This window comes from Variovorax sp. Soil_C_26, from assembly GCF_057657075.1.
The window spans coordinates 1-57,671 of the sequence record NZ_JBDGJC010000008.1 but is presented as its reverse complement, the minus strand read 5'-3'; the positions used below and the strand labels follow the sequence as shown (position 1 = coordinate 57,671).

46 protein-coding genes (1 of these 46 running past the window's edge) are annotated in these 57,671 nt (G+C 66.8%); 13 read left to right on the top strand and 33 right to left on the bottom strand.

Annotated elements, in window-relative coordinates:
* Nucleotides 1-983: the 5' portion of an aromatic ring-hydroxylating oxygenase subunit alpha gene (locus AC3A6G_RS21420; RefSeq protein WP_487862067.1), read on the bottom strand. It extends 427 nt beyond the left edge of the window; the window shows 983 of its 1,410 coding nt (coding positions 1-983); it begins with the start codon at nucleotides 981-983; its stop codon lies beyond the left edge, outside the window.
* Between the two features lie 23 nt (nucleotides 984-1,006).
* On the bottom strand, nucleotides 1,007-2,017 hold the full coding sequence (locus tag AC3A6G_RS21415) for a 2Fe-2S iron-sulfur cluster-binding protein (protein ID WP_487865054.1): 1,011 nt from the start codon (nucleotides 2,015-2,017) through the stop codon (nucleotides 1,007-1,009).
* Nucleotides 2,018-2,130: 113 nt separating this feature from the next.
* Between AC3A6G_RS21415 and AC3A6G_RS21410 the strand changes: the two genes are divergently transcribed.
* Complete coding sequence (locus AC3A6G_RS21410) at nucleotides 2,131-2,904, top strand: IclR family transcriptional regulator (RefSeq protein ID WP_487862069.1); 774 nt, start codon at nucleotides 2,131-2,133, stop codon at nucleotides 2,902-2,904.
* Nucleotides 2,905-3,290: 386 nt separating this feature from the next.
* The gene (locus AC3A6G_RS21405; RefSeq protein ID WP_487862070.1) at nucleotides 3,291-4,559 is read left to right on the top strand and encodes a Rieske 2Fe-2S domain-containing protein; all 1,269 of its coding nucleotides are present in this window, start codon (nucleotides 3,291-3,293) and stop codon (nucleotides 4,557-4,559) included.
* Here AC3A6G_RS21405 and AC3A6G_RS21400 read toward each other — a convergent pair.
* From AC3A6G_RS21400 to AC3A6G_RS21355, 10 genes are all read right to left on the bottom strand, one after another.
* Nucleotides 4,549-6,216, bottom strand: a complete 1,668-nt coding sequence (locus AC3A6G_RS21400) for a thiamine pyrophosphate-binding protein (protein WP_487862071.1) — start codon at nucleotides 6,214-6,216, stop codon at nucleotides 4,549-4,551. The genes AC3A6G_RS21405 and AC3A6G_RS21400 overlap by 11 nt on opposite strands.
* 15 nt (nucleotides 6,217-6,231) lie before the next feature.
* A complete protein-coding gene (locus AC3A6G_RS21395) occupies nucleotides 6,232-7,200 on the bottom strand; it encodes a Bug family tripartite tricarboxylate transporter substrate binding protein (protein ID WP_487874491.1) in 969 nt (322 codons plus the stop codon).
* A gap of 80 nt (nucleotides 7,201-7,280) precedes the next feature.
* A complete protein-coding gene (locus AC3A6G_RS21390; protein WP_487862073.1) occupies nucleotides 7,281-8,690 on the bottom strand; it encodes an aldehyde dehydrogenase family protein in 1,410 nt (469 codons plus the stop codon).
* A gap of 35 nt (nucleotides 8,691-8,725) precedes the next feature.
* Complete coding sequence (locus AC3A6G_RS21385) at nucleotides 8,726-9,712, bottom strand: Bug family tripartite tricarboxylate transporter substrate binding protein (protein WP_487862074.1); 987 nt, start codon at nucleotides 9,710-9,712, stop codon at nucleotides 8,726-8,728.
* A gap of 102 nt (nucleotides 9,713-9,814) precedes the next feature.
* Nucleotides 9,815-10,633 (bottom strand): alpha/beta hydrolase, encoded by an 819-nt coding sequence (locus tag AC3A6G_RS21380; RefSeq protein WP_487862075.1) that lies wholly within the window; start codon nucleotides 10,631-10,633, stop codon nucleotides 9,815-9,817.
* Complete coding sequence (locus AC3A6G_RS21375; protein ID WP_487862076.1) at nucleotides 10,630-11,148, bottom strand: cupin domain-containing protein; 519 nt, start codon at nucleotides 11,146-11,148, stop codon at nucleotides 10,630-10,632. The genes AC3A6G_RS21380 and AC3A6G_RS21375 overlap by 4 nt, the downstream gene beginning before the upstream one ends.
* A gap of 27 nt (nucleotides 11,149-11,175) precedes the next feature.
* Nucleotides 11,176-12,150, bottom strand: a complete 975-nt coding sequence (locus AC3A6G_RS21370) for a Bug family tripartite tricarboxylate transporter substrate binding protein (RefSeq protein WP_487862077.1) — start codon at nucleotides 12,148-12,150, stop codon at nucleotides 11,176-11,178.
* 74 nt (nucleotides 12,151-12,224) lie between these two features.
* A complete protein-coding gene (locus AC3A6G_RS21365) occupies nucleotides 12,225-13,418 on the bottom strand; it encodes an FAD-dependent monooxygenase (protein WP_487862078.1) in 1,194 nt (397 codons plus the stop codon).
* Nucleotides 13,419-13,622: 204 nt separating this feature from the next.
* Nucleotides 13,623-14,426, bottom strand: a complete 804-nt coding sequence (locus tag AC3A6G_RS21360; RefSeq protein ID WP_487862079.1) for an IclR family transcriptional regulator — start codon at nucleotides 14,424-14,426, stop codon at nucleotides 13,623-13,625.
* A gap of 172 nt (nucleotides 14,427-14,598) precedes the next feature.
* Entirely contained in the window at nucleotides 14,599-15,501 is a 903-nt protein-coding gene (locus tag AC3A6G_RS21355) for a LysR substrate-binding domain-containing protein (RefSeq protein ID WP_487862080.1), read from the bottom strand.
* Between the two features lie 164 nt (nucleotides 15,502-15,665).
* On the opposite strand from AC3A6G_RS21355, the gene AC3A6G_RS21350 reads away from it, so the two are divergent.
* The 4 genes from AC3A6G_RS21350 (at nucleotide 15,666) to AC3A6G_RS21335 (ending at nucleotide 19,551) form a co-directional block, all read left to right on the top strand.
* Complete coding sequence (locus AC3A6G_RS21350) at nucleotides 15,666-16,391, top strand: DUF1028 domain-containing protein (RefSeq protein ID WP_487865060.1); 726 nt, start codon at nucleotides 15,666-15,668, stop codon at nucleotides 16,389-16,391.
* A gap of 19 nt (nucleotides 16,392-16,410) precedes the next feature.
* A complete protein-coding gene (locus AC3A6G_RS21345) occupies nucleotides 16,411-17,379 on the top strand; it encodes a Bug family tripartite tricarboxylate transporter substrate binding protein (protein ID WP_487862082.1) in 969 nt (322 codons plus the stop codon).
* A 151-nt stretch (nucleotides 17,380-17,530) separates the two neighbouring features.
* Complete coding sequence (locus AC3A6G_RS21340; protein WP_487862083.1) at nucleotides 17,531-18,196, top strand: response regulator transcription factor; 666 nt, start codon at nucleotides 17,531-17,533, stop codon at nucleotides 18,194-18,196.
* 17 nt (nucleotides 18,197-18,213) lie between these two features.
* Nucleotides 18,214-19,551 carry an ATP-binding protein gene (locus tag AC3A6G_RS21335; RefSeq protein WP_487862084.1) on the top strand — a complete coding sequence of 446 codons (1,338 nt, stop codon included), beginning with the start codon at nucleotides 18,214-18,216 and terminating at the stop codon, nucleotides 19,549-19,551.
* Nucleotides 19,552-19,575: 24 nt separating this feature from the next.
* Here AC3A6G_RS21335 and AC3A6G_RS21330 read toward each other — a convergent pair whose 3' ends face one another.
* The 16 genes from AC3A6G_RS21330 to AC3A6G_RS21255 form a co-directional block, all read right to left on the bottom strand.
* Nucleotides 19,576-20,370, bottom strand: coding sequence for a MipA/OmpV family protein (locus AC3A6G_RS21330; RefSeq protein ID WP_487862085.1), 795 nt, complete (start codon nucleotides 20,368-20,370; stop codon nucleotides 19,576-19,578).
* Complete coding sequence (locus AC3A6G_RS21325) at nucleotides 20,363-21,091, bottom strand: MlaA family lipoprotein (RefSeq protein WP_487874490.1); 729 nt, start codon at nucleotides 21,089-21,091, stop codon at nucleotides 20,363-20,365. Before AC3A6G_RS21325 ends, AC3A6G_RS21330 begins: the two co-directional genes overlap by 8 nt.
* Nucleotides 21,088-24,177, bottom strand: a complete 3,090-nt coding sequence (locus AC3A6G_RS21320) for an efflux RND transporter permease subunit (protein WP_487874489.1) — start codon at nucleotides 24,175-24,177, stop codon at nucleotides 21,088-21,090. Before AC3A6G_RS21320 ends, AC3A6G_RS21325 begins: the two co-directional genes overlap by 4 nt.
* Nucleotides 24,178-24,179: 2 nt before the next feature.
* Complete coding sequence (locus tag AC3A6G_RS21315) at nucleotides 24,180-25,346, bottom strand: efflux RND transporter periplasmic adaptor subunit (protein ID WP_487874488.1); 1,167 nt, start codon at nucleotides 25,344-25,346, stop codon at nucleotides 24,180-24,182.
* Between the two features lie 13 nt (nucleotides 25,347-25,359).
* On the bottom strand, nucleotides 25,360-26,799 hold the full coding sequence (locus AC3A6G_RS21310) for an efflux transporter outer membrane subunit (RefSeq protein ID WP_487862089.1): 1,440 nt from the start codon (nucleotides 26,797-26,799) through the stop codon (nucleotides 25,360-25,362).
* 303 nt (nucleotides 26,800-27,102) lie between these two features.
* Nucleotides 27,103-28,668: an acyl CoA:acetate/3-ketoacid CoA transferase gene (locus AC3A6G_RS21305; protein WP_487862090.1), complete on the bottom strand. Its 1,566-nt coding sequence runs from the start codon at nucleotides 28,666-28,668 to the stop codon at nucleotides 27,103-27,105.
* Nucleotides 28,665-29,420: an enoyl-CoA hydratase/isomerase family protein gene (locus AC3A6G_RS21300; protein WP_487862091.1), complete on the bottom strand. Its 756-nt coding sequence runs from the start codon at nucleotides 29,418-29,420 to the stop codon at nucleotides 28,665-28,667. Before AC3A6G_RS21300 ends, AC3A6G_RS21305 begins: the two co-directional genes overlap by 4 nt.
* The gene (locus AC3A6G_RS21295; protein ID WP_487862092.1) at nucleotides 29,413-30,765 is read right to left on the bottom strand and encodes an FAD-dependent oxidoreductase; all 1,353 of its coding nucleotides are present in this window, start codon (nucleotides 30,763-30,765) and stop codon (nucleotides 29,413-29,415) included. Before AC3A6G_RS21295 ends, AC3A6G_RS21300 begins: the two co-directional genes overlap by 8 nt.
* 11 nt (nucleotides 30,766-30,776) lie before the next feature.
* Nucleotides 30,777-32,096, bottom strand: coding sequence for a TRAP transporter large permease (locus tag AC3A6G_RS21290; RefSeq protein WP_487862093.1), 1,320 nt, complete (start codon nucleotides 32,094-32,096; stop codon nucleotides 30,777-30,779).
* Nucleotides 32,086-32,610: a TRAP transporter small permease subunit gene (locus tag AC3A6G_RS21285; protein ID WP_487862094.1), complete on the bottom strand. Its 525-nt coding sequence runs from the start codon at nucleotides 32,608-32,610 to the stop codon at nucleotides 32,086-32,088. The genes AC3A6G_RS21290 and AC3A6G_RS21285 overlap by 11 nt, the downstream gene beginning before the upstream one ends.
* 5 nt (nucleotides 32,611-32,615) lie before the next feature.
* Complete coding sequence (locus AC3A6G_RS21280; protein WP_487862095.1) at nucleotides 32,616-33,656, bottom strand: TRAP transporter substrate-binding protein; 1,041 nt, start codon at nucleotides 33,654-33,656, stop codon at nucleotides 32,616-32,618.
* 102 nt (nucleotides 33,657-33,758) lie between these two features.
* Nucleotides 33,759-34,439: a GntR family transcriptional regulator gene (locus AC3A6G_RS21275; RefSeq protein ID WP_487862096.1), complete on the bottom strand. Its 681-nt coding sequence runs from the start codon at nucleotides 34,437-34,439 to the stop codon at nucleotides 33,759-33,761.
* Between the two features lie 200 nt (nucleotides 34,440-34,639).
* Nucleotides 34,640-37,762: an error-prone DNA polymerase gene (locus AC3A6G_RS21270; protein ID WP_487862097.1), complete on the bottom strand. Its 3,123-nt coding sequence runs from the start codon at nucleotides 37,760-37,762 to the stop codon at nucleotides 34,640-34,642.
* Nucleotides 37,763-37,772: 10 nt separating this feature from the next.
* A complete protein-coding gene (locus tag AC3A6G_RS21265) occupies nucleotides 37,773-39,125 on the bottom strand; it encodes a Y-family DNA polymerase (RefSeq protein ID WP_487862098.1) in 1,353 nt (450 codons plus the stop codon).
* Nucleotides 39,067-39,840 (bottom strand): translesion DNA synthesis-associated protein ImuA, encoded by a 774-nt coding sequence (gene imuA / locus AC3A6G_RS21260; RefSeq protein ID WP_487862099.1) that lies wholly within the window; start codon nucleotides 39,838-39,840, stop codon nucleotides 39,067-39,069. Before imuA ends, AC3A6G_RS21265 begins: the two co-directional genes overlap by 59 nt.
* Before the next feature lie 501 nt (nucleotides 39,841-40,341).
* A complete protein-coding gene (locus AC3A6G_RS21255) occupies nucleotides 40,342-41,130 on the bottom strand; it encodes an SDR family NAD(P)-dependent oxidoreductase (protein WP_487862100.1) in 789 nt (262 codons plus the stop codon).
* A gap of 141 nt (nucleotides 41,131-41,271) precedes the next feature.
* On the opposite strand from AC3A6G_RS21255, the gene AC3A6G_RS21250 reads away from it, so the two are divergent.
* A complete protein-coding gene (locus tag AC3A6G_RS21250) occupies nucleotides 41,272-41,880 on the top strand; it encodes a TetR/AcrR family transcriptional regulator (RefSeq protein WP_487862101.1) in 609 nt (202 codons plus the stop codon).
* Nucleotides 41,881-42,010: 130 nt separating this feature from the next.
* Here the strand turns inward: AC3A6G_RS21250 and AC3A6G_RS21245 are convergent, their stop codons facing one another.
* Genes AC3A6G_RS21245 through AC3A6G_RS21230 form a run of 4 tightly spaced genes read right to left on the bottom strand, consistent with a single transcriptional unit; the run spans nucleotide 42,011 to nucleotide 45,461 of the window.
* On the bottom strand, nucleotides 42,011-42,451 hold the full coding sequence (locus tag AC3A6G_RS21245) for a PaaI family thioesterase (RefSeq protein ID WP_487862102.1): 441 nt from the start codon (nucleotides 42,449-42,451) through the stop codon (nucleotides 42,011-42,013).
* A 2-nt stretch (nucleotides 42,452-42,453) separates the two neighbouring features.
* Nucleotides 42,454-43,242: an enoyl-CoA hydratase gene (locus tag AC3A6G_RS21240; RefSeq protein ID WP_487862103.1), complete on the bottom strand. Its 789-nt coding sequence runs from the start codon at nucleotides 43,240-43,242 to the stop codon at nucleotides 42,454-42,456.
* The gene (locus AC3A6G_RS21235) at nucleotides 43,242-44,438 is read right to left on the bottom strand and encodes a CaiB/BaiF CoA transferase family protein (protein WP_487862104.1); all 1,197 of its coding nucleotides are present in this window, start codon (nucleotides 44,436-44,438) and stop codon (nucleotides 43,242-43,244) included. The genes AC3A6G_RS21240 and AC3A6G_RS21235 overlap by 1 nt, the downstream gene beginning before the upstream one ends.
* Before the next feature lie 30 nt (nucleotides 44,439-44,468).
* Nucleotides 44,469-45,461: a zinc-binding dehydrogenase gene (locus tag AC3A6G_RS21230; RefSeq protein WP_487862105.1), complete on the bottom strand. Its 993-nt coding sequence runs from the start codon at nucleotides 45,459-45,461 to the stop codon at nucleotides 44,469-44,471.
* A 67-nt stretch (nucleotides 45,462-45,528) separates the two neighbouring features.
* Here AC3A6G_RS21230 and AC3A6G_RS21225 point away from each other — a divergent pair, with 67 nt between their 5' ends.
* The 6 genes from AC3A6G_RS21225 to AC3A6G_RS21200 all read left to right on the top strand — a co-directional run bounded on the left by AC3A6G_RS21225 (nucleotide 45,529) and on the right by AC3A6G_RS21200 (nucleotide 51,350).
* Nucleotides 45,529-46,335, top strand: coding sequence for an IclR family transcriptional regulator (locus AC3A6G_RS21225; RefSeq protein ID WP_487862106.1), 807 nt, complete (start codon nucleotides 45,529-45,531; stop codon nucleotides 46,333-46,335).
* A gap of 104 nt (nucleotides 46,336-46,439) precedes the next feature.
* Nucleotides 46,440-47,282: an alpha/beta fold hydrolase gene (locus AC3A6G_RS21220; RefSeq protein WP_487862107.1), complete on the top strand. Its 843-nt coding sequence runs from the start codon at nucleotides 46,440-46,442 to the stop codon at nucleotides 47,280-47,282.
* A 4-nt stretch (nucleotides 47,283-47,286) separates the two neighbouring features.
* Complete coding sequence (locus AC3A6G_RS21215) at nucleotides 47,287-48,645, top strand: metal-dependent hydrolase family protein (RefSeq protein WP_487862108.1); 1,359 nt, start codon at nucleotides 47,287-47,289, stop codon at nucleotides 48,643-48,645.
* A 39-nt stretch (nucleotides 48,646-48,684) separates the two neighbouring features.
* Complete coding sequence (locus tag AC3A6G_RS21210; RefSeq protein ID WP_487862109.1) at nucleotides 48,685-49,650, top strand: Bug family tripartite tricarboxylate transporter substrate binding protein; 966 nt, start codon at nucleotides 48,685-48,687, stop codon at nucleotides 49,648-49,650.
* Nucleotides 49,651-49,654: 4 nt separating this feature from the next.
* Nucleotides 49,655-50,362, top strand: coding sequence for a fumarylacetoacetate hydrolase family protein (locus tag AC3A6G_RS21205; RefSeq protein WP_487862110.1), 708 nt, complete (start codon nucleotides 49,655-49,657; stop codon nucleotides 50,360-50,362).
* Between the two features lie 19 nt (nucleotides 50,363-50,381).
* Entirely contained in the window at nucleotides 50,382-51,350 is a 969-nt protein-coding gene (locus AC3A6G_RS21200; RefSeq protein WP_487862111.1) for a tripartite tricarboxylate transporter substrate-binding protein, read from the top strand.
* Nucleotides 51,351-51,380: 30 nt separating this feature from the next.
* Here AC3A6G_RS21200 and AC3A6G_RS21195 read toward each other — a convergent pair whose 3' ends face one another.
* A complete protein-coding gene (locus AC3A6G_RS21195) occupies nucleotides 51,381-57,665 on the bottom strand; it encodes an autotransporter-associated beta strand repeat-containing protein (RefSeq protein WP_487874487.1) in 6,285 nt (2,094 codons plus the stop codon).
* Between the last annotated feature and the right edge of the window lie 6 nt (nucleotides 57,666-57,671).

Sequence of the window (57,671 nt, the reverse complement as noted above, 5' to 3'; positions counted from 1 at the left end):
TTGAAGCTGGTGTTGGGAAAAATCGTGCAGACGAAGGGCAACAGCCGGGACTTCTCGCCCTGGCGCTCCTGCCGCTGCTCATAGCAGCGGCGGAAGTACTGCTCGACCTGCGGATTGTCTTGATAGGCTTCGGCGTACGGCAGCATCTTCGGCTGGATCGCGCTGTGCGCGCCATGGCCTGCCGGGAAGTTGACCCAGACGTGCTGCGCGCCAGAGAGCTCGTCGTCACGGCGACCCTTGCGGCCGGCCTGCGCGCTGGGGCCAATACCGATGTCGTCGACCGAGCGATGGCTCGGGTTGTGGTACGTGTCGCCCAGAAAGTTCTCCGCGCCCACCTTCCAGTTCGCCGGGATGATCCACTTCTGGACGCCGACGAACACTTCGGTTTCGCCAGGCGCTCCATCCAAGCCGTCGAGGGCCAGGTCCAGGTGCTCTTTCGCATCGCCGATGTACTCGAGGAACGGAGGCGCGTCCTTGTCCCAGGTGGCCCAGATGGTGCCCTTGTAGTTGTGGAGTTGCGCCACCTCGATCAAGGACCATTGGTCCTTGTCCAGATGCTCTTCATACAACGTGCCGTACATCGGCACGCCATGGAGCTTGCCTTCGGTCGTGTAGCTCCAGGCATGGTATGGGCAGGTGAACTGGCGCGTGTTGCCTTCATCGTATTGGCACACCTTCATGCCGCGGTGGCGGCAAGTGTTCAGGAAAACGTGAATCCCTTCTTTTTGGTCGCGGCACAGGATGACCGATTCATTGCCCATGCGCGACGTGAAGAAATCGCCAGGATTCTTGATTTGGCTCTCATGGCCAACGAAGAGCCAGGCCCGGGTGTAGATCCGCTCCAGTTCGGCCTGGAAGATCGAGGTATCCGAGAAGATTTCCCGGCTGATGACGCCGGCATCGCGGTCCACACAGTTGCGGTATCGGCCCGGCTCTGCCGGGGCCGCCTCAACGCGATGGATTTTTACGCTTTCGCATTTCATGTTCGTCTTCCTTCTGGATCTGGTCAGCCGGTGAACTTCTCGGCCAGGAACTGCTTCAAGGGGAACTGGCGGCTCTTCAAGGCCTGCCGCGCGGCCTCCACCATGGGCGGCGGCCCGCAGACATAGACAGTTGCAGCGCGATCGAGCTCGATCTCGCCCAGCATGTCGGTCACGCGCCCTTGGCGTGTGGGCGACCCTTCGTCGACCTCATCGCACGCGTACCGAACGTCGAGACCAGGAAGCTCCAAGCGCAGCGCGTCCAGGGCCGCCTTCTCGAAGAGGTGCCGCTCGCTGCGAGCCCCGACCAGCAGGGTGACCGGGGCGCTTCGCTGCAGCTCGCTGCCAGCAGCGAGCCTGCGGAGCATGGCCAGGAACGGCGCCAGCCCCGTACCTCCGGCAACCATCACCTTGGGCCGCAAGTCGTCGCGCAGGAAGAAGGTCCCGCGCGCGGGGCTGAGCTGGACGGTCGCGCCGGGCGGCGCAGCACGCAGCCAGTTGCAGAACTTTCCATCGGACCTGAGCGCAATGTGGAAGATGAGCGTCGTGGCATCCGGCGCATTCGCCATGGAGAACGATCGCTCGAGGCCTGGCTGCGGGGAGATGTTGACGTACTGTCCCGGCAGGAACGCAAACGGCCTCTCTGTTTCCAGAATGAGGGTCATCGTCTCCCGGGACGCTTCCTGCACATTCACCACGGTCGCGGCCGTGGGCGCTTCATCCCCTTCGACCTGCGCATCGCGGCTCGAGTACGGCAGTTCGATCACCACCGGGCCAGTAGCCCTGGTCCGGCACACGAGAACGAATCCGTCGTTGATCTCGGAGGCGGAGAGCAGCCCCTCGGTGAAGGGCTCCATGTCCAGCGAACCACAGGACGCACGGGCCTGGCACGTACCGCAGACCCCCTCTTCGCAATCCACCAGCAGCGAGATCCCCGCCTCCTTGCACGCCGCGAGGACGCTCGCGCCACGCTCGACCTGGATCGAACTGCTTCTTCCGTCGGAGAAAACGAACTGGACCGGGACCTTCTCGCTCATCGAAGTTGCTCCATGTCCATTGTATGGACTGTAATCTCAAGTTTAGAGCAGATGCCAGGCGGGTGTCAAATCGTCTACGTTAGACTTCCGAACTTCATGCAGAGAGGCTTTTCATGACCGAGGCCGAGAAGGGCAGCGAAGGCGTCAGGGCGGTTGGGCGAGCCCTGGAGATCCTTTCTTCGTTCACGCCAGCTGATTTCGAGCTTTCCCCGGCGGAACTGCTCAAGCGCGTGGATCTGAGTCGCCCGACGATGTACCGCCTGCTTCACACCCTGGAGGTCAACGGCTTCCTGGTGTCCTCAGGTGATCCTCAGAAGTTCCGGCTCGGTCCGGAAGTGGCGCGGCTGGCCCATGTCTGGGTGGCGAGCAACGACCCCGCCGCAGCCGCTGGTCCGCTGATGCGCAGGATCTGGGAGGTGAGCAGCGAGACTGTCGGCCTCTTCGTCCGAGAGGGCGACAACCGGATGTGCGTCGCGGAGATCCCCAGTCCCCACCCCTTGAGCTTTCGACGCGGCATTGGCTTTCAGGAGCGACTGGCGCTGGGAGCCAGTGGCAAGGTCATATTGGCCAACTCCTCCCTTGATGTCCGCCAACTGCGTCAATTGCTGCAAGGCTTGAAGATTGACGCGGGCGAGTACATGAAGGAATTGGAACGCGTCCGTCTCGCTGGCTATGCCGTCAGCCAGGATGAGCAGATTCATGGCGCGACGAGTGTCAGCGCTCCATTCTTCGATGCGAGCGGCGGAGTGGCGGGATCGCTGGCGGTCTACGGTCCAAGCGTTCGGCTGGACACCAAGAAGGTCAAGGCCACTGCGAGCTTGCTGCTCAATGAGGCGTCACATCTGTCGCGTGCCTTGGGTTTTCGCGGGCCGTCGGCGAACAGCTAGCTCAAAGGCACCGGCGCAGTGCCTGCGTAGGCGCGACTCCGCGAACGCGACCAGCGGTTCCGCCCGGTCTAGCGCAACGACTCACCGGGTCGGCGGTCCTGCTGCACCCGGCGAGCGAGCACCGCGTCAGCCATGGTGGCGCCATCGCGCCGTCGCTCTCCGGATGATGATTGGTGTGCCTGCGCACGCTCTCAAAGGCCGTGCGCCCTCATCGCCTTTTGCAATCATCTCGTCTGCATGCATACATTTATTGTCGAGGACGACGACAATCTTGTCGGCTCAATCAGACTTGATGCCGCAGAGATTCAAAGGTATATTGTATGCAGACATACATTCTATCGATTCAGCCTTCTTGCTGGACGCAACCACTTACTCAAGAGGACCTCATGGACAGAGTCACTGCGGAACTGCTGGTGCGCACCGGCCCGGACACGCCGATGGGCCAGCTCATGCGCCGCTACTGGGTCCCCGTGATGCTTGCTTCGGAGATTGGAGAGCCGGATTGCGCGCCGGTGAGAGTCAAGATCCTCGGCGAGAAGCTGCTGGCATTTCGCGATACCGATGGCAGGGCGGGACTGGTCGACGAGTTCTGCCCTCACCGGGGCGTCTCCCTCTTCCTGGGCCGCAATGAAGAAGGAGGCATCCGCTGCTCCTATCACGGCTGGAAGTTCGATGTGACTGGCAAGTGCATGGAATTGCCGTCCGTGCCGCAGCTCGCCGACAGGATGAAGATCAAGTCGTACCCGGTCGTCGAGCGCGGCGACATTCTCTGGGCGTACATGGGTCCGAAAGAGAACATGCCGCAGCTGCCCGAACTCGAGTGGTGCATGCTGCCTGCCAGCCACCGTTTCGTCAGCAAACGGTACCAGGCCAGCGGTTGGCTCCAGGCGATGGAAGGCGGCATCGACACGACCCATGCGTCGTGGGTTCACCGGTTCGAACTCGAACAGGACCCGATGCATATGCATGCGGAGGCCAACAAGTACATCAAGGCCGACAGGAATGCAGTCTTCGACATCGAGGAAGCGGCGCACGGCCTGACGATCTTCGGCCGCCGCAACGGAGAAGAGGACTCCCATTACTGGCGCATCACGCAGTGGATCTTCCCGTGGTTCACGCTGATCCCGCCGTTCGGCCCGCACGCGCTGGGTGCCCACATGTGGATCCCGATCGATGACGAGAGTTGCTGGGCGTGGAGCATCAATTTCCTGCCCGACCGCCCGCTGCCCGCCGAAGAGTTGCAAGCCATGCGCGAGGGAAAAGGCATTCACGTGAAGTACATCCCCGGCAGCTTCGTCCCGTTGGCCAACCCCGGCAACGATTGGCTCGTCGACAGGCAGGCGCAGAAGGACAAGCAGAGCTTCAGCGGGGTGGAAGGCTTCTCGATCCAGGACGCCTCCCTTCAGGAGAGCATGGGACCGATCCAGGACTACGCGAAGGAACACCTGGTCGCCACCGATCGGCCCATCGTGATGGCAAGGAGGATGCTCGCGCGTTCGGCGCGCGAGCTCGAACAAGGGACTGCACCGCCGGCGACCGATGCCGCTTCCCAGCGCGTGCGGGCCGCGTCGGTCCTGCTGGACCGCGGCGTGAAAGCGGAAGACTGGGCCAAGGAAGCCTTGACGTCCCTCGACCAGCCGGTCTTCAGTGTCTGAAATCGGGAGCGAGGACGGAACGCTTGCCTACCCACCACGCACGCATGCCCACCACCTTCGCATCCACGACGAGCGGTCCACGAAGGCCGCTCTTCAATCTGCCGGCCACTTCGGCGACATCGGCCTCGCAGCGGACAGTGACCCCATCCGCGCCGAAACCCCGCGCAACGGCAGCGATATCGGTGTCCGGGAATTCGACGATCTCGGTCGAATGGCCTTGAGGCTTGAACTGATAGATCTCCGCACCGTAGCCCTGGTCGTTGTAGACCACGATCAGCATCCCGAGCTTCAATCGAACGGCCGTCTCGAGCTCGGCGATGCCCATAAGGAATCCGCCATCGCCACACGCCACGACGGGAAACCGGTCCGGGCGCGCAAGCGCTGCGCCGATCCCCGTCGCGAGGCCGAGGCCGATCGACTGGAAGGCCTGCGTGAAGCAGAAGCCGTTCTCGTCCGGAACCTTCAAGTACATGCTTGGATAGCCCATGAAGTTCCCTGAATCGACACTGAGGATCCGGTTCTCGGGGAGAAGGTCGTCCAGGGCGATTGTCAGGGTGCGCGGGTCGATGGCCTCCGCGGTGCTGGCATTGGCGAACGGAACGTCTCGCCACTGCAGTTCCGACTGCAGGCGCCGTGCGAGCTGCGGCGAGCGATAGCCTGGACGCTCGGCCCGCGTTGCTGCGAGCAGTTCGGCAACCATCCGGGCGGTCGCAGCGACATCGCCCAGCACGCCAAGGTCGATGGGCTGGTTCTTTCCAAGAGCCTCCTGCGCCAGGTCGACTTGCACCAGCTTCACGTTCTTTCCGAGCAGATGGCCATGGGCGGTAGTCCACATGTTCAGCGTGGTTCCCCAGCCGACGATCAGGTCCGCATCGGCGATCAGCCGCGCCGTCAAGGGCGAGGAGAACCCGCCCGAGACACCGATCGCCCAAGGGTGCCCCGCGAAGAGCCCTTTGGCGACTGCGCCTTCCGCCAGGAGCGCTCCGGCGGCATCGGCCAGCGCCGCCACGGCCTCTCGCGCACGAAGACCGCGTGCGCCGCGCCCGGCGATGAACACCGGTCGCCTCGCGGACAGCAGCATGTCCGCCAGCGTCCTGGCGTCGGACGAGGCCGGCAAGGAAATCGGAGGCGCTTCGATCGGGGCCATCGTGTCAAGCCAGGACCCATCCATGCTCTCGAGCTGCATGTCCACGGGCAGATTCAGCAGGACGGTGCGGCGCTCTCGCAGCGCGAGCGAATAGGCGGCATGCGTGTCCGTCATAGCGCTCGCCGCCGACCGCAGCCGGAGCGAGGAGGCACCGACGGACCGGGCCAACGCATCCTGGTCGATGTGGAAGTTCGATGCCGGGTCGGTTGCTTCGCCCGAGACCACCAGCAGCGGCGTGCGGCTCTTGGCAGCCTCCCCGATACCCGTGATCGCATTGGTGAGGCCGCAACCCTGGTGCAGGGAGACGACTGCGACTTCGCCGCTCATCCGGGCGTAGGCGTCGGCCATGGTGGCGGCACCGCCTTCGTGGCGCGCCGCTGTGAACTTCACACCATGCGCCACCAGCGCGTTCGTGAAGTGGAAATTCCCGCTTCCGACGACGCCGAACGCGTGGCGCACGCCCAGCTTCGTGAGCGCCGCTGCAACACCGTCATGCACGCTTTCAATCATGTTCCGTTGTCTCCGCTAGTCCGCCTTGATACCTGCGGCCCTTGCTATTTCCCTCCACTGCGCACGTTCGGTGGCCACCCGACGTGCGAACGCGGCACCCGCCGGCGCGCCACGCTCCATGCCCATCCGCTGGAGCTGTGTCAGGGTGCCCGGGTGCCCGGCCGAAGTGTCGATGGCAGCACGCAGCTGCGTCGAGACGGCTGCGGGCAGCCCCGAGGGCGCGACGATGCTCGTCCAACCCATCATCTCGAACTTGGGCAAGCCCATCTCAGCGATCGTCGGCGTATCGGGAAGCGATGCACTCCTTCTGCGTGATGTCACACCCAGTGCGCGGAGCTTCCCGCCTTTGAGCAGCGGGAGTGAAGAAGCCAGGTCGACGATCGCGTAGTCGACCTCGCCCGCCGCCACCGCAGTGACCGTGGGCGCATTGCCCTTGTAGTTGACGTGAACAGTCCGCAGCCCCGCTTGCCGAGCGAAGTACTCGCCGGCGAGATGAAACAACGAGGAGCCCACCCCGTGATTGAGTTCTCGCTGCACCGACAGAGCCCGCATCGAAGCCAGGCTGGTCAGGCCCGACGACTCGCCGACGATCAGCACGCTGGGATAGAACGCCAGCACCCCGAGTATTTCAAAGTCGGTGGCGGGCTCGTAGCCGAGCTTGGAGTAGATGGCCGGGTTGACAGCCAAGGCACCGTTGGACGCGACCAGCAACGTGTAGCCATCTGCCGGCGCCTTCGCCACCAGCTCCGCGGCGATGATCGAATTGGCGCCCGGACGGTTCTCCACGACCACTGGCTGGCCGAGCACGCCCTGCACCCTTGCCGCGTACACGCGCGCCAGCAGGTCGTTCGCCCCGCCGGGCGCGAATCCCACGACCAGCCGCAGCGGCCGCGCGGGAAAGGCTTGGGCCCGCAGCGTACGGGCAGCGGCACCCGCGACGCCCGCGGCCGCAGCGCCCTTCAGCAGCAATCGACGTCCGATCAAGATTTGCTCCTCCGGCAGCGGGTCGAGCCATCCGCAAAACGGAAAGCCGCTCCAGAAAGTATCGGCATGCGCGCCATGGCCTAGCAGTAGATCGCCTGCATTTCGGTGTAGTGCCGCAGGCCGAAGATCGAGTTCTCGCGGCCGATGCCGGACATCTTCATTCCGCCGAAGGGCACATGCGCGTCGTAGTCCACGTGCTTGTTGACCCAGGCCGAGCCGACCTCCAGCTGCGCCACGACCTGCTTGCCGCGGGACCAATCGCTGGTCCAGACCGAGCCGCTCAGGCCAAACGAGGTGCCGTTCGCAGCTGCCACGGCCTCTTCGACGGTCTTGTAGGAGATCACGGGCAGCACGGGCCCGAAGGTCTCTTCCTGGACAACCCGCATACCGGCAGGTGGGTTGATGGCGATGTGCGGCGCGAGGAAGTAGCCGCGGCCGGGAACGGGCCGCTTCCCGGCGTAGAACTCGACCGGGCCGCCCTCGGCCTCCTGCAGCACCGACTGCACGCTTTCATACTGCCGCCTGTTCTGTATCGGCCCCATCTGCACGCCCTCGTCCAATCCGTTGCCGACCACCAACTGGTCGCAGCTCGACCGCAGGCTTCGGACGAAGCTGTCGAACCGGGATTCGTGCACGTACAGGCGCTTGATCGCCATGCAGGCCTGGCCGGCGTTGGTGAAGGCGGCGGCGAACACAGCGGGCGCGACGGTATCGACATCGGCGTCGTCGAGAACGATCGCCGCGTCGTTGCCGCCGAGTTCGAGCGTGACGCGCTTCAGCGCCGAAGCGGCGGCCGCGCCGATCTTCCTGCCCACGGCGACCGATCCGGTGAACGATATCTTCGCCACGTCCGGATGGGTGACCATGGCCTCGCCGACCTCGTTGCCGCCGGCCACGACATTGAGCACGCCTGGGGGCAGGGTTTCGCGCCCGATCTCGCCCAAGCACAGGGACGTCAGCGGTGTCGTCGGGGCGGGCTTGAGCACCATCGTGTTGCCAGTCACCAAGGCATGCCCGATCTTCCAGATGGCGAGCAGGACCGGCACATTCCACGGCGTGATCGCAGCGATCACGCCCAGGGATCGGTGGTGGATCTCGACCTGCCTGCCGTCGGATGCCGTGAGCCTGTCGGGTCCCATCGGCAGTTGCACGAGTTTGCGCAGGTACTTCGTCGCGTTGCCGATCTCGTCCTCGGCGCGCGCGAGCGGCTTGCCCTGCTCCATGGTGAGCAGGCGCGCCAGCATGTCCTTCTCGGCATCGATCCTGTCGGCGAACGCGAGGAGCTTGTGGACACGCAGGTCGTGCGGTGTCGATGTCCAGGCCGGAAACGCCGCCAGCGCCGCCCGGACGGCGGCATCCACCTCCAGGGCGCCGCCGGCCGGCGCAATCGCGAATGCTTCCGCATGCGCCGGATTGACGACCTCGAAGACATTCCTGCTCGTGACCGGCGCGCCGCCGATCGTATGGCTGTAGCTGTGACCTTGGTTCAAGGCATCTCCTTCGAACTCTGCAAGTGCGCCGCGGCCTACCGCTGGACGATGTTGGCGGTCGAGAGAACCCGCTTCCACTTCTGCCGCTCGGCGACGACGAATTCTCGAAATTCGGCGGGCGACTTCGACCTCTGGGGAACGCACCCCAGAGCGGCGCACCGCGCGGCGAACGACGGTGAATCCACCAGCGCGAGCACCGCATCGCTGATGCGCGCCACGATCGCCGGTGGCAGGTTCGGCGGCCCCACGATCGCCTGCCACGCTGTCAGGCTCACATCGGGCAGGCCCGCTTCCGCGAAGGTCGGCACATCGGGCAGGAAGCTGCTGCGCGTGGGATCCGCCACGGCGAGGGCCGTCAACCTGCCCGACTGGAGGAAGCCTCGTGCCGGAGCGAGGTCCGTGACCATGATGTTGAAACTGCCGTCGAACAGGCCATTGATGGCCGTCCCGCTGCCGGAATACGGCACGTGCACCAGATCGATCCGGGCTTCCTCCCGGAACATCTCCATGATGAGGTGATGCGGCGTGCCTGGACCGGCCGACCCATAGGAAAGCCCTTTGCCGCCCTGCTTCTTCGCGTCCTGAACCACGTCTTGCACCGACTTGTAGCCGCTGGTCCCACTGGAGACAAGGAAGAACGGGTTCGTCGCAACGAGCGTGATCGGCGTGAGTCCGGTGAGCGGATCGATGTGATCCTTGTACATGGCCGGCGCCGCCGCCAGCGTCGTGCTGGTCGCCATCAACAAGGTGTATCCATCGGGTACAGCCAAAGAAGCAGCTCGGGCTCCGACCAGCGTGCCAGCGCCGGGCCGGTTCTCCACGACGACGGTCTGCTTGAGCGCCTGCGTCATGTGCTCGGCAATCGCCCGCCCAAGGGAGTCGGTCAGTCCGCCGGGCGCATACGGAATCAGCAGGCGAATGGGCTTGCTGGGATAGTTCCCACCGCCCCCCTGCGCCACCGCTGACAGCGGCAGCACCAGACTGACCACGCAGGCCATTGTTTGAATCAGATTTCGAAGCATTGCACCCTTAAGAAAAGGAAGGGTTGAGTGGAATGAGCCGGCAGACTCTAGATCAATCAACGCTCAAAGTAAAACTAGAGTCCGCCTGATGGACAGACCAGCTCAAGCGAACTCCTGAAGCAAGCTGCATAGCGTGCCGTCCTCGTTGGCCAGTTCGTCGAGGATCGAAAAATGATCGTGAGGCTCGAGCGGCAGGTAGTTCATTCCACTGGCGTCGGCGAATTCACGGGATTGCCGAATCAGCTCAGGAAGCTCCCTGGCACCCACCGTGATGGTGAGCGGCGTCGAAGCGGCCGGAAGATGCTTCATCGGGCTGAGCCGCTCCACATCATCGTCCGTGAGTCCAAGCTTGGCGTTCAAGTAGCTCAGCCGGATGGGCTCGAGGTCGTAGAGCCCGCTGATCGCGATGCCTCCGACGATTCCTTCGGTGCCGAGAGCCCCGACACACATCAAATGGGCTCCTGCCGAGTGACCTGCCAAGACAATGCGGTTGGCATCGAATTCCAACTCCCCTGCTCTTCCACGAATGCAGGCCAGCGCACGGCGTACGCCATCGACCATTTGCGCCAGCGTTGCTTCCGGCGCGACCGTGTACTCCAGGTTGGCCACAGCAAAACCGCGTGCGACCGGCCCCTCTGCGAGGAAGCCGACGGAGCGCTTCTCTCCCCCTTGCCAATACCCACCATGTATGAAAAGCAACAGCGGCGCGGCCGATCGCTTCGCAGGATAGTAGTCAAAACACTCCCGCAGCTGGGCGCCGTACACGAGGTCCAGCTTGGCCCCCAACGCCCGTGCCGTGACCGCTGACCGTTCACGCCATCCGGCCACCGTCCCAGGGAAATCGGCAACCGCTGCGATGTTGTTGTAGGCCGCGTCCAATTCGTTCTGGGTGAACCCCCGATGCAGCTTCGCGTCGGTCATGCGCGGCTCGCGGCGGCGATCTGTTCCGGCGTCGCCCACCCTGCCGACTGCAGGATCTCGGAAATGTTCGCTGGACGCTGGAAGGTCGTCGGCGGCTCATCCCCCAGCTTGCGCGGCGCCCCCATGGCCCGCACCACCTCGTCCAGGCCAGGGGGCGTGAAGAACCAGGCGAACTTCATGTCGCAGTCGCCTTCGTTGACGATCGAGTGGCCGCAGTACTTGCCAAGCAAGATCGTGGTCCCCGGACCGATCTGGCTGCGTACACCGTCGATCTCCGCGTAGCCCGTGCCTTCGTAGACAAACAGGACCTCGGTGTTTCGGGCGTGCCCGTGCTCTCGGACGTGGCATCCAGGCGGCATCACCTGGATGCCGAAAGCGAACCCTGGATCCGGATCGCCTTCGACACCGGGTCCGACCTTCACAGTCATGTAGCCCCGATGCGGAACCGGCTGCCAGTACGAATCGCCTTGATCCGTACCAATCACGCGCGACGGACCCTTTGTGTATTGAGACATTTCCTGAGCTCCTTCTTGAAGGCGAGATCAATCCTGCGGTGGAAGCCTGGCCTCACGGACGACCGTGTTGAACTTCGACACGTCGCCGAGGAACTTGGCCTGGAATGCCTCGGGAGTGCTCGCGACAACCTCGTTGCCGGCATCTTCGACGGTCTTGCGAACCGAAGGATCCTTGCTGATCTCCGATATCTCGCGCTGGATCCGGTCGATGACCTCGCGAGGCGCGGTCGACGGCGCGAACACGCCGTGCCAGCTCGTCAATTCATAGCCGGGCACCGTCTCCCCCACCGTCGGAACTTCAGGAAGTGCCGCAGAGCGCTTCGGACCAGTGACAGCCAAGGCCTTCAGCTTTCGACTTCGGATTGCAGGCAGTGCAAGCTGAATCGAGAGAAGGCCGACAGTCACCTCGCCACCCAGCATGGCGGCATACATCGGCCCCTGGCCTTTGTAGGGAACTGCAACCAGGTCCGTGCCTGTCTCCACCTTGAACATCTCCATGCCCAGTTGAAGGGTGTCGGCGACGCCGGCCGAGCCAAAGAACAGCTTCCCAGGCTTGGCCTTGGCCAGAGCGATCAATTCCTGGACTGACTGAACCTCCATCTGCGGGTGAGCGGCGATCAACATCGAGCTTGCGATGAACTGGGTGACTGGGCGCAGGTCCTTGACTGGATCGAAACGAAGCTTCTGGAACAAGGCCGGAAAGATCGCGATCGTGCTTGGTGCGTAAAGCAACGTGTAGCCGTCTCCAGCCGATCTCGCGACCTCGCCGATTCCGATCGTTCCACTCGCACCGGGTACGTTCTTGACGATCACCGGAACCTGCATCCGGTCGGACAGCTTCGTCGCCAGAAGCCGCCCCATGACATCGACGGCTCCGCCGGGCGCATAGGGGACGATGATCGTGACGGTGCGCGCGGGGTACGACTGCGCGGATGCTTGGTGGATGCCGAGCCAGGGCATGAGCATTGCAAGGCAGACCAGATGGCGGCGATGGATCGACATGGCGAAGGCCTCCTGAACGTGTGAGTCCTAGTGAGCTCACTTGGAGCAGAACATGTCGGTGTCGCCCGAAGGCATCACACCGGCACCTGAGCGGCGTCGTAGCCGTAGATCCAGTCGGCACGGCGAATGGCTCCCCCGGGGCGGAGCCATTGGTCCAGCTTGTATCCCACGTCGCGGCGAATCTGAGACCAAGCCGACTGCGTCTGGCACACATCCGCCCGATCTCTGGAGCTGAGTTGGACGCGCGACGTTCTGCCCTTGCGGACGGACTCGTACACACGAAGCGCTTCGATGGGATCCGAATGCGCAGCCAGTACACGCGCAAGCACCAGTCCGTCCTCCATCGCGATGGCCCCCCCTTGCGCGAAGAAAGGCAGCATCGGATGAGCGCTGTCACCCAGCAAGCTGACCCGGCCCTCCGACCACTTCGGCAGAGGATCCCTATCGAACAGCCCCCACTTGAAGCATTTGTCGGTCGCGCCGAGAAGCGTGAGCAGCGATGGATGCCAGCCCTTGAAAGCGTCCATCAGTTCCTGCTTGTCACCAGGCACCGACCAGGACTCCTCTGCCCACACATCCACCTTGCGATGCGCGATCCAGTTGACGAGGCGATCCGGGCGCACGTAGTAATGAACGATGCATCCTTTCGGCCCCATCCAGTTCAGGGAGTCCGGCGGAATGAGCCCTGCGGGCAGCCTCGAAGCATCCACCTGGCCGCGCCAGCAGATCACCCCCGTGAACCGGGGCGCATCCTCGCCAAGCAATTCCGCGCGGACGCTCGAATGGATGCCATCGGCACCGATCAGTACATCGCTCTCCTCTTCGGTGTTGTCCGCGAAGCGCGCGATCACCGAATGCTCGTTCTGCTGGAGTCCAACCAGACGCTTGTTCAGCTGGAACGTGTCCTCAGCCAGCACGGTTCGCAGATGCTCGTGAAGATCCGAGCGCTGGACCTGGAAGAAGGGGGAGCCGAACTGCTCGATGCAAGCTTCGCGCGTGGGAGACCTGAACAGCTCACGGCCGGTGCGCCAGTTTCGGGCCACGTGGTTCCTGGGTTGCGCACCGAAACGCGCCAGCCCCTCACCGAGGCCGAGGGCCGTCAAAACGTTGACGGCATTGGGGCCCAGCTGGATTCCGGCGCCGACCTCACCGAAGGCGCGAGCCTGCTCGAACCCGCGCACCTCGAAGCCGGCGCGCTGCGCTGCGATGGCGGCGACCAATCCCCCGAGTCCTGCGCCGATGATGGAAATACGAGGTTTGCGATTCACAGTGGTTGCGTCGAGTTGTGAGTTTCAGAGAAGAAGCGTCGAGCTATTTTGTATTTGTACATACATTAATGAAGCCGGCACTCAGCGTCAAGTAACTATTTTCCCTAAGGACATGTAGTTTTTTTCAATTCATTTGGAACGTATACATACAAACTTGCAGCGGCAGTCAGTCGCGAAGAAGCGCTTTCGTCGGCACTTGAAAGCTCACGATCGCTTGCGCCTGGCGGGCGAAGGTTTCGCTCGCTCAACGGGTGCGGGATCCGCTGCTGCAGCTTTCGTTGGACGGCTGATGCACTCCGTCAGGGCCGCAGCGGCCTCTATGACGCGCGAGGCCAGGAATTCCTCGTTGAACATCTCGAACTGCCGGACATCGCCAACGACGCTGATGCTGCCGAGCACCCTCTGGTTCTCGTCGAAGATGGGCGCGGAGAGACCCACGCGGCCGACTTCCATCTCTCCACGGGTGACGCAGTAGCCCTTCTTGCGCAACGCGAGCATCTCCTTGGACAGCTGGCGCCACTCCGGCAGCGCGCTGTCCGCCGCCTGGAGTCGATCGAAGACCCGTCGCATTGACCTGGGCTGCAGATGGGCGAGGATGATTCGCCCTGTTGCCCCCCGGTGCAGCGGCATCGCACGGCCGCGTCCGAACTGGAGTGCCGCCATGCCGCTGCCGCCCTCCTCGTGCAGCGTGATCACCGTGTCGTCATAGAGCTCGCTGAGCAGCGCGCTCAGGCCGGTCTCTGCCGCGAGCGCCTCCAGCAGTTCACGGCCGTGGTGAAGCAACGGATCGGTCTGCCTCATCTGGAGATCGAGCTGGATGATCCTCGCGCCGAGAGCGTAGCCGCCGGGCAACCTGACGAGCAAACCTGCCTCGGTGAGTTCGCGGATGTACCGGTAGGCGGTCGACGGACCACAGTCCAGCACCGCGCAAACCCGCGCCGCGTCGACGGTGGGTCTCGACGGCGTGATCAGCCGCAGCACTTCCAGCATCTTGCTCAGGCTGGACATGGATTGCCACTTTCTCTCATATCAGGAATTTCGGTCGGACCTCAGGAGTAGTCGCTGGTATTTAGAACGGATTTACGAATATACGGGAATTTCGCTTTTTTCTCCATCGACAGCAACCCTCCCCTGCCGCATCGCAAGACGCGGCAGCCTGCTTCGCGTGCCGAGCAGAGATCTAGGCGCTTTCCTGTTCGTTCCAGTCCCGCAGGAACCGGATCAGGGCGCGTGCATGCACGGACAAGTCGGCGTCGGGCGGCTTGCAGATCACCATGTCCAGTTGCGCCCATTCGTCGCGCAACCGGACGACGTTGAAGTCGGCAATCCCCCGCATCGACCGTGCCGTCGTTTCCGGGATCAGTGCGATGCCGGCGCCCTGCGCTGCGAGATGGCATGCCATGTCAAAGCCGCGCAGCTGCGCACGGTGCCTGAACTTCCTGCCCTGTCGATGCGCCACGTCTTCGAGCATGACCTGGATCGCCGTTCCGCGACCCAGCCCGACAAAATCAAATTCAAGCAGGTCGACGAAGTCCACCTCCGCTCCATCCGCAAGCGCTCCCTGCACCGGCCCAACGACCACGTAGCGGTCGCTGCGGTAGGGAACGGACTCCAGCGACTTCATGTCGACGGACTGCGCCACGATGCCGAAGTCGGCCTTGCCTTCCCGCACCGCGTCCGGGATCAGGTGATTGGCGACTTCCTCGATGTTCACGTCCACAGCCGGGTTCTGCACCAGGAACCGAGCGAGCGGCCGGCCCAGGAATTCCAGCAGCGACGCGGAGTTGGAATAGACCTTGACGTAGCCACTGGTGCGCTCCGCGTACGCGGCCATCTCGTCCTTGAGCTGCTGCATGCCATCGAGCAGGCGGTAGCTGTGCTGCAGCAGTGCACGCCCTGCGTCGGTGGGCGTGACCCCGAGGCGGTCACGCACCAGCAGCGGCGAACCGATGACGCGCTCCATCTCCTTGATCTGCACGCTGGCCGCGGCCAGCGACCGATGCGCTCTTGCAGCGCCATGGGTGATGCTGCCGGCTTCCACGACGCGCACGAACAAGAGGAGATCCGAGAAATCAAACTGCATGGCGGGTCAATCCAGGGTGATGACCGACGCAATATACGCACCGTTCAGGAGCCTTGTTCGGCAGCGAAGGCAGCCACCCAAACTTGCAAATTGTGTCGCTGTGCCCGTCGCAGGAGACTTGCCGCTCCAACCGGGCCCAGCCCCCAACCAAGGACTCCGACCTCATGACCTACACCATTGCCGCCAGATGCCCGACCAGCGGGAAGCTGGGCATGGCCATCGCCACTTACTCGCTCGTCGCGGGGCAGCTTTGCCGCGGCATGCAGGCCAACGTCGGCATCGCCATCACACAGGCGTTCCCGCGCCAGGCCAATCAGTCCACCGCATTGCGCCTGCTCGGTGCGGGGTTCTCGGCGGCCCATGTGCTGCAGATCCTGCAGGCCGACGATCCGCACGCCGAATACCGCCAGACATGCGTGATGGGCCGCAGCGGTCGCCCGGCCGTGTTCACGGGCACACAGGCCCGCGGCTGGGCCGGCCACTTCATCGGCGAGGACTTCGCGGCCTTCGGCAACGTGCTGGCCGACCAGCGCGTGCTGGACGCCATGTGCGAAGCATTCACCCGGCGAACGGACGATGCCCTCGAGGACCGTCTGCTCGCAGCGATCGAGGCCGCACGGGATGCCGGAGGTCAGGCCGGCCGGAGCGGACGTCTGCCGGAACGATCGGCTGCCATCGTCGTGGTCGACCGGGAGGACTATCCCGAGCTCGACCTCCGGGTGGATTTCCACCCGGCGGCGGTGGACGAACTGCGGCGCCTCCATGATGCCTACCGTCCGTACCACGACTACTACCGCCTGCGCGCGACGGCGCCCGGGACCGGCCTTCCGCAAGAAGAATTTCAAGCCAATCTCGACCGCCAGCACGTCCTCGCACGCGGCACGGCCTGACCCAACCCGGAGTTTCCGAATGCCCCACTCTTTCAGCCGGCGTACCGCCCTCCAGTGGATGGCCTCGACCGCGTTTGGCGCTGCCTTCGCGTCGGCCGCAGCCGACGCCTATCCCAGCCAGCCCGTCAAGATCGTCATGCCGTTCGGCCCGGGAGGCGCGGACGCGCTCTACCGCATCGTGGCGGAGCGGCTCCAGGACCTCTGGAGCCAGCCTGTGCTCATCGACTACAAACCCGGTGCCGCCACGGTGGTCGGTACCGACTTCGTGACCAAGTCCAAGCCCGACGGCTACACGCTCGGCATGGCCGGTGCGAACCTGGCCGTCAACCCGATCTTCTACAAGACGCCGTACAAGCGCGAGGACTGGCGCGGCGTCGCCAATCTGGTGGAAGTGCAGATGGCATTGGTCGCGCGCCCCGATGCCCCGTTCAACAACGTCAAGGAACTGGTCGCCTACGCCAAGGCCAATCCGAACACGGTGAACTACGGCATCGCCGGTCTCGGCGCGACCTATATGGGCATGGAGATCCTGATGCGCCGCGGCGGTTTCTCCATGCTCAAGGTGGGCTTCAACAGCAACGGGACAGCCCAGTCCGAGCTGCTCGGTGGACGCCTGGATGTGCTGGTCGACCCGCTGGTCGGCCTGGCGCAGCACATCAACGCCGGCAAGATGAAGGTGCTGGCCATGCTCGGCGAGAACCGGTTCGAAGGATGGGAACAGCATCCGACGCTGAACGAATCGCTGCCTGGCCTGGCGGTCAGCCCCTACTACGGCGTGATCGTTCCGCGCGCAACGCCGGAACATGTGGTCGCGAAGCTCCAGGCGGATCTGGCGAAGGTCATCGGCGACAAGGGCACGCAAAAGCGCATCGCTGCACTGGGATTGGTGCCGCACTTCCAGACCGCGAAGGAATTCGAGCAACGCTCGGATGCCGATGTGCGCGCCTTCAATGACATGGCAAGGAAGATGAACATCGTCCTGCAGTGATGCGGCTGGCAAGGCGCAACCGCGCACCGCTTGTGATGTCGCCAAGGCATGGACCCGAAATTCTGGCTTCTGCCCTGCTTTTCCGCTTAACGAGAATTTAATCGGGTGGTGTCATGATCCGTTTCGGCGCGATCCACCGAATGTCACCACCATGCACCTCCTTCTCGTCGAAGACGACCGAATGCTCGCAGAGGCGGTATGCGAAGGCGCGAGCCAGATCGCTTGGAGCATCGATCACGTCGGAGATGCCTCGGGTGCGCGCCTGGCTCTCGTGGACCACAACTACTCGGCCATCCTGCTCGACATCGGCCTGCCGGGTGACTCCGGACTGACGGTGTTGCGCGCGCTTCGAAGCCGCTACGACCCGACACCGGTGCTCATGCTGACCGCCCGGGGCCAGCTCAGTGAGCGCATCCAGGGGCTGGATGCAGGGGCCGACGACTATCTGGTCAAGCCGTTCCAGTTCGATGAGCTCTGGGCGCGGGTGAGAGCCGTCATCCGCCGCAGCGAGGGCCGGGTGGTCCCGGTGGTCACGCATGGGGACGTGACGATCGACCGCAGCAAGCGCGTGGTGACACGCGGCGGCACCGAGGTACCGCTGAGCGCGCATGAATACCGCACCCTTCTGGCCCTGCTTGCGCGCCCGGGCCACGTGGTCACGCGCAACCAGTTGCAGGATGTGGTCTACGGGACAAGCAGCACCATCGAGAGCAACACCATCGCCGTCTTCATCCACCAGCTGCGCAGGAAGCTCGGGGACGATGTCATCCGCACGGTGCATGGCCACGGGTACGTGATCGGACAGCCACAAGCATGAGATCGCTGCGGTCCCGGATGCTGACCGTCCTGGCGACGGTGGTGCTCTGCTGGACGATCGCGCTCGCGGCGCTGGTGCTGTATTTCACGCACAGCCAGAACAGCGTCTGGGACGACAAGTTGGAGTCCATCGCCACGCGCTTCCTGCTGTCGCTTCCCGCGGGCAAGGAGCTGCAGGCAAGCGGCGAGAGCCTGAAGCTTCGCCACGCTGCCTCGCCCGACAGCGCACAACTGGTGTTCCAGGTCTGGTTGGACCGCAGCCGCATGGTGGCAAGCACGCCCGGCTCGCCGGCCACGGCGCTGCGGCCGGACTTCGCCGAAGGGCCTGCGACCAGCGTGATCGATGGTGTGCACTGGCGCGTGTATTCCGTCTCCGACAGCACCGGACGCGTCTACGTCCAGGTGGGCAACGTGCACAGCCTGGTCGCCGGCGAGATGCAGAAAAGGGCACTCGTCGCGCTGGCACTCAACACGCTCCTGCTGATGCTGGTCGGCGGGCTGATGTGGTTCGCGGTGCACCGCTCCCTCAGGCCGGTGGAGGCCGTGGGGGCAGCGCTGCGCGGCCGGCGAAGCTTCGATCTCACGCCGCTGTCGGGACAGGCGCTGCCGTCCGAACTCCAGCCTCTGGTCGCGTCGTTCAACCATGTGCTCGCGCAACTGAGCGGGGCGGTGGAAGGCGAGCGCCGTTTCATCGCCGACGCGGCGCACGAACTGCGCACACCGCTTTCCGCGCTCCAGGCCCAGGCGCAGGTCGCCATGCATGCGCAGACGACCGCCGAGAAGGACGCCGCCTTGGCGAAGCTCGTCGTCGTCGTGGAGCGCACCGTCCGGCTGTCGGAGCAATTGCTTGATCTCGCCCGGCTCAATGCCGGTGCAAACGCGCCGGAACACACGAACGCCGACCTCAGCGAACTGATCCTTCACATCATGCGCGAGTTCGAGGTGTACGCACAGAAGCAGTCGCGCTCCATCACCCTTGCCATCGAAGCCGCCCCCATCCAATGCAATGTCGACGAGATCGGCATCCTGCTGCGCAACCTGGTGGACAACGCGCTGCGCCACACGCCCGCGGATGCGCGCATCAGGATCAGTTGCGGACATGACGCCAGCCCCGGCGGACCGTTCGTCTATCTCGAGGTCGCGGACGATGGCCCCGGCGTGCCGGAGGCCGAGCGCGAGGCCATCTTCCGCCGCTTCTACCGGGCTGCCGGCGCCGATGCGCGCGGCAGCGGCATCGGCATGTCGCTGGTAGCGGGCATCGCCCAGCTTCACCACGCGAGGATCCGGACCTCGGAAGGCCTGGAGGGACGCGGCTTAGGCATCCGGATCCTCTTTCCCGCCGCAGAACCCGCCTAGCTTGGTGGCGGGTCCGCCGGATCGTCAAAACCGATAGGCGTAGCCGATCCGCACCGCGGTCGAGCTCGAGCGTTCGACCAGCGGACTCTCCTTGATGCCACTGCCGAGACGCGTTGCGCTGAAGTCGACAAACAGGTTCTGCTTCGGCGCGATCGCGTAGTCGAGGCGCAAGCCCAGTTCGAGATTCACGGTCGAGCGGCCGTCGTAGCGCACGCGGTCGACCCGAGCCTCGGACGCACGCACGCCGTAGTAGTAGCCGACGTACTTCTTGTCGAGCCACTGCGCCGAGACACGCGGCGTGAGGCCGAATGCACCGGATGCAAAACGGCGCTCCAGCTGCAGCTTGAACTTCGTACCGTTGCTGTGACCCGATCCATCCGCCAGGAGTTCGGCCGACAGGTCGGCAGCGTCGCTGCGCCAGGCTGCGGCGCCGCCGAGCCAGACGCCGGCCTTGCGCTCGTCCATGCCGGTGAGATAGGGCGAGTCTTCGGCTTCGTAACCATCGCCGGCATAGCGGGCACGCAGCCGGAACGCCACCGGACCTGCCGACGGCAGTTTCACGTCCAGGCTGGGGCCCTGGATGCTGACGTACCTGTTCTCATACAGGATCAGCGGTAACACGCGCGCCTTGTCGTCGAACTCGCGGTAGGGGCTGCGCTCGAAGCCGAGGCCGATGCCCAGGCCCCATTGAGAGGTGCCCTCCCGGTTTCCGGTGGGCTCTTCAGCCCACGCGGCGGGCGCAGCGAGCCCGCCCAGTGCGAGCGCGGCCATCAGCAAGGCGCGGGCGCCGGCGTCGAGTCGAGGATGGAATTCATTCATCTGTGGGTACCTGAGGGTTGGAAGAAGAAAAGGAGCCGGCATCGGCATCCGTCGATGTGGAAGCCGGCGGATTGCCGTCGTGCACAAGGCTCTGGCGGCGTTGCAGGTAGAAATCACGCACGAAGAGGTAGCGGTCGAGCGCGACCGCGTCGAGCATCGAGGACGCCGACAGCAGCGACGACCGCGCCTGGGTGATCTGCAATGGCATGGCCGCGAGCTCGAACCTCGGCGAGGTGACGTAGTCCACCGGCATGGCCAGCGAATCGCGCAGCACCGAAGGCCCGAGCAGTGGCCAGACCACGTAGGCGCCCGGACCCACGCCCCACCTGCCGAGCGTCTGGCCGAAGTCCTCACCGTGGCGCGGCATGCCCCAAGGTGTTGCGGGATCGAAGATGCCGAACACGCCGACGGTGGTGTTGACTCCGAAGCGGGCCAGGTCCGACAACCCGTCGATCGGGCGGCCCTGCAGGAACAGGTTGATGGCGGAACCCACGTCCAGCGGATTGGCGAAGACATTGCCCACGCTGTGGCGAACCGGTGCGGGCACGACCCTGGCATAGCCGCGCGCCACCGGCGCAAGCACCGCCTCGTCCAGCGCATCGTTGAAGGCGAAGACCCGACGGTTCATCGCCTCCATGGGATCGGGCCGCTGGGGGACGGCACAGCCGACCAGGAGCAGCCCGGAGAGAAGTGCGGCAATTGCAGCGATGCGGCGGGTCATGGCGCGGCCTGCGATGCAGGAACGGATGCGGGCACGGGCGACTGGCGGGCGAAGCGGCGTTTGAACGCCTGCTCGACACCCTCCGCATAGGTGAAGACCACCGGCACCACCAACAGGCTCAGCAAGGTGGATGTGACGAGGCCGCCGATCACGGAGATCGCCATGGGCTGGCGGAAGCTCGCGTCAGGACCAAGCCCGAGCGCGATCGGCAGCATGCCCGCGATCATCGCGAAGGTCGTCATGATGATCGGGCGTGCCCGCTTGTGGCAGGCATCGACCAGTGCATCGAACATCGACAGGCCGCGGTCGCGAATGCCGACCACCGCGTACTCGACGAGCAGGATCGAGTTCTTCGCCACGATGCCCATGAGCATCACGAGGCCGATCATCGACGGCACGTTGAACTCGCTGCGCGCAAGCACCAGAGTGATGAAGGCACCGCCCAGCGACAGCGGTATGGCCGAGAGGATGGTCACTGGCTGCAAGAAGTCCTTGAAGAGCAGCACCAACACGCAGAACATGCAGAGCACGCCGACGAGGATCGCCATGCCGAAGCCCGAGGCGAGCTCCGACGCAAGCTCGGCATCGCCGGTCTCGATCATCGCCACGCCGGAAGGCATCTCCAGCGCTGCCGGCAGCGCGCGTGCCGCGGCCAGCGCGGGCCCCATCGGCATGCCGCCCAGATCGGCACTGACCGTGACATACCGTTGGCGGTCGAATCGATCGATCTGCGCCGGACCGCTTTCCAGCGAGAGCGTGGCAACGCTGCCGAGCGGCACAAGGCCGGTTCGCGCCGGCACGCGCAGGTTCGACAGCACCGCAAGATCCTGGCGCGCCGCATCCGCAACGCTTACCCGGATGCCGACCTGCCGCTGGTCGAGGTTGAGCTTGGCCAGCTGGGCGTCGAAATCGCCGCTGGTGGCGATGCGGACCGTCTCCCCGATCACCGTGGTGCTCACGCCGAGCTCGGCGGCGCGCTGCAGGTCGGGGCGCACGACGATCTCCGGGCGCTCCAGGCTGGCGGTCGATGCAATGCCCGTGAGGCCGCTCAAACCGCGAAGCTCACGTTCGAATGCCTGCGCGCTGGACTTGAGCGCCTCCGCGTTGTCGCTTGCCAGGATCAGCGACAGCTTCTCCCCGGGGCCTTCGCCGGCAACGGCGAACCGCGCACCCGGAACGCCCGCCAGCGCCTGACGCACCTTTTTCTCGACCTCCATCTGGCCGGGCCGCTCGTCGCGCGGCGCCAGCACCAGGGTCAGCGTGCTCCTTCGCACGTCGGAGGCCGGCGCGTCGCCGCCCGGAGGCGCGACGCCCGCGGCCGTGAACACGCCGCGTACGCCCGGGATCTGAACGAGTGCGAGACGGGCTCGCTCCGACGCGGCGAGCGTCTCCGCCAGCGAGCTGCCGGGCGCAAGCTCGAGGTTGACCGAGATGAAGCCCCGGTCCGATGGCGGGATCAGGCCGCTCGGAATCAGTGGCACCAGTGCAAGCGCGCCCAGGAAGAAGGCAGTGGCTGCCCCCAGCGTCGTCTTGCGATGGGCCAGGCACCAGCGCACGGCGGCAAGATAGCCGCGCATCAGTGCGCCGTCCTTCCCGGATTCGGCTTCATGCGGCCGGTCCTTGAGCAGCCAGGCCGCCATCATCGGTGTGAGCAGCCGCGCCACCAGCAGCGACGACAGCACCGCGATCACCACCGTCCAGCCGAACTGCCTGAACAAGAGCCCCGGTATGCCGCTCATCAGCGCTGTCGGCACGAACACGACCACCAAGGTCATCGTGGTCGCGATCACGGCCAGGGCGATCTCGTTGACCGCGTCGACGGTCGCCAACTGCACCGGCTTGCCCATCCGGCGATGGCGTTCGATGTTCTCGATTTCGACGATCGCGTCGTCCACCAGAATGCCCACGACGACCGCCAGCGCAAGCAGCGTCAGCATGTTGAGGGAATAGCCGAGCCACGCCATGGCTGCAAAGGCCGGCAGGATCGACAGCGGCAGTGCCGCTGCCGCCACCAGCGTCGCGCGCCAGTCGCGCAGGAACCACCAGACGACCAGCACGGCCAGGATCGCGCCCTCGTACAGCATCTGCATCGAGCCGCGGTACTGCTCGCGGGTGTAGTCGACCGAGCCCGACACGGGTGTTACGCGCAGCTTCGGATCGTTCGCCTCCAGCTTCGCGATCGCCTTGGCGACGCCGTCGGCGATGCGGGTCTCGTCGAAGCCCTTGGCCCGGTAGACGCTGAAGCCGACCACCGGCTGGCCGTTCAGCAATGCGCCCTGCGTCCGCTGCGCGGAGGCGTCGTGGACAGTGGCCACCTGGTCGAGGCGCAGCTCGCGGCCGTCGGCCAGGGTGAGCGGCAGCGCGGCCAGCTCTCCCGCTTGCTTGACCGTTGCGACCGTGCGCACCGACTGTTCGGCAAGGCCCAGCTGGGTACGCCCTCCGGACGCGTCCATCTGCGTACGGCGAAGCCCGCGCGAGACATCGACGGCCGTCACGCCGTGGGCGGCAAGCCGGACCGGATCGACTTCGACGCGCACCTCGCGCTGCACGCCGCCCTGCCGGTCGACCCGGCCCACGCCGGGCACCGCCAGCAAGGCCTTGCTGACCGTATCGTCGACGAACCATGAGAGCGCTTCGTCGGTCATGCGCGTCGAGGCGATGGCGTAGGTGAGGATCGGACCGCCGCCGACGGTCACCGCGCTGACGGCCGGCTGCAGCAGATCGACAGGCAGATCCGATCGGATCCGGTCGACGGCATCTTTCGTGTCGAGGAGCGCGTCCGACAGGCGCTTCTCGAGCGCGAACTCGGCGCGGATCTCGACCTGGCCCTCGGTGATCGAGGTGCGTGTGTGCTTGAGCAGGCCGACAGCGGCCAGCGAGTTCTCGACCTTGCGCGCGACCTCGACCTCAAGCTGGGCCGGGGCCGCGCCGGGTTGCGCCAGGACGATGCTCACTGCGGGCAACTCCATGTCCGGCAGCGCCTGGATCGACAGCTGCTCGAACCCGCGCAGGCCCGCCAGCGACAACAGCACGAACATCAGGATCGCAGGAATGGGATTGCGAAGCGACCAGGTGGCGAAGTTCATGCTCATCCTCGCGCCGGAAGGTCGGCAGAGACCAGCGGTGCGCTGGCCGCCGGCCGTGCGATGCGAACCACGTCGCCATCGTTCAGGAGCCCGGCGCCCTGGGCCACCACGCGCTCACCCTCGCGCAGCGCTTCCATGATCTCGACCTCGCCGCCCTGGCGCCGGCCGAGCGTCACGGCCTGCGCGGCCACATGCGCGGCGCCGCCCTCTTCCTGGACCTTGAAGACGTAGCTGCGGCCATCGCGAATCACGACGCTGGCCGCGGGTACGACCATGGCGGGCCGCTGCGCGAGCACGATGCGGCCGGCGGCATACATGCCGGCACGCGTGCTTCCCGGGCGCGTGATGTCTGCATACACCATGCCCATGCGCGAACGCGCGTCCAGCGCGGGCGCGGTCTGGCGGACGCGCGCCGTGGCGCTGCCGCCGTCGGGCAGGCTGAGTTCGACGCGCTGGCCTTCCACGATGTCCAGCAGCTGCATGGCAGTGACTTCGCCGCGCCATTCCAGCCGCTGCTGGCGGATCAGGCGAAACAACTCCTGGCTGCTTGCTCCCACCGCCCCCAGCGAGGCACTGCGCGCGCTGATCACACCGTCGTCGGGCGCGACAACATTGGCATGGCGCAACTGGACCTGTTTCGCTTCCAGCTGGGCCTGCGCAATCTCGACCTGCGCGCGCGCAGTTTCGGCCTGGGTGACGTACTGCTGGACCTCCTGGTCGCTGATTCCCCCACTGCCGCGCAGCGCGAGGGCGCGTTGCTCATTGGCGTTGGCCTGGGCCGCCGTGGCACGCGCTTGCACGGTCGCGGCGCGCAACTGGGCGACCTCGGCGCGCAGGCCGGTGTCGTCGTACCGCGCCAGCACCTGGCCGCGCTTGACCGGATCGCCGACGTTCACGTTGACCTCGGTCAGGCGCAGGCCTGCCGCCTGCGATCCGACGATCGCTTCCTGCCAGGGCACGATCGTGCCCGTGGCATCGAGCACGGCAGGCCAGGTGACCTGCCGTGCCGCCGCAACGGTGACCGTCAACGCAGGCGGCACCCCGGGCGGCGGCGTGGTCGCCGCGGCCCGGGGCAGTGCCGCGACGAGCACGGCGCCGGTGGCAACGACGGCTGCGGCGACCAGCAACGGCACGCGCAGCGATCGCCAACGCGCCAACGAAGGCAACATCCCTGCGAGGGGCTCAGCGTGCTGATAGACGGGGTAGAACATAGGCGTTGCTTTCGGTGGTGATGGCAGTGGGCCCGGCCGCGCGCACCAGCGCGACCCAGGCCTGGGCGGCGTCATGCGCCGCCGCGATGGCGCTGTCCTGCGCAGCGGATTCCTGCCGCCGCGCGTCTTCGAGTTCGAACAGGCTCACGGCGCCCGCGCGCCATTGCGCTTCGGTGGCGGCCAGCGTGCGCCTTGCAGCATCGGTCGATTCACGCGTGCTGGCGATGCGTTCGCGGGAGGACGCGACGGCGGCCAAGGCGTTCTCCACCTCCTGGCTCGTCGTGCGCAACACCGCACGCAGCGTGGCTGCCGCGGCCCGATGCCTTGCCTGTGCACCTTCGACCTGCGCGGCGCCGGCACCTCCGTCGAAGACAGGCGCCGACAACGCCGGCGTCAGTGCCCAGGTCGTGAAGTCGAGCGTGCTGCCACCCGCGCGAAGCCACTGCCCGCTGATCGCCGCCGCAAGGTCGATTCGCGGCAGTCGTTCTGCCCGCGCGACCGCGATCTGCTCCCAGCTCGCAGCCACTTCACGTTCGGCCGCAACGACGGCAGGATGCGCGGCGAGCACCGTCGCGGGCAGGGCCAGCGCAACGGGCGGCGCCTTCGGCATCACCGCGGCCGTGCCGGCGGACGGGACCGCGCTGCGAACCTGCGCAGCATCGCGACCGGTGAGTGCCGACAGACCATTGACGATGCGCGCACACGATTCATTGCGAAGCGCCAGGCTGGTCCGCACAGCGGCGAGACCGCTTTGCGCGCGAGCCACGTCGACGGGCGCGACAAAACCTGTCGCCAGTCGTCGAAGCGTCAGCGCAAGGACCGATTCGCGCGAACGGATGTCCTCGCGCACAACGGCGCGCGAGAAGTCGCAGGCGCGCAGTGCCAGCACCGAGTTGGCGATCTGCGCCGCAAGGCTCAGCCGCGCGGCCTCCGCGTCAGCCGTACGGGCATCCAGCCGATGCTTTGCCGCCTCGACCGACTTTCGGACCCGGCCAAAGAGATCGATCTCCCAGCTCAAGCCGAGTCCTGCAGAGGCGGTGGTCTCGAGCGAGGTGGCCGAGGTGTCTCCGCTTGTGCCGAGGCTGCGAGCCCGCGTCGCCGTGCCGTTCAGCGAGATCGCTGGCAGGCGCTGCGCCGCGTCGCTGCCGAGACTTGCACGCGCCTCATCGACACGCGCCACGGCCTGCGCCACCGACGGGCTGTCGGCCATTGCATGGTCAGCCAGTTCGTTGATGGCGCTGTCGTTGAGGAGCGTCCACCAACGATTACCGGGGAATGCAGCCGCCGCATCGGGAAGAGGCACCGCTGCCGACCATGCTGTCGGCGCAGAAAACGCCGGAGGCCGGTAGTCCGGCTGCGTCGTGCAGCCGCCCGCGACCAGGACGCCTGCAACGATGGCCGCCCCCGCCATGGCTCTCGGCCCCCCCGCGAAGATCGCAGAGGCTCTCACGCCGGCGTCTTGCCGCAGCGGTGGCGACCCTGCAACTCATGCGCGGATCGCGGCGCGGTGCAAGGCACGTAAGTTTCGATGTGGCGGTTCGGCACGGTGACTCCAGTTCGATGCGAGCTCGGACGACATGTCTTTGCTGGCAGGACTCGATGCTGAACACCGCCGGTTAATAACTTTTTGTGTAGATTGGGATTTGATTAATGGCGCGAAACGCACCTCAAGATCAAGATGCCTCTGGCAGCACGGGTCGGTGCGGGAGCGGGTTCAGCGGAAGAGCGCTGCGTCCATTTCGCGCAGGTCGGCCGCAAGGCGCACCGTCACTCCGTCCAACATGTCGAGCACTTGGGTCTGCAGATCGATCCCGGGTGCGATTTCCGTCAGCACCAGCGCGTCGGGGTGGACTTCGAAGACCGCGCGCTCGGTGATGATCTTGGCCTGTTGGCCGCGCTCGGCCACGTTGCGCCGCACGGGGTAGGTGATGTGGTCTGCGGCCTTCACGAACTTCCTGACCTTGCCTTCCTTGAGGATGACCAGCTTGCCATCCTTGAACTCGACCTCGAGGCCGCCCGTGGTGAACGTGCCGGTGAACAGCAGCTCCCGCGCGTTATAGGCAATGTCGATGAAGCCGCCGGCGCCCGGATTGGCGACGCCGAAGCGCGAGACATTCACGTTGCCCGCCTCGTCGAACTGGGCAAAGGCCAGGGCCGCGAATGGGCATCCGCCGCCATCGATGAAATCGAACTGGCTGACACCGTCCAGCAACGCCTCGGGGTATTTGTTGGCCGAGAACTGCCAGCCACTCATCACCAAGCCGCCGAACGGGCCATGTTCTGTTGTGAATTGGTAGTCGCGGTACCCGCCTTCCTTGAAATGGCCGTCTTCCAGCAGGACGGTGGGCACGTCGGACGAAGCACCGAAACCAAAGATGGAGGTCACGCCTGGCCGCACTTCGAGCGCCGCGCGCCGCGCAATGATCTTGTCCGTGCCGAGAGGCAGACGGTCATCCGTCTGGCCATCCCAGGGCACACCGCCCAAATAGCTTTCTTCATACGGCACCTGAGTGGTCATCATCTGATGCTCGTCCACCACCACCTTGTCGACCAGCACGCCGGGGATCTTGACCATGGTCGCAGGGCGGCTGCCTCGCTCCACGATCCGGCGGACCTGAGCGATGACGGTGCCGCCGCATGCCTTGACCGCCAGTGCGATCTGAAGCGCTGCGGAATGAATGGGTTCGTCCTCGAATGACAGGTTGCCGAATTCGTCGGCCGTCGAAGCCCTGATGAAGCCCACATCGAGCGGCCAGCTCGGGTAGAACAGGTAGTCCTCGCCCTCGAATTCAACGCGTTTGATCAGGTCGTCTTCGGCGAGCGTGGTGAATTTGCCGCCGGTCTGGCGCGGATCGGCATAGGTGTCGAGGCCGATCTTCGTGAGGTAGCCCGGACTGCGCCGCGCGACTTCGCGCAGCCAGTGCATGCTGGCGCCTATGGGCCAGCTGTAGGCTTCGATGCGGTTTTCCCGGATCAAGCGCATCAGCTCGGGGCGCTTGCCGGTCACGGGATCGACCGGGTTGACGTAGGAGCCGGACACGATGCGCTTCATGAGGCCTTCGATCGCCACATGGTCCATGCCTCGGATGGCCATCGCATCGCCGGTGCCGCAGGGAAAATAGAAGGTCACATCGCGCGGTTCGGCCGATGCCTTGAAACGGTCCGCCAGGCCCTTGAGCAGCGCATCCGGCGTGATCCATCCGATCACACCCACGCTGGCCACCGCATCGCCGCTTTTGACGACCGCAACGGCTTCTTCCACCGAGCAGATCTTGCTCATACTTTCACTCCGAATTTCCTGAGGGTCGCCTGCGCAGTGGCATGGCGGCAGTTGTCCTTGAAGAAGTGCGACGCGAGCAGATCGCCGCCTTCACCATCGGGGGCGCCGTGCGAGGCGAAGTACAGCTTCGTGGCGGCAATGGCTTCTTGCGGAAGGCGGGCATAGGAGGCAGCGACCTCGATCGCACGGTCCAGGGCCGCGCCGTCTTCGGTGAGGTGATCGGCCAGCCCGAGGCGCATCGCCTCGTCGCCGTGGAACGGTGTGCCGCCCCAGACCAGTTGCCGGGCCCGCGTGCGGCCGACGCGACTGATCACCGATTCGAGGCCCCATGGCGGGATCCATCCGATCTCGACCTCCGGGAGATTCCAGCGGGTGGAGCGCGCCGTGACCACCACGTCGCAACTAGCCGCCAGCACAAAGCCGCCGCCCAGTGCGAAGCCCTCCACGGCGGCAACGACGGGTTTGCGCAGCATGGCGATCTCGCGGCAGAAGAGCGCGGTGCGGGCTTCGTGGGCACACATGTCGTCCAACGACATGGCGCCGAGTTCCTTGAGGTCGCTGCCGGCGCAGAAGCCAGGCGCTCCGCCCGTCAGAACGATGGCGCCCACGTCCTCCCTGCCATCGAGCTGGGTCATCGATTCGCGCAGGCGCGCCACCAGCGCATCGCCCAGCGCATTGCGCCGCGCGGGGCGAGCGATCGTCAGCACGGCAACGCGGCCGCGCACATCCAGGTTGAGTTCTTCGTCATGCATCGAGTTGGGCTCCATCCTTGTTTAAGAGTGTTCTGACATCGGAGGCGCGCAGGCTGCGCACCGAAACTTTTTCCTTAACGCTGAGGGCTGCGGCATGGCCCATTGCGTGTCCGTAGCTGAAACATTGCGCAGTCACGCGCGCGGACGCCATGGCTTCGTGTTGTGCGCTGAGGCAGCGGCCCGTCGCCAGCAGGGATTCGCCCTGGCGCGGAATGAAGCAGCCCAGCGGAATGTCGTAGTGGTCCTCGTACAGCCACGAAAGCCGTGGCTTGCTCCCGCTGTGCAATTCGATCGGCCAGGCTGAACGGGCAATGGCGTCGGATCGCTTGCGTCCGGTTTCCACGTCCTGGTTCTGCAGGGTGTCGATGCCCGCGATCTGGCGGGTCTGGCGCACGCCGACCTGCACGCCGGTGTCGTTGAGCGTGGCGCTTTCGCAGCCGGCCAGGTTCGCCCGGAAGAACGCCCAGTACTGGCGTGCCTGCCGGCGGCCCTCGACTTCGGCTTCGGTGAGGTCGGCCGCCACCAACGGGTTGAGTTCACGTCCGTCGCGGCCGATGACGCGCGTGCAGTTGCAAAGCAGTTCGTTCTCGCGCGGCGTCGGGAACAGGAAGGCCTTGGTGCGAGGCAGTTCGTAGGTGCCCGCGGCGTTTGCCGCCAGAATCGCCTTGGACACGGCCTCGGGCATGATCGCGTCGCTGCCGTAGGTTGCCAGGAAGCGCTCCACGTCCACGTTTCCCATCCGGAAGATCATGGTGGGGTTCTGTACTTTTCCGTTCGCGCCCACATTCGTCGGCAAGCCAGCCATTGCAAATATGTCGGCGTCGCCACTGGCATCGATGGTGACCTGTGCACGGATGTCGATGGCGCCCTGTTTGGTGAAGGCTCTTACGCCTTCCACGCGCTCACCCCCCTCCATGTGCACGCCGATCACGGTTGCGTGATAGATCACCTGAACACCATGGCGCTGCAGCAGTTCATCGCCGGTTTCCCGCCACGCCAATGGCTCGTGCACCAGCGTATAGGTGTCGCCGTAACGCACTGGCCCAGTCAGTCCGCCTCTGCCGTTCATGGCGGTGATGAATTCGTCGACGAAGCCGAAGACGATCTTTTCCGGCTTGCCCGCAGCGTCGGGGCGTGCGAGGTACAGACCGCAGATGGTGCCCGACAGGCCGGCCACTGCCGCGCCACCGCAGAAGCCGTAGCGTTCGAGCAGCGTCACTTTCAGCCCTTGCCGCGCCGCCGTGCAAGCCGCTGCCAAGCCGGCCGCGCCGCCGCCTACCACCAGCACATCGGTCGTGACCATCTCTACCGGACGGCTGTCCAGCAATCGCGATTGACTCGTCATGAGCAACTCCTTCAGTTGTCGAGCATGGTGCGCGGCAGCCACAGCGCGATTTCCGGGAAGGCAACCAGCATCAGGACGGCCAACACCTGGATGCCGATGAAGGGCCAGACGGAGCGGAAGATGTCGCCCATCGTGATGCCGGGCGGCGCGGCGCCCTTGAGGTAGAAGGCCGCGGGTCCGAATGGCGGAGAGATGTAGGAGATCTGCATGTTCATGCAGAACAACACACCGATCCAGATTGGATCGAAGCCGAGAGCGACCAGCACAGGCACGAAGATCGGCGCGGTCAACAGCAGGATGCCGATCCAGTCGATGATGCAGCCGAGGACGACCCACACCAGGTTGACGACCAGCAGGATGCCCCACTTGCCAATGGGCAGCCCGGCAATCAGGTCCTTGAGGTACTGGGTGCCGCCGGCAATGGTGTAGATGCCGATCAGCGCGGAAGCACCGAAGAACAACCAGTACAGCATGCAGGTGACCTTGGTGGTCTCCACCACGGCGCTGGACATGCCGGCCCAGCTCAGGCGCCGATTCACTGCGGCTGCCACCACCGCGCCGGCGACACCGATGCCTGCCGCTTCGGTCGGCGTGGCAACGCCCATGTACAGGGAACCAAGAACCCCGAAAGCTACGGCGCCCGGCAGGATCAGCTTCTTGAGATAGCCGATTTTCTCCGACAGGGGAATGTTGATTTCCTCTGGCGGCGCAGCGGGTGCGATCTCGGGTTTCAGATAAGAGATCGTGACCACATAGATGATGTAGAGCCCTGCCAGCATGAGGCCGGGCAGGATGCCCGCCATGTAGAGCTGTCCGATGGAAGTGCCGGTCGTCAATGCATACATGATCAGGACCACGCTGGGAGGAATCAGCGTGGCAAGTCCACCGCCGGCGCAGATGGAGCCCAGCGCGAGCGACTTTCCGTACCCGCGCTTGAGCATGGCCGGCAGCGCCACGACACCCATCGTCACGATCTCTGCACCGATCACGCCGACCATCGCCGCCATCAGCGCGCACGAAATGATCACAGCGACGGCAAGGCCTCCACGGATGCGCCCGGACCACACGTACGCGGCCTTGAAGATGTCTTCTGCGATGCCGGCTTTTTCGAGCACCATCGCCATCAGGATGAAGAGCGGCACGGAGACCAGGATCTGGTTCCCCATGAGTGTGAAGACGCGGCTGACGATCAGATTCAACGTGTTCACGTCGAACAACCAGACGCCGAACACCACAGCGACGGCGCCGGTTGCGAATGCGATGGGCACACCGACCACCAGCGCCGAAACGAGCGCCAGAAGCAGGAGAAGGGTCAAGGTATCAACGGCCATGAATGTCTCTTGCAGCGGGATTGGGGGCAAGGCCGAGATCGACCAGCAAATTGGCGAAGCCTTGCAGCAGCAGCAGGACGCCGGCGATCGGAATGGCGAGCTTCACGGGCCACAGCGCCGGATTCCAAAGCGTGCCGCTTCCCTCGTGCTCGCGGATCGACGCCAAGGCCAGTTCCGCGCCGAAATAGATCAGCGTCAGGCAGTAGATCGAGAACAGGCCGAACGCGATGACGTCGACGTACTTTTTCAAACGGCCGCCACGGTCCGCGATGGGCTGGTACACCAGATCGACGATCACATGCTTGCGATGCAGCAGCGTGAAGCCACCGCCTAGCGCATAGGCCATGCCGGCGAGGTAGGTCATGGATTCGTCGGCCCACAGGGATGGTGCATTGAACACGCCCCGGCCGATGACTTCCTTGAGGATGATCAGGACGACTGCCACGATGAGCAGGCCGGCAATCCGGCCGACCCACTCGTTCACATGTCCCACGAATCGGACGTAGTGGTTCATGCGCGTCAGGCCAGCAGCTTCAGTTCACGCAGAAAGGCGCGCTGGGATTCCGCCGCCTGTTTGGCGAGCGGCCCCTTCGCGGCCCATTCATCAACCACGCCTTGGGCGACCTGGCGCGCACGAGCGATGTCGGCATCCGACCACACCACCAGTTCGACACCCTTTTTCTGCACTTCGGCCGCGACGCGTTTGTCGTTCTCGGCAATGCGGCTCACCTGGGTGGTCGAGAACTCGCGCCAGGTACGCTCCAGGATCTGTTTGACATCGTCGGGCAGGCTTTTCCAGGCACTGGCATTGACTGTGAAATCCTGGATGGGCATCGAGTGGAAGCCGGGGAAAGTCGCGTACTTGGCGACCTCGAAGAACCCGACCTTGGCATTGACCGAGATCGTGGACCAGTCGACGCTGTCGACAATGCCTTTCTCGATGGCGGAGTAGGCCTCACCGCCGGGCAGGACGACGATGGACGCGCCCATCTTGGCGATGGTTTCCGCAGCAATGCCCTGGGCGCCACGGTGCTTGATACCCTTGAAATCCTCGGGACGCCGGATGGGCTTCTTCGACGTGAGGGACTCGACGCCCCACCAGGTCGCGCCCACGGTGTAAGCGTTGAAGCGCTGGTAGGCCTTGCGCAGCATCTCGATGCCGCCCTTCTCGTACAGCCAGCGGTTCTGCTGCTCCGGCGAGCGGTATCCGAAGGCGAAGTCGCCGATGACGGCCAACGCCGGCTCCTTGCCCGCCCAATAGCCAGGGTACGTCGACTGGCCCTGCAGTACGTTCTGGCTGACTGCATCCAGGGTTTCGAAGGCGCCCACCACAGCGCCGGCCGCAAAGGTCTGGATCTCGAGCCGGCCGCCCGTATTGACCTTCACCTTCTCGGCGAATTCCTCGAAGTACTTGAAAGTGTCTTCGCCCGCGCTCCAGAGGGTCTGAACCCGCCACTTGGTCGGCTTCTGTCCGAAGACGATGGCGGGCATCCCGGCAATCAGTGCTGTTGACGACGCGGCAACCGCCTGCAGAACCCGGCGTCGATGAAAGTTGGTCATTGTTGTCTCCTGGTTGGGCATGGAAGCCGGTCAAAGGCTGGTATATCTGAACTAGTGTTAGTAATATATTAAGGAGGGCAAAAAAAAACTATAGGGTTTACGCTAGCCTCTGATGCCGTGGCTGCTCCCGAGCAAATTCCTGGTGAACTGCTCGGCGATGTCACTGACGTTGTCGCAGTGCTGGGCTACTTTTGATTCGTCACCGGCGACAATGGCACGCGTGAGTTCGGCATGTGCTGGACCCACCACAGGAAGGTTGTTGAAAGCACGATGGTGCGCAAAATAGAACCGCTGCGACAGCGTGTGGAGCGGGCGGAGAGCGCGAGCTGCAAATTTGTTTCGCGCGCACTGCGCAACGAACCGCTTGATTTGGAAGTGAAACTGAAGGTACGCCTCGGCCTGCTGCGACTCTCCAGCGCGCTGTATGCCGTCTGCCATTTCGAGCAGTTGTCTGCGCTCGTCGTCGGTGCATCGAACTGCCGCACGAATCGACACCAGTTTCTCCAACACCCGGCGCGCGTCCAGCACCGCCATTTGGTCCTCGACAGAGATTTCGCTCACCACGATCCCCGCGCGCCGGATCACGGTTACGAGACCGTCGATGGCCATGCTCACGACCGCCTCGCGAACCGGAGTGCGGCCGATGTCGAGCAGTTCGCTGAGGGAACCCTCGGTCCAGACGGAGCCCGGAGGCAGAATGAGCGTGACGAACCGCGTTTCCAACTCCCTGCGCGCTTTTTCGACCAGGGTGGGTTCAGGCGTGAAGTGCAGATCTTTATGCATATATCGTTGGAATTCTTGTGAAATACCAAGCGAGGATAGCGTGAACTGGCGGGCTGGAGCCTGCTCGCCACTGCCCCCGCTGCGCTTGCCGATGCCCCGGCGGGCGCGGCATCGGCCGCCCTTCCGAAAGTCTGGCCCGCACGATCCGCTGCGACCAGGCGTAAGCAGCTCTGGCAGATGCGAATCCGTCGGGCAGCGCCCTACCGAAAATCCCGGCTCACCGTCGCCCCTGCCAGACGCCCGAGCAAGGGCGTGAGGTCTTCCAGCCGCGACGCGACCAGGTTCTTCACCGCGCCCTCGCGCTGCCAGGTGCCGTGCACCGCGAGCAGCCGCGCGCCCAGCAGTTCCTGGCGCTGCGCGTCGCGCAGGCTCTTCCAGACGATCGCCTGGACCACGCCGGTCTCGTCTTCGAGCGACACGAAGATCGTGCCCTTCGCGGTCTCGGGCTGCTGGCGCAAGGTGACGATGCCGCAGTGGCTCACCTGCTCGCCGTTCTCCATCGCGTCGAGCTCCCGCGCGGTCATCAGCCCGCGCCGCGCGAGGCGTTCGCGCAGCAAGGCGAGCGGATGCCGGCGCAGCGTCAGGCCGGTCGAGGCGTAGTCGAACACGATCTCCTCGCCCTCGGGCGCGGCGTCGAGTTCAAGAAAATCCTCGTCGACCGGCGCCTCGCGCAGCAGCGCCGGCGCGGCGCGCAGCCCCGCCGCATCCCAGACCTGCTGGCGTCGGTGGCCCGACAGGCTCGCGAGCGCATCGGCGGCGGCCAGCAGCTTCATCTCGTGCAGCTCTAGCCGCGCGCGCAGCGCCAGGTCTTCCGCGCTGTCGAACACCTGCTGCGCGCGGGCCCGGGCAATGCGCGCGGCCGAGGCCGACGCGAGCCCGCCGACCATGCGCAGCCCGAGCCGCACGGCCGGCGTGTGCGCCAGGTCTTCGAGCGTGCAGTCGACGCCGCTGTACATCACGTCGACGGGCCGCACGTCGACACCATGGCGCCGTGCATCCTGAACGAGCTGCGAGGGCGAATAGAAGCCGAGCGGCTGCGAGTTCAACATGGCCGCGAGGAACTCCGCCGGGTGATGGCACTTGATCCAGCAGCTCGCATAGACCAGCAGCGCGAACGAGGCGGCATGGCTTTCCGGAAACCCGTACTCGCTGAAGCCCTTGATCTGCTCGAAGATGGCCCGGGCAAAGCCCTCGTCGTAGCCGCGCGCGGTCATGCCGTCGACGATCTTCGCGTGGTAGTGCTGGAGGCCGCCCTTGCGCTTCCAGGCGGCCATCGCGCGCCGCAACCCGTCGGCCTCGCCCGGCGTGAAGCCCGCGGCCAGGATCGAGATCTGCATCACCTGCTCCTGGAACACCGGCACGCCCAGCGTGCGGCCGAGGGCCTCCTTCAAGGCCTCGCTCGGGTAGACCACCGGCTCCCTGCCCTGTCGCCGGTTGAGGTACGGGTGCACCATGCCGCCCTGGATCGGCCCGGGCCGCACGATCGCGACCTCGATCACCAGGTCGTAGAAGCAGCGGGGCTTGAGCCGCGGCAGCATGCTCATCTGCGCGCGGCTCTCGATCTGGAACACGCCGACGGTGTCGGCCTTGCAGATCATGTCGTAGGTCGCGCTGTCCTCCGCGGGAATGTCCTGCATGCCGAACACGCAGCCCTTGCGCAGCCCGATGAAGTCGAGCGCCTTGCGCATCGCGGTCAGCATGCCGAGCCCGAGGCAGTCGACCTTGAGCAGGCCGAGCGCGTCGAGGTCGTCCTTGTCCCATTCGATCACGGTGCGCTCGGGCATCGAGGCGTTCTCGATCGGCACCATGCGGCACAGCGGCCCCTTGGTCAGCACGAAGCCGCCCGTGTGCTGGCTCAGGTGGCGCGGAGAGCCGATCAATTGCCCGGTCAGCTGCAGCAGTTGCTGCACCTGGAGCGAATCGACCGACAGGCCCACCTCCTGCAGCCGCTCGGGCCGCACCGCACCGCCGTCCCACCACTGGTGCCCCTTGGCGATCGCATCCACCGTCTCCAGCGGCATGCCGAGCGCCTTGCCCACGTCGCGGATCGCGCTCTTCGGCCGGTAGCTGATCACCACGCCGGTGATCGCGGCGCGCTCGCGGCCGTACTTGGCATAAAGGTACTGCAGCACCTCCTCGCGCCGCTCGTGCTCGAAGTCGATGTCGATGTCGGGCGGCTCGTTGCGCTCCTTCGAGATGAAGCGCTCGAACAACACGCTCATGCGGCCGGGGTCGACCTCGGTCACGCCCGTGCAGTAGCAGACCACGCTGTTGGCGGCGCTGCCGCGGCCCTGGCAGAGGATGTGCTGCGAGCGCGCGAACATCACGATGTCCGCCACGGTGAGGAAGTAGTGCTCGTACTTCAGCTCGGCAATGAGCGCGAGTTCGTACTCGATCTGCGTCTGGACCTTGGCCGGAATGCCGTCCGGCCAGCGGCGCCCCGCCCCTTCGTAGGTGATGCGGCGCAGGTAGCCCGCCGGCGTCTCGCCCGCGGGCACCACCTCGTCGGGGTACTGGTAGCGCAGTTCGTCGAGGCTGAAGCTGCAGCGCGCGGCCACCTCGAGCGTCTCGGCGAGCAGCTCGGGCGCATAGGTCTGCGCAAGCCGCAGCCGCGTGCGCAGATGCCGCTCGGCATTGGGCTGCAGTTCGAGCCCGCACTCGGTGAGCGGCTTGCCCAGGCGCGTGGCGGTCATCACGTCCTGCAGCGGTTTGCGCGAGCGCACATGGAAATGCACGTCGCCCGCGGCCACCAGCGGAATCTGCGTGGCCGCGCTGATCTCGCCCAGGCGATGCAGCCACATCTCGTCGTCGAGCAGGCGCAGTTTCTCCACCGCGAACCAGCAGCGCCCGGGGAATTCCCGCTGCAGCCAGCGCGCGAGCCTGCCAAGCTGCGCCGTCGTGGCCATGCGCCGGGGCGAAGCGAGCACCAGGCAGCCGGCGAGTTCGTCGCCGCGAAGCTGCGCGCGCGTCAGCCGGTAGCAGCCCTTCTCCGAGCTGCGGCGCAGCTTGGTGATGAACGCCGACAGGTTGCCGTAGCCCTCGAGATGGCAGGCCAGCACGGTGAGCGTGAACGGCGCGGCCTCCGGGTCGCCCTGCTCGTCAGGCTCGACAAGGAACTGGCTGCCGATCAACAGCTTGAGGCCGTGGTCCTTCGCGGCCACATGCGCGCGCACGACGCCCGCCAGGCTGCACTCGTCGGTGATGGCGAGCGCGGTGTAGCCCAGTTGCTTCGCGCGCTCGACCAGTTCGTGGGGCTGGCTCGCGCCGCGCAAGAAGCTGAAATTGCTCACGCACCGCAGCTCGGCGTAGTCGGGCAGTTTCATCGCGAGCCGATCAGGCGAAGGTGCCGTGCAGGAACCACGCGGTCTCGTCCTGCGCGAGACGCATTTGGAAGATCCAAAGCACGCCGGCATGCTCGCTCACGGCCACCCAGTAGTCCCGCGCGGCATGCCGCGTGGTCTCCTGCGCACCGCCATCGGCATCGGCATCGCAAGCCACCGTGGTGCGGTCCCACCATCCGCCCTCGACACGGTGCGGCCCCGCGAGCAGTTGCAGCACGCCCTGGTAGACCGGCCGGCTGTCGCGCGTCGCGAGGCGCAGCGGCTTCGGCAGGACGAAGGTCGGCTGCGGCACGTCGACGCTGCGGCATCTGGCGCGCGGCGCGGGCTCGGGCGCGGGCCGCCAGCGGCACATCCATTCCAGGCGGTGGTCTTCGAGGACGACGGGGCGCAGCACGCGGTCGGGGCCGAGCCGCGCCGCGATGCGCTCGAGCACCAGCGCCAGGCTCTCGCCCGACTGCCGCGCCTCGGGCAGCATCGACAGGCTCTTCTCCTCGAGCGACAGCACTTCCGTGGCCAGCAACTCGAGGTCGCCCACGGGCGCAAGCAGCTCGACCTTGCCCAGGTGCTCGGCCAGCAGCCGCATCAGGTGGTCGGTGTCGCGCGTGGCCTGGGCCGTGCGCACGGTGAGCTCGCCGCCGTCGCCGGCGCTCCTGGCGCGCATCGCGTCGTGGCACCAGCGCAGGGTGAATGCGGTCACGCCGGATCGCCGCGCCATGAGCCAGCCGGCCATCTGCAGCATCAGGCGGCGCGCGCCGAACAGCATCGCGGGCGCATGCTCGACGCGGGCCATCAGTTCGAGCCGGGCATGGAAGCTTTCGGGCAGCTGCGCCCAGGGATAGATCTCCGGGCGCAGCCCGTAGGCCTGGTCGAGCGCGGTGAGCAGCTGCGCATCGAAGCGACGCGAGAGACCGCCGCGCGGCAAGGCGCGGACCTGGCCGAGCGTGCGGCATCCGAGCCGGGCCAGCGTCGCGTGGTGGGCCGCGACGGCGGTCAGGGTCTCGAGCGGCAGCGCATCGAGCAGCGTTGCGAGCGGCTTCGCGAAACCGTTCGACAGCCCGGCCCGCGCCAGCGCGAGCGCGGCCAGGCCCGTGGGCGCCCAGCCCAGCTGCCGCACGCCGAGGTCGGGCGCTTCCTCGCGCACGCGTTCGACCAGCCGGCGCTTGCCGCCGAAGAGGCGCAGGCTCTGTTCGACTTCCATGACGACCGCCGGGCATGTCAGAAGCGCTTCGAGGACCGCAACGCGCGGGGTGAACTGCAGGCACCACGTCGCAAGCCCATCGAGCGCTTCAGTGCGCGGTTGCGGGCCGTCCGGCAGGTTGTCGGGAAGAAGAGCTGCCCACAGCATGGGAAAGCTCCCGCGATTGGCGGGCCGCGACGAGGCGGCTCGGGTGGCGAAGGCGTGGCGTCAGGATCGCCTCGAGACCGCCGGGCACCGAGGGAAGCCGCAACTCGCCCTCGTGCGGCGGGCCCTTGCGCTTGAGCAGATGGATGCGCAGCTCCCAGTCGATGCCGAAGCGCGCCTGCAGCCGCAGCGGCGCGGCCGAGGCCTCGTGCTCGGCCGCGGCCGGCCGGCACAGCACGACGGGACTGTCGCAGCCCTGGGCACAGACCTGCAGTCGCCGGATCTGCTCCTGGCGGGCCTGCGGCAGCCAGCTGACGAGCATGCCCGCGGCATTGGCCTTGATGAGCTGCTCGGTCGCCCAGAGGCGCTCGACCGGCTTGTCCGCCGCGATCCAGACCAGGTGGCGCTCGTCCAGGCCGAGGTGGTGCAGGCCCGGCAAATGCGGGGCCTTCGGTGGGCCGATGACGACGATCTGCCGGCCCTCGGCCACCAGCGTGCGCATGGCGGGCGCGAGCAGCCGCCACTCGAGCACCGAGGGCTGCACTTGCAGCACTTCGGTCAGCGAGCCGCAGGGCCAGCCGCCGCCGGGCAGCTCGGCGTCGAGGCCGTCGAAGCCTGTGCGCACGGTCGAGGTGACCGGCGAGCCGAGCGCGTCGCCGCGCCAGACGGCGGATTCGATCGCGTGCGGTAGCACGACGCGCGCGCGCCGCGGCTGCACTGAGGGCGGTGGACTTGCAGGGGCCAACGACGGTTCATCGCCATCGGCCCATGACAGGGAAATGGCCAAAAAGGACTCCAATGACTGTATGGATGTACAGTATCGGTCCAAGGCCACCGATGAACAAGAAGGTTTACAAATTCAATGTGTGATCGGTTGCGCCGCTTCCGGCCTGACCACCGAGCCAGCGTGAATTTCGCGTCGGTATCGAACGGCCGGCTCGACGTCCCGACATTTCGCGTCAAGCCGCGAACGCGAACACCCATCCGAACGACCGTGCCGGCCACGTCGTTCCCCGGAACAAGGGGAAGGCGGTGGGAAGAATCAGCTTGAACTCGCCTCGCTTGATCTTCGTGTCAAGGGCATTGACGCTCGCCGCGTGGATGCGGACCAGATCATCATCGTCCCGCACCTCGGGTTCCTTCTTTCCATACCGATCGAAGCGCTTTCATTGGGGACTGTTCATCAGCGTGTCGCTCGTGCGTTCCGGCGCGTTGCCGTTCAGGCGGCGCTTCGATAGCGCTCTGCCACCTGCGCCTGCCGGATGTCCGCGATCAGGGCCTGGCGTGCCGCGTTCAGCGCCTCGAACCGTGCGCCATCGTGCAGTGGCGGAATGGTCACGGGTTCGCGGCGGTCGAAGCCGACCAGCGCGGCATCCACGAGTTCATTCACTTCCATCAGGTCAGGCATCGCACTGGCATCGATGCCGGCACGATCCCAAATCTCGGTACGGGTGCCGGCAGGCAGCACCGCCTGCACATAGACGCCCTTGGGCGAGAGCTCCAGGCTCAGTCCCTGGGACAGGAACAGCACGAACGCCTTGGTCGCACCGTAGACCGACATGCCGAACTCGGGCGCCAGGCCAACCACCGACCCGATGTTGACGATCGCGCCATGGCCGGCCCGCGCCAGGCGCGGGGCGACGGCACTCGCGAGCCTGACCAGTGCCGTGGTGTTGAGCGCGACCAGGCGGGCGACATCGTCTGTCGATTGGTCGATGAACTGCCCGGACAGCGCGGCCCCGGCGTTGTTGATCAGCGTGTCGATCCTGGCGTCCTCGCGCAGACGGGCCTCGACCGCGGCCAGGTCGCCGGGCTCGGTCAGATCGGCCGAAAGGATGTCGACGGCCACACCGGCTTCGTCGCGCAGGCGCGCGGCGAGCGCTTCGAGGCGCGCCTTGTCGCGGGCAACCAGCACAAGGTCGTGGCCGCGGCGTGCGAAGCGCTCGGCATAGATGGTGCCGATGCCGGTCGAGGCGCCGGTGATGAGAACGGTGGAATGGGAGGTCATGTGCTTTCTCTTGGTTAGAAGGTGAATCGCCGTTTTTCATAATGATGTCGATCATCATCTTTGAAGTCAAGAACTTTGATGATGAGTGACATCAATGTATATTTCTGACTTCACGCACGACATACCTCAAGAGATCTGGACATGAAGGTCACCAAAGCGCAGGCGCAAGCAAACCGGGCGCACATCGTCGAGACGGCCTCGACGCTGTTTCGCGAGCGTGGCTACGACGGGGTGGGCATCGCGGACCTGATGGCGGCGGCAGGCTTCACCCACGGCGGGTTCTACAAGCACTTCGGGTCCAAGACCGAGCTGATGGCGGAAGCGGCGAACTGTGGTTTCGCGCAGACGGCCACCAGGGCCGAGGGCGTCGACGCGAGGGAATTCGTCACGCACTATGTGTCGCGCGAGCACCGCGACGCCCCTGGCGAAGGTTGCACGATGGCCGCGCTGTGCGGCGATGCCGCGCGCCAGCCGGAGTCGGTCAAGGCGGCTTTCGCGATCGGCCTGGAAGGCCTGCTGGCCACTCTGGGCAACCCGTTCGACGCGCCGGAGGCAGGCGGTCGGCAAAGCGACGTGCGCGCCAGGCAGATCGACGTCATTGCGCAGGCGATCGGTGCGATCGTGCTGTCGCGGGCCTGTCCCGACGACTCGCCCCTCGCCGACGAGATTCTGGATGTCTGCCGTGCCGCAGCCCTTTCCCGGTTGCCCTCCAAGACGCCTGCCGCCTCTTCTCGCTCGCGGAAGCGGTAGACAGGCTCAGGGGTGTCTCGAAGGCCCCCGGCGATGAAGTCTCACTCCAGCTTCACGCCGGCAGCCTTGATGAGCGGACCCCACTTGTCGCGAAGATCATGGACTGAGTGGCTGGCCAGCAATCCGCCGATCAGCCGCCCAGCCGCATCGCCGTCGAAGAGGCGGTCGCGACGACCGTCCCTTCCGGTTGCTCCAGGATCCCTTCGAGGAACACCACCCGCCGACCCCAGCGCACCACGCGCACGTCGGCCACGCACGGGCCGGGCTGCACGCGACCGAGGTAGCTGACCTTCATCTCGAGGGTGGCGATCGCCGCGCCCTCTTCCCGCGCGCACGCCGCCCATGCCATCGCGTGATCGAGCCAGGCGCCGAGGATGCCGCCCTGGATCACCTCCCCGCCCGAATGCGCGAGCCGCGCCGGCCCCTCGAAGCACACGCGTGCGCGCCCTTCCGGGTGGAGCGCGATGACGCGGTCGAACCCGATCGCGTCCATGAGGTCCTTGGGAAAGCGCGCCGCGTCGGCGGCGATGACGTCCACTTGCGCGCGCGCGAGCATGGCTTCCTGTTCCATCGTCACTGTCCCGTGAACTGCGGCGTGCGCTTCTGCGCGAACGCCCGGCGCCCTTCGGCGTAGTCTTCGCTCGCAACGCACGCCGCGCGCAAGCGCTCGATCTCCGCGTTGTCGGCTTCGGGCGCGAGGCGCCGCGCCAGCGCGATGGAGCGCTTGGCCAGGCGGGTCGTCAGCGGCGCGTTGGCCGCGATCTGCGACAGGACCTCCTCGATGCTCGCGTCGAGTTCGTCCGGCCCGAAGGCAGCCTGCAGCAGGCCAATGCGCAGCGCCTCGGCGCCATCGAAGGTGCGCGCAGTGAAGAACAGCTCCGCCACGCGTGGCGCGCCAAGCCCGTGCACCATGTGCTCGACGCCGCGAAAGGAATAGCCCAGGCCCAGCCTCGCTGCCGGCATGCGAAAGCGCGCGTCCAGGGCGCCGTAGCGCAGGTCGCAGGCCATTGCAAGGCCAAGACCGCCGCCCATGCACACCCCCCGGATGCTCGCCACGACGGGATGCGGGCATGCCATCAATGCAAGCTGGGCGTCCTCCACCGCCGCGTCGTAGTCGCCGCTGCCCGATGCGGCGCTTCGCTTCGTGTCGAACTCCGTGATGTCGGCGCCCGAGACGAAGGCCCGCTCCCCTTCGCCTCGCAGCAGGACCACCCGGATGTCGCCCTCTTCGGCGAACTCCCTCGTGCGCGCCGCCAGCTCATGCCACATGCCGAGCGACATGGCGTTGAACTTGCCGGGGTTGTCGATGCGCAACTCGCCGATGGCGCCGCGGCGCACCGTGATGATTCTTCCCTCGGCCATCAGATCACCGCCTTCTCGCGCAGCGAGGCGATCTCGGCGTCGCCATAGCCCGCCTCGCGCAGCACCTCGTCACTGTGCTCGCCCACCGATGGCGCCGGCGACGCCAGCGCCGCCGGTGTCCGCTCGAGCACGATCGGCTGCGTGATCATGCGCAGCGGCGCGCCCGACTCCGTCGGGATTTCGCCGACGACTTTCAGGTGGTGCACCTGTTCGTCGTCGAACATTTGGGGCACCGTGTACACGGGGCCGGCCGGGATACCGGCGGCATTGAGCGCCTGCACCCAGTGCGCCACGGGCTTCGTCTGGAAGAGGCTTTGCACCGTGGCATTGATCTCGCGCCGATTGCGCACGCGATCGGCGTTGAGCCTGAATTCGGGATGGTCCAGCCAGTCGAGGCGCTCGATCGCCTTGCAGAAGGCCTTCCACTGGCCTTCGCCCGAAACCCCGATGTTCAGTGCACCGTCAGCGGCCTCGAACATGCCCATGGGCGCAGACGTCGGATGGTCGTTGCCTTCTTGGGCCGGCACGTCGCCGTCCACGAGATAGCGAGCGGCCTGGAAGTCCATCATGGCGATCTGCGAATGCAGAAGCGACGCATGGACCCACTGGCCCTCGCCCGACTGCTCACGCTCGAGCAGCGCCACCATGATGCCGATCGCGGTGTACAGGCCGGTCGCGGAGTCCGAAACGGCGATGCCGGCGCGCACCGGACCGCTCTCCTTGAAGCCGGTGACCGACATCAGGCCGCCCATGCCCTGGATGACCTGGTCGAAGCCCGGCCGCCAGGCGTAGGGGCCGTCCTGGCCATAGCCCGAGATGCTTGCCAGGATGACCCGCGGGTTGATCCGCCGCAGGGTTTCGTAGTCGAGGCCGAGGCGGGCCTTGACGTCGGGGCGCCAATTCTCCAGCACCACGTCGGCATCCTTGACGAGCCGGTGCAGCACGTCGACGCCCTCGGGCTTCTTCAGGTTCAGCGCGAGGCCGCGCTTGTTGCGGTTGAGGTTCTGGAAGTCGCCGCCCTTGCGCTTGGCCGCGAACATCGCGTCGTTGGGGTCGACCCCCGGCGGCGGCTCGATGCGGATGACGTCCGCGCCGAAGTCCGCGAGCATGCGCGCGCAGGTGGGGCCCGCGCGAACGCGCGACAGGTCGAGGATTCGGAACCGCTTCAGGGCGGCCGAGGCGTTGAGCGATGGCATCTTCATGTCTCCTAGGTTGATCCTGGGGCGTCAGAGGTCGAGGACGACCTTGCCGAAATGGGCGTTCGCCGCGACGAAGTCGAGCGCGGCGCGTGCCTCTTCGAAGGGATAACGGGCGGCGACCGGCAACCGCAGGTCGCCTCGGGACAGCGCGTCCCAGAGGTCGGCACGCATGCGGCCCGCGATCTCCCGCACCTCTTCCGGGCTGCGGGTTCGAAAGGTCGCTCCCACGTAGCTGATCCGGCGCAGCGAATGCAGGTCGAAGTCGAACGTCCCGCTGAACCCGCCCATGCGTCCGACGTTCACGATGCGCCCGAGGATGCGCGTGGCCCGCAGGGTCTCGTTGATGCCTGGCCCGGCGATGAAGTCGACAACGAGATGGGCACCCTCGCCTCCCGTGGCCGCCAGCACCTCGTCGGCCCAGTCGGTCGCACGTCCGTCGACCACGTGGGTGGCGCCAAACTCGCGCAGCCTTGCTTGCCGCGAGGGCGTCGTGGATGTGGCGACAACCGCCGAAGCGTCGAGCCTGCGTGCAATCTGCATCGCCATGAGCCCCACGCCGCTGCTCGCGCCATGGACGAGAACCGTCTCGCCGCGCGTGAACCTGCCGCTGGCCGTCAGCGCCTCGTGGGCGGTTTGCAGCGCGATCGGAAGCGCCGCAGCCGAAGCCGCATCGATGCCCAGCGGCAGCGGATAGACGCGGCCCCAATCCGTCACCGCGTACTCTGCGTAGCCGCCGACCCCCGAACACATCACCAATTGGCCGGGTGCGAAGCCAGGTGGAACGCCGGGGCCGATCTCCACGATCTCGCCCGCCCATTCGATGCCGATGGTCGAGCCCACGCCACCGCTCCTGCCGTGGACATGGCCCGCCGCCACATGGAGATCCGCCCTGTTGATCGCTGCATGACTGACGCGCACGAGGATCTGGTTCGCCAGGGCAACGGGCCGTGGGATTTCGCGCAGTTCCGGTGTGGGGGTGCCCACGGTCCAAGCCTTCATCGTCTCGCTTTTGTTATTCATATAGTGAATTATCTATTCATTTATGTGATATTATGCGGTGTTTCCGATTCGAGAGGAAGGTCGCGCCATGCCAACAGCCAAGAAGTCATCCGCCAAGCCCACAGGCCAGCCACTCGTGGAGGGCTTGCTGCGCGGGCTCGCAGTCCTGCGATGCTTCGACCATGGCCGCGAGCGGCTGGGCAGCAGCGAACTCGCACGCATGACGGGCCTTCCACAGCCCACGGTCTGGCGCCTGTGCAAGACACTCGAGCACGGCGGCTACCTCGTCGCCGATTCCGACGGCGCCCGCTTCCGACCGGGGCTGTCCATCCTGACCCTCGGCTATTCGGCCCTGGACACGCTCGAACTAGCCGAGCTCGCGCGGCCGCTGCTCATCGACGTGGCGTCGCGGTTCGAGGGGGCGGCGAGCCTGTCCACGCGCGAGGGCGCGAACATGCTCTACCTGCAGCGCTGCGAGGCACCGCACTCGTTCCTCAGCGTGAACCTGCGCGTGGGCTCCGAAGTCCCCATCATCTCGAGCGGCACGGGCTGGGCCTACCTGGCGGGGCTGGGGCGCGAGGACCGCAAGGCGGCGCTGGCGGAATGCAAGGAGGCGCATCCCGCGCTCTTCAAGAAGCACGAGAAGCAGGCGCTCGCGGCACTGGCCGACTACGGCAAGGACGGCTTCGTCACCAACATCGATGTGTTCGTGCCCGGAATGAGCACCGTGTCGGTTCCGCTGGGCACTGCGGAGCAGGTGTCTCCCTATGCGCTGAACATCACCTCGGCGTCGGCAGTGTTCAAGGTTGCTGCCGTCCGGGCCGAGGCGGGTGAGGCCGTGGCCGCGATCGCGGCGCAACTTCGCCCGGTTGCAGAACGGCTCCGAAGCGGCTGAATAGCGCCTATTCACAGCGCGTCCGTGAAGCTCCTAGTGCGGAGGTAGAACGCAGCTCCTACCATTGATGAATAGCTTATTCACTCAATGAATCAGGAGTTTCGATGATCGCTTATCCATTCCCCGCAGGTGCGGCAACCACCCGTGTCCTCGAAGCCGGTTCGGGCGACAGGACCGTGGTCCTGGTGCACGGCACGGGCGGGCGCGCCGAGCGCTGGTCGCGCAACATCGACGCGCTCGCGCAGCGGGGCTACCACGTCTACGCGATCGATCTGCCGGGCCACGGCTTTGCGTCGAAGGGGGCCGGGGTCGCATGCTCGGTGCCCGCCTACCGCGAAGCGCTCGGGGCGTTTCTCGACGCGATGGGCATCCAGAAATCCACCATCGTGGGAACCTCGCTCGGCGGCCATGTCGTGGCCTCCTATGCGTGCGAGAACCCGACCCGCGTCGACGGCATCGCCCTGGTCGGTAGCATGGGCCTCGTGCCCATCGGTGACGAGGCGCGCGGGCGCATCAAGGCAGGCGCCAACAACCAGACGCGCGAAGGCGTTGCCGGGAAGATGCAGCGCGTGATCTTCGATCCCGCGCTCGTCACGCCGGAAATGCTCGAAGAGGAATGGCGCATCAACAACTCCCCGGGCGCCAAGGCGTCGTTCGAGGCGCTGGGCTCCTACATCGAATCGGACCTCGACGACGAAGTGGTCGGCGAGGCCTTGGCCGCGGCGAGCTTCCCGGTGCTGCTCGCGTGGGGCGACGAAGACAAGACAGTGACGCCTTCGGTGGGTGAGAAGGTGCGCCAACTGGTGCCGCGCAGCCGCCTGGTGCGATTCGCACGCGCGGCGCACACGGCCTACTACGAGCGCGCCGACGAGTTCAACCAGGCCCTCGTGGATTTCATGGAAGGCAGGCCCGGAGCCTCCAAGGCCGACGGCGTTGCCTGGAGCTGAGCCGATGAAGCGCTACATCGTCGGAGGCACCCTCATCGACGGGACGGGCGACAAGCCCGAGCCGCTGCATTGGCTGGAGATCGACGGCGACCGCGTGGGCGAGATCGCCAAGGGCGAGGGTCCCGCCAGGCCCCTGCCCCATGGCGCGGAGATCGCCTGGGACGCCACCGGCAAGACCGTGATGCCGGGGATGATCGACGCGCATTGCCACATCAGCTACGGCGTGGCGCGCGGCATCGAGGAGCAGGACCTGTTCGGCTCGGCCGAATACCGCGCGATCCGCGCCGCGTTCCACGCCAAAACGGTGCTGCAAGCGGGCGTCACCTCGTTCAGCGACCCCGGTGGCAGCTGGTATGTGGCCGTTGCAGTGCGAGACGCCATCAAGGGCGGCCTCTTCCCCGGGCCGCGCATCACGGCGGCAGCGCGCTACCTGTCGACCCATGCGGCGCTCACGGACTACTTTCCGTCGTGGGTGGGATCGCCGCGCTCTGGTGTGGGCGCGCTCACCGAAGGCGCCAGCCAGATGGTCAACGAGGTGCGCGACCAGGCCAAGAACGGCGTCGACTTCATCAAGATTGCCGCGAGCGGCGAGTCTGCGCTGCTCACGCCCGGCGGCGGCAGCGTGCCCGCATTCCGCGCCGATGAGCTCAAGGTCATCGTCGAGGAGGCGCATCGCCTGAATAAGCGGGTGACGGCCCATGCGCGCAGCGGCGAATCGGTGATGGACTGCATCGAGGCCAGGATCGACTGGATCATGCACGCCGACTTCATGGACCGCTCGCAGGCCGACCGGCTTGCGGCCAGCGGCATCCCGTGCTGCCCCGCGCTCACCTTCACCGCCAACGTGGCCGATTGGGGCCACCTCGCCGGCTGCTCGCAGTCGCGCATCGACCGCTTCAGGCGCGATCTCGACAAGGCGGTGGTCAACCTCGGCTATGCGTGGAAGAACGGCGTGACGATGATGACTGGCACCGACACCGGTTTCGCCGTCACGCCCTATGGCGAGTGGCACGCGCGCGAGCTCGAGCTGTTCGTGACGCTGCTGGGCATGAGCCCGCTCGAGGCGATCACCTGCGCCACGAAGAACGCAGCGGTGACCATCGATGCCGAGAACGTCGGCACGCTGGCGCCGGGCAAGTTTGCCGACCTGCTCGTCGTCGACGGCGACCCGCTGGCCGACATCCGCATCCTGCAGGACAACGCCCGCTTCGCGGCGATCTTCCTCGGCGGCCAGGCGGTCGACCGCACGCCGCAACCGGCCATCACGCGCTGGCCCTGGGAGCGCAGCTTGATGATTTCAGAGCGCGAGCTCTTCCGGCCTGCCGTGCAAGCCGCGATCGCCGAGCGCGCCGGCACGGCCTGAAGCCGACCCACTTTTCGTACATCACAACAGGAGACACCCATGAGATCGTTCCTCCGCGCGGCGCTCGCCGCGCTCGCCTACGCTGGCCTGTCCGCACTGATGCCCGCCCTGGCACAACCGTCGCAGGTCACCATCGTCGTGCCCTATCCGCCGGGCGGCCTGTCCGACACCCTGGCTCGGCTCACGGGCAAGGTGCTTGCGCAGAACATGGGCACGACAGTCATCGTCGAGAACAAGCCCGGCGCCAACGGGGTGCTCGGCCTGCAGCAGATTGCGAACGCCAAGCCCGACGGCAGCGTGATCGGCATGGTTCCCGCGAGCGTGATGACCGTGAATCCGGCGCTCTACAAGGACATGAAGGTCGACACCTTGAAGGATGTGGTGCCGCTGACGCTCGCGATCACGCTGCCGAACGTCCTGGTGGTCAATCCATCCGTGCCCGCGAAGAACATGGCGGAACTCGTCGCCTACATGAAGCAGCAAGGCGGCAAGGTGTCGTATGGCTCGATGGGCACCGGTTCGAGCGCCCACCTCAACGGCGAGTTGCTGGCGCGCGCCGAGAAGCTGGAGATCACGCACGTGCCCTACCGCGGCAGTGGCCCCGCGATGCAGGACCTGATGGCAGGGAACATCCAGATGGCGTTCGAGAACCTGCCGGTCGCACTGCCCTTCATCCAGTCCGGCAAACTGCGCGCCATCGGCGTCACCAGCGGCAAGCCTTCGGCGCAGGCGCCCGAGATCCCGCCGATCGCCAGGACGATCCCGGGATTCGAAGACAACATCTGGTTCGGCTTCATCGCTCCCGCCGGCGTGCCACCGGCGGTGGCCGAGCGGCTGCATGCGGAGCTGGTCAAGGCCGTGCAATCCGAGGAGGTGGCCAAGGTGATGCGCGGGCGCGGCGCCGCGATCACGACGAGCACCCCGCAACAGATGCGCACGCTGATCAGCGAGGAACGCGACAAGTGGGCGCGCCTGGTCAAGGAACGCAACATCTCCGTGGAGTGAGCCCGTGCAGAAACCCTTATTCGCCTTCGAGCCCCCACCCGTCGTCTCCGTCGCCATCGCGGGGAGCGCCGCGCGTTTCCCGGTCCGCCGCGTCTATTGCATCGGACGCAACTACGAGGCCCACGTGCGCGAGATGGGCCACGACCCGTCGCGCTCGCCGCCCATCTTCTTCTGCAAGCCGGCCGACGCGGTCGTCGAGGCCGTTGCGGACAGCGAGGCGTCCTTCGCCTACCCGAGCGAGACCGCCAACTGCCACCACGAGATCGAACTCGTGGTCGCGATCGGCAAGGCCGGCCGCGACATCCCCAAGGAAAGGGCGGCCGGCCATATCTTCGGCTACGCCGTCGGCCTCGACATGACCCGGCGCGACCTGCAGCAGGCGGCCGCGCGCGCGGGGCAGCCCTGGGAAACGGGCAAGGCCTTCGACGCCTCTGCGCCGATGGGACCGATCCATCCGATCGATGCGACAGGCGTGCTGACCACCGGCGCGATCGCGCTCGAAGTCAACGGCGAGCCGCGACAGCAGGCCGACCTGGCCCAGCTGATCTGGAGCGTGGACGAGATCGTGGCGGCGCTGTCGCGCCTGTTCGAACTGCAGCCCGGCGATCTGATCTTCTCGGGCACCCCCGAGGGGGTCGGCGCGGTGGCGAAGGGGGATCTCATGACCGGCCGCATCGACGGGCTGGGCGAGATCCGGGTGCGCGTGAACTGACCATTTTGGAGACACCGACATGTTGAACAGAAGAGACTTCGTGGCCGCGGCCCTCGCTACGGCGCCCATCCTTCCCGCCTTCGGGCAGCAGCCCGAGACCGCGCGCATCTTCGTGGGATTCACGCCCGGCGGCCTCACCGATGTCATGGCCCGGCGGCTCGCCGACAAGATGCGCGGCGGCTACGCGCCGGCCATGCTGGTGGAGAACAGGCCCGGCGCGTCCGGCCAGATCGCCATCACGCAGGTCAAGGACTCGCCGGCCGATGGGAGCGTGCTGCTGCTGACGCACTCGTCGGCGCTGGCGATGTATCCCTTCACGTTCAAGAAGCTGCCCTACGACCCGGCGAAGGACCTGATGCCGGTGTCCCTGGTCTGCCACACGAACCACGCGCTCGCCGTGGGCCCGCTCGTCCCTGCGAGCGTCACGAGCCTCAAGGACTTCGTGGCCTGGGTCAAGGCGAATCCCGACAAGGCGAACACGGGCACACCGGGCCTGGGCTCCATGCCGCACCTCGTCGTGGCGGTGGTCAACCAGCAGACCGGCCTCGACCTGAAGCCGGTCCCCTACAAGGGCACCGCCGCCGCCATCAACGACGTGGTCGCCGGGCAGATCGCCTCCGCCGCCGGGCCCGTCGGCAACTACCTGCCCCAGGTGCAGGCCGGGAAGCTGCGCCTCATCGCCGTGTCAGGCGAATCGCGTTCGAGCTTCGCGCCCGGCGTGGCGACGTTCCGCGAGCAGGGCGTCGCCATGACGGCGCGCGAATGGTATGGCGTCTACCTGCCGGCCAGGGCAAGCGCCGAGACCCAGCGCCGTGCGCAGGCCCAGGTGCACGCCGCGCTGTCCGACCCCGCGCTGGCGGCGTTTCTCCAGCAGTCGGGCGTGGACGTCGCCCATTCCACGCCGCAGGTGCTGGCGTCGATGCTGGAGGCCGACACGAAGGAATGGCGCACGCTGACCAAGGAGATCGGCTTCACGGCGGAGTCCTGAGCGCGATGCGCTCGCCGTGAACGCCCACGCTCACCACTTCACGCGCACCCCCGCAGCCGCATTGACCGAGCTGCCCACGCGCGCCGACCCACCCGAGGCCCAGAGCTTGCCGAGCTCGCCGTAGAGGCTGGTGCGCTGGCTCACCGCCAGGGTGAAGCCCGCGGCCAGCTCGGTGCTGGTGCCGCCGATGGGCGCACCGACCGGCGTGATCGCCGCAGGGTTCACGAAGCGCGCAACGTCGTTGCCCTTGGCGCTGCGGTACACGTTCAAGCGGCCGTAGGGTTGCAAGGTGCCAGCGCCGGTGGCGAAGCTGCCCTTGACCCGCACGCCTGCGCGGCCGGTCCAGCCGCTGTCGGCATCCTGCTGCACGACCGCGCCCGCGATCGACACGTCGTCCAGCCGCTGGCGCCCATGGATCAGCTGCAGCTGCGGCTCGATCGACCAACCGCTCGCGCCGAGCGCAAATGCCTTGCCCACCTCGATCGAGGCCAGCAGGCTGTTGCCCTTGCCCGATGCGCCCGCGCCCGCCAGCGGCTGCACCGTGTAGCGGTGGCGGCCGGCCTGCAGCACCACGTCGGCATAGAAGCCGCTTTCACCGGCATAGGTGCCGTAGAGGCCGAGGTACTGGCTGCGCAGGTCGTTGCGTCCGGCGGCCGTGTTGAGCAGCCCGCTCGCAAAGCCGCGCACCTGGGTGTCGCCTTCGAGCTGGCCGACGTAGATGCCGGCGCGCCAGTCGGGCGTAGCCAGCAGGTCGGTGCCCGCCTGCAGGCCGGTGACGCGGCCTTCGCTGTGCGGCGACACGGTGCCGCCCTGGCGGATGTCCATGTCGGTGGAGATCAGGCGTCCCCAGGCGCGGCGATGGCCGCTTGCCGCGCTGGATGACGCGCCCGGGCTGCCGCGCACGTCGTCGTCACCGATGCGCTGGTGCAGGTTGGCCAGCATGCCGAGATCGCTCTGGCGCAGCTGGCTCGGCAGCGCGCCGAACAGCGACGCCTCGGCGCGGTAGGTCGGCAGGCCGGCGCCCGGCTCGGCCTCGGTGCGCAGGTACCAGTTCTCGCCGCCACCGCTGTTGTCGCCGGCGTAGAGGCGGTACTCGAACGCGCCCGCGTCGACGCGGCCACCCGCGAGCGCGAAGGCGTCCTTGCTGGTCTGCGCCGTGGTGGTGGCGCCATTGAGCGCACTCACCACCTCGATTCCCGCGCCGCTGGTGCGCGCGCCCAGGCCGCCCAGGTTGGTGACCTCCACGGTCGTTTGGCCGCTCGCGGTGGCTGCGGCGCCGTCGAGCACCAGCCGGTCGGCGATGCCCGGGTTGTCGAGCTTGGCGCCGAGGCGCAGCACGCCGTTGTTGCCGACGTAAGGGCCGGTGAGTGTGAGCGTGGTGCCCGGTACGCTGCCGACCAGCGAGACCGTGCCGGCATTGGCAAGGCCCGCCATCTGCTGGCTGTGGCCCGCGAGGTCGAGCGTCGCGCCGCTGGCCACCACCGCGCTCGAGGCGGCGCTGAAGGCATTGGCTGCGCCGGCCGCGAGCGTGCCCGCGGCCACGCGCGTTTCGCCGCTGTAGGTCGCGCTGCCCGACAAGGTCAACGTGCCCGCGCCAACCTTCACGAGCGAGCCACCCGCGCCGCTGATCGCGCCCGAGATCGTGTTGTCGCCGCCGAGCGCGCCGGTGGTGAGCATTTTCGCGCCGAGCACGACGTCGCCCGCGCCGCCGAGCGAGCCGATGCTCGTCCCGGTGGCCGCCAGGTCGATGCGCACCTGGCCGCCGGCCGCGTTGCTCACGCTCGCGTCCGCGGCCATTGCGCTGTCCTGCAGCGCCAGGGTGCCCTCGTTCGAAATCGCGAGCGTGCCTGCGTCGGCCTTGCCGCCGAACTGCAGCACCGCGCCCGAAGCGATGCCCACCGCGCCCGTGCCGAGCGCACCGCTGGTGTCGGTGGCGAGCGTGCCCGCATCGACCAGCGTGCCGCCGCTGTAGCTGTTGGCGCCTGCGAGCGTCAGCGTGCTGGCGCCGATCTTGCGCAGCTTGCCGGTGCCGCTCATCGTTCCGGCATAGGTGCCGGCGGTCTTGTCCTGGTCGAAAGCGACCTCGGCGTTGTTGACGATGCTGCCGCGCAGGCTCGCGGCGCTGCCTTGCAGCACGCCGCCCTTGACGGTGGTGCCGCCGCTGTAGGTGTTGGCGCCGCCCAGGATCAGCCGGCCTGCGTCTTCCTTCGACAGGCCCCCGGTGCCCGAGAGCGCCACGTTCAGCGTGGCGGTCATGTCCGCGCCCGCGGCTGTGCCGTCGCCCACGCGCAGCACGGTGTTGGCACCGTCCATGCGGATGCCGTCGCCCTGCACCTCGTAGCCGTCGACCGCAAACTGCGCGCCCGCGATGCGCACCGCACCGCCGCTGCCGTCCACCGTCACTGTGCCGGCCTTGCCACCGAACACCGCGAACTGGTTCTGCGCCCAGTTGCCGTTGAGCTTGCCATCGGCATCGGTCCATCCGTCCATCGATGGCGTCGGGGTGCCCGCACGCCAGGTGCCACTGCCGCCGGCCACCTGACCGTCGTTGTACTTGCTGGCGTCGCCGCCATCCCAGAAGTTGAGCGACAGGCCCGCGCGGTTCACCAGGTTGACCTGCTGGGCCACCGAGGTCTGCACCTGCAGGTCGGCCGCCTTGGTGCCGGCCGGCGCGGTGCCGATGTCCAGGCCGTTGTCGGTCAGCGTGCCGCCGTAACTGACCAGGCGATAGAGCCCGGGCCCGAAGGTGCCGCCCGCCGACTGCGCGATGTTGAGCGTGCCGTCGAGCTGCACGTTGCCGCCTACGTTGATCAGGTCGTTGAGCGCGCCGCCGGGCACGCCGGCCTGGCCGAGCTCGTAGTTGAGCGTGGCGCCCGCAGCGAGCGTGAGCGCGCCGAGCGTCAGCGTACCGGGGCTGTTGCCCGCGGCCAGGATGCCGCCCTTGGCGACGGTGACCGCACCGGCGATGGTGCCGCTGCCGGCCAGCGTCGCGCCGCCTTGCACCCGCACCGCGCCGCTGCCGGTCGCGCTGCCGCTCTTGTTGTTCACGCTCAGCGTGCCGGCGCTGACGGTGGTGCCGCCGGTATAGCTGCTGGCACCCGCGAGCGTGAGCGTGCCCGCGCCCACCTTCACGATCGAGCCGCCCGTGCCGCTGATGGCGCCCGACAGCGTGGCGTTGCCGCCGAGGCCGCCGAGCGTGAGTGCCTTGGCGCCGAGCAGCACCTGGCCCGCGCCTTCGAGCGAGCCGATGCTCGTGCCCGCGGCGCTGAGGCCATCGATGCGCAGCTGTGCGCCCGCCTTGTTCACCACGGTGGCATTGCCGCCGCTCGACGCATCGCGGAACGCCACCACGGCACCGCTGTTGGCGGTGATGGTCAGCTTGCCCGCATCGGCCGTGTTGCCGAACGCCAGCGATGCCTTGCCGGCCACCGACACCGGTCCGGTGCCCAGCGCGCCGCTCGCCAGCGCTTCGAGCGAGCCTGCGGCCACGTCGGTACCGCCCGTGTAGCCGTTGGCGCCGCTCAGCTGCAAGGTGCCGGCGCCGGCCTTGCGCAGGGCGCCGGTGCCGGTGAGTGCGCCGGTCAGCGCCGCCGTGCGGGCCGCATCGACATCGAATGCGCCGCCCGCCTTGCCGAGCGTGACGGCGCGCGCGCTGCTGGTGTCGCCGGTCACGCGCAGCGTGCCGCCGTCGAGCGAGAGCGCGCCGGCTGCGGCGCCGAGGTTCGCGTCGGCGGCGATCTGCAGCACGCCACCGCTGACGCGCGTGCCGCCGCTGTAGCTGTTGGCGCCGCCGAGCACCAGCGTGCCCGCGTCTTCCTTCGCGAGGCCGCCGGTTCCGGTGAGCGCGGCGCCGATGGTCGCCGTCATGGTCGCGCCCGCGGCCGTGCCGTCGCCCACGCGCACCACGGTGCTCGCATTGCCCAGCTCGACGGCATCGCCCTGCACCACGTAGCCGCCGGTCGCGAACTGCGCGCCCGCGATGCGCACCGCGCCGCCGCCGCCATCCACCGTGACCGTGCCGGCCGCGCCGCCGAAGACGGCGAACTGGTCCTGTGCCCAGTTCGCGTTGAGCTTGCCGTCCATGTCGGTCCAGCCGTCGAGCGAAGGCTGCGGGTTGCCGGCACGCCAGGTGCCGCTGCCGCCGGCCACCTGGCCGTCGTTGTACTTGCTGGCGTCGCCGCCATCCCAGAAGTTGAGCGACAGGCCCGCGCGGTTCACCAGGTTGACCTGTTGCGCCACCGAGGTCTGCACCTGCAGGTCGCCCGGCGCGCTCGGCGCGGTGCCGATGTCCAGGCCGTTGTCGGTCAGCGTGCCGGTGTAGCCGATGAGGCGGTACAGCCCCGGCCCGAAGCTGCCGCCGGCCGACTCCGTGACGTTGAGCGTGCCGTCGAGCTGCAGGTTGCCGTTGACGTTGACCAGGTCGTTCAGCGTGCCGCCGACGGTGCCGGCCTGGCCAAGCTCATAGTTCAGCGTGGACCCGCCGGCGAGCGAGAGCGCGCCGAGCGTCAGCGTGCCGGGGCTGTTGCCCGCGGCCAGGATGCCGCCCTTGCCGACCGTGACCGCACCGGTGATGGTGCCGCTGCCGGTCAGCGTCGCGCCGCTTTGCACCTGCACGGCGCCCGTGCCGGTGGCACTGCCGCTCGCGTTGTTCACGCTCAGCGTGCCGGCCGCCACCGTGGTGCCGCCAGTGTAGCTGTTGGCACCCGTGAGCGTCAGCGTGCCGCTGCCCACCTTGACGATGGCGCCGCCGGTACCGGTGCCGGGCTGCGGGAACAGGCTGCCCTTGTCGGAGATGGTGCCGGAGATCGCGTCGTTCGCGTTGGTGGCGCCGAGCGTCAGCCGCGTGGCACCGAGCACCACCGCGCCGCCGCCCGCAAGCGAGCCGATCGCGAGGCCCGCCGGTGCAGTGATGCCCGACACGTCGAGCGTGCCGCCCGCGGCGTTGGTGATCGACGCGCTGCCCGCGGACGCGGTGCCCGCGAAGTACACCAGGCCGCCGGCCTGGTTGGCGACCTTGGCCGTGCCTGCGGAGGCCTTGGACGCGAAGGCCAACAGGCTGTCCGCACCCACGGTGATGCTTGCATTGCCCGCGCTGGCCGCGTCGCTGAAGGCGACGACCGCGCCCCGGTTGTCGATGGTCGCGTTGCCGGCCGTGCTCGCTTCGCCGAACAGGGCCCCGTTGAAGTTGCCGCTCGTGAAGCCCTGGCCATGCAGGTCGATGCGGGCTGCACCGGCCGAGGCGGTTTGCGCGAACCCGATGAGGTTGCGGCTGTCGGTGCTGCTGGCGCGCCCCACCGTGAAGCGGGTGCTGCCGGCGCTGGCCGAACCGGTGAACGCCAACTGCGTATCGGTGGTTTCAAGGCGCACGTCGCCGCTGCCGAAGGCGCCGTCCACGCTGGCGACGACCGCACCGCCGTCCTGCAGCAGCGTGCCGCCGGCGTGGGTGTTGGCGGCGTTCAGCGACACGGTGCCGCCCGCGCCGCGCACGGTGAGGCCGCCGGCACCACCGATGGAACCGTTCGACTCGAAATCGCCACTGGCCATCTCGAAGGTGCCGCCGCCCGCGCCCAGCGTGATGGCACGCGCCGAGGCCACCGTCGAGGCACCCGCGGCCACGCGCAGCGTGCTGCCATTGAGCGCCAGTGCAGTGCCGGCCGCGCCCAGGTTGTTGTCCGCCGATATCTGCAGCGTGCCTCCGTTGACGGTGGTGCCGCCCGTGTACGAGTTCGCGCCGCTCAGCATCAGCGTGCCGCCGTCTTCCTTCACGAGGCCACCCGTGCCGCCGATCGACGCGCCGATGGTCGCGGTCATGCCCGCGCTCGCGGCTGTGCCGTCACCCACGCGCACAACCGTCGCCGGTGCGCTGATGGTCAATGCGTCGCCGACGATGCTGTAGCCGTCGACCGCGAACTGCGCGCCGCCGATGCGCACCGCGCCGCCCGCACCCTTGTTGTCGACCGTGACGGTGCCGGCCGTGCCCGTGAAGATCGCGAAGCCGTCCTGCTTCCAGGTGCCGTTCATCGTGCCGGCCGCGTCGGTCCAGTTGTCGCCCGGGCTGCCCGCGCGCCAGGTGCCTGCGCCGCCGGCGATCTTGCCGTCGTTGATGTTCGCGCTGTCGTTGCCGTCCCAGAGGTTGAGCGCCACGCCGTCGGAGTTGACCAGGTTGACCTGCTGCGCCACCGAGGTCTGCACCTGCAGGTTGCTCGCGTCGGTCGGCGCCGTGCCGACGTCCAGGCCGTTGTCAGTCAGCGTGCCGGTGTAGTTGATGAGCCGGTACAGGCCCGCGCCGAACTGGCCGCCGGCCGTCTGCGCCACGTTCAA

Excerpts from the sequence above, each read along its gene's own strand:
- AC3A6G_RS21415 (WP_487865054.1), bottom strand. The coding sequence starts at position 2,017 with ATGAGCGAGAAGGTCCCGGTCCAGTTCGTTTTCTCCGACGGAAGAAGC.
- AC3A6G_RS21410 (WP_487862069.1), top strand. The coding sequence starts at position 2,131 with ATGACCGAGGCCGAGAAGGGCAGCGAAGGCGTCAGGGCGGTTGGGCGA.
- AC3A6G_RS21405 (WP_487862070.1), top strand. The coding sequence starts at position 3,291 with ATGGACAGAGTCACTGCGGAACTGCTGGTGCGCACCGGCCCGGACACG.
- AC3A6G_RS21400 (WP_487862071.1), bottom strand. The coding sequence starts at position 6,216 with ATGATTGAAAGCGTGCATGACGGTGTTGCAGCGGCGCTCACGAAGCTG.
- AC3A6G_RS21385 (WP_487862074.1), bottom strand. The coding sequence starts at position 9,712 with ATGCTTCGAAATCTGATTCAAACAATGGCCTGCGTGGTCAGTCTGGTG.
- AC3A6G_RS21380 (WP_487862075.1), bottom strand. The coding sequence starts at position 10,633 with ATGACCGACGCGAAGCTGCATCGGGGGTTCACCCAGAACGAATTGGAC.
- AC3A6G_RS21375 (WP_487862076.1), bottom strand. The coding sequence starts at position 11,148 with ATGTCTCAATACACAAAGGGTCCGTCGCGCGTGATTGGTACGGATCAA.
- AC3A6G_RS21370 (WP_487862077.1), bottom strand. The coding sequence starts at position 12,150 with ATGTCGATCCATCGCCGCCATCTGGTCTGCCTTGCAATGCTCATGCCC.
- AC3A6G_RS21360 (WP_487862079.1), bottom strand. The coding sequence starts at position 14,426 with ATGTCCAGCCTGAGCAAGATGCTGGAAGTGCTGCGGCTGATCACGCCG.
- AC3A6G_RS21355 (WP_487862080.1), bottom strand. The coding sequence starts at position 15,501 with ATGCAGTTTGATTTCTCGGATCTCCTCTTGTTCGTGCGCGTCGTGGAA.
- AC3A6G_RS21350 (WP_487865060.1), top strand. The coding sequence starts at position 15,666 with ATGACCTACACCATTGCCGCCAGATGCCCGACCAGCGGGAAGCTGGGC.
- AC3A6G_RS21345 (WP_487862082.1), top strand. The coding sequence starts at position 16,411 with ATGCCCCACTCTTTCAGCCGGCGTACCGCCCTCCAGTGGATGGCCTCG.
- AC3A6G_RS21340 (WP_487862083.1), top strand. The coding sequence starts at position 17,531 with ATGCACCTCCTTCTCGTCGAAGACGACCGAATGCTCGCAGAGGCGGTA.
- AC3A6G_RS21335 (WP_487862084.1), top strand. The coding sequence starts at position 18,214 with ATGCTGACCGTCCTGGCGACGGTGGTGCTCTGCTGGACGATCGCGCTC.
- AC3A6G_RS21330 (WP_487862085.1), bottom strand. The coding sequence starts at position 20,370 with ATGAATGAATTCCATCCTCGACTCGACGCCGGCGCCCGCGCCTTGCTG.
- AC3A6G_RS21325 (WP_487874490.1), bottom strand. The coding sequence starts at position 21,091 with ATGACCCGCCGCATCGCTGCAATTGCCGCACTTCTCTCCGGGCTGCTC.
- AC3A6G_RS21320 (WP_487874489.1), bottom strand. The coding sequence starts at position 24,177 with ATGAACTTCGCCACCTGGTCGCTTCGCAATCCCATTCCTGCGATCCTG.
- AC3A6G_RS21315 (WP_487874488.1), bottom strand. The coding sequence starts at position 25,346 with ATGTTGCCTTCGTTGGCGCGTTGGCGATCGCTGCGCGTGCCGTTGCTG.
- AC3A6G_RS21310 (WP_487862089.1), bottom strand. The coding sequence starts at position 26,799 with ATGGCGGGGGCGGCCATCGTTGCAGGCGTCCTGGTCGCGGGCGGCTGC.
- AC3A6G_RS21305 (WP_487862090.1), bottom strand. The coding sequence starts at position 28,668 with ATGAGCAAGATCTGCTCGGTGGAAGAAGCCGTTGCGGTCGTCAAAAGC.
- AC3A6G_RS21300 (WP_487862091.1), bottom strand. The coding sequence starts at position 29,420 with ATGCATGACGAAGAACTCAACCTGGATGTGCGCGGCCGCGTTGCCGTG.
- AC3A6G_RS21295 (WP_487862092.1), bottom strand. The coding sequence starts at position 30,765 with ATGACGAGTCAATCGCGATTGCTGGACAGCCGTCCGGTAGAGATGGTC.
- AC3A6G_RS21290 (WP_487862093.1), bottom strand. The coding sequence starts at position 32,096 with ATGGCCGTTGATACCTTGACCCTTCTCCTGCTTCTGGCGCTCGTTTCG.
- AC3A6G_RS21285 (WP_487862094.1), bottom strand. The coding sequence starts at position 32,610 with ATGAACCACTACGTCCGATTCGTGGGACATGTGAACGAGTGGGTCGGC.
- AC3A6G_RS21280 (WP_487862095.1), bottom strand. The coding sequence starts at position 33,656 with ATGACCAACTTTCATCGACGCCGGGTTCTGCAGGCGGTTGCCGCGTCG.
- AC3A6G_RS21275 (WP_487862096.1), bottom strand. The coding sequence starts at position 34,439 with ATGCATAAAGATCTGCACTTCACGCCTGAACCCACCCTGGTCGAAAAA.
- AC3A6G_RS21270 (WP_487862097.1), bottom strand. The coding sequence starts at position 37,762 with ATGAAACTGCCCGACTACGCCGAGCTGCGGTGCGTGAGCAATTTCAGC.
- AC3A6G_RS21265 (WP_487862098.1), bottom strand. The coding sequence starts at position 39,125 with ATGCTGTGGGCAGCTCTTCTTCCCGACAACCTGCCGGACGGCCCGCAA.
- AC3A6G_RS21255 (WP_487862100.1), bottom strand. The coding sequence starts at position 41,130 with ATGACCTCCCATTCCACCGTTCTCATCACCGGCGCCTCGACCGGCATC.
- AC3A6G_RS21250 (WP_487862101.1), top strand. The coding sequence starts at position 41,272 with ATGAAGGTCACCAAAGCGCAGGCGCAAGCAAACCGGGCGCACATCGTC.
- AC3A6G_RS21245 (WP_487862102.1), bottom strand. The coding sequence starts at position 42,451 with ATGGAACAGGAAGCCATGCTCGCGCGCGCGCAAGTGGACGTCATCGCC.
- AC3A6G_RS21240 (WP_487862103.1), bottom strand. The coding sequence starts at position 43,242 with ATGGCCGAGGGAAGAATCATCACGGTGCGCCGCGGCGCCATCGGCGAG.
- AC3A6G_RS21235 (WP_487862104.1), bottom strand. The coding sequence starts at position 44,438 with ATGCCATCGCTCAACGCCTCGGCCGCCCTGAAGCGGTTCCGAATCCTC.
- AC3A6G_RS21230 (WP_487862105.1), bottom strand. The coding sequence starts at position 45,461 with ATGAATAACAAAAGCGAGACGATGAAGGCTTGGACCGTGGGCACCCCC.
- AC3A6G_RS21225 (WP_487862106.1), top strand. The coding sequence starts at position 45,529 with ATGCCAACAGCCAAGAAGTCATCCGCCAAGCCCACAGGCCAGCCACTC.
- AC3A6G_RS21220 (WP_487862107.1), top strand. The coding sequence starts at position 46,440 with ATGATCGCTTATCCATTCCCCGCAGGTGCGGCAACCACCCGTGTCCTC.
- AC3A6G_RS21215 (WP_487862108.1), top strand. The coding sequence starts at position 47,287 with ATGAAGCGCTACATCGTCGGAGGCACCCTCATCGACGGGACGGGCGAC.
- AC3A6G_RS21210 (WP_487862109.1), top strand. The coding sequence starts at position 48,685 with ATGAGATCGTTCCTCCGCGCGGCGCTCGCCGCGCTCGCCTACGCTGGC.
- AC3A6G_RS21200 (WP_487862111.1), top strand. The coding sequence starts at position 50,382 with ATGTTGAACAGAAGAGACTTCGTGGCCGCGGCCCTCGCTACGGCGCCC.